This is a genomic window from Streptomyces sp. NPDC039480 (assembly GCF_055597165.1).
On the sequence record NZ_JBVITX010000017.1, the window covers coordinates 55279 to 111962 of the forward strand.

Annotated in this window: 51 protein-coding genes and 1 pseudogene (2 of these 52 only partly in view); 33 read left to right on the top strand and 19 right to left on the bottom strand. The window is 71.4% G+C overall.

Annotated features, from left to right (window positions below; translation table 11 throughout):
* Positions 1-1201: the 5' portion of a phosphatase PAP2 family protein gene (locus ACZ56E_RS37415; RefSeq protein WP_471221341.1), read on the bottom strand. Its footprint begins 350 nt before the window's first position; the window shows 1201 of its 1551 coding nt (coding positions 1-1201); the start codon lies at positions 1199-1201; the stop codon falls past the left edge of the window.
* A gap of 96 nt (positions 1202-1297) precedes the next feature.
* Here ACZ56E_RS37415 and ACZ56E_RS37420 point away from each other — a divergent pair, with 96 nt between their 5' ends.
* Entirely contained in the window at positions 1298-1669 is a 372-nt protein-coding gene (locus ACZ56E_RS37420) for a DUF488 domain-containing protein (RefSeq protein WP_471221343.1), read from the top strand.
* Positions 1670-1684: 15 nt separating this feature from the next.
* Here the strand turns inward: ACZ56E_RS37420 and ACZ56E_RS37425 are convergent, their stop codons facing one another.
* From ACZ56E_RS37425 to ACZ56E_RS37455, 7 genes are all read right to left on the bottom strand, one after another.
* Positions 1685-3106, bottom strand: a complete 1422-nt coding sequence (locus ACZ56E_RS37425) for a UbiD family decarboxylase (RefSeq protein WP_471221345.1) — start codon at positions 3104-3106, stop codon at positions 1685-1687.
* On the bottom strand, positions 3093-3836 hold the full coding sequence (locus ACZ56E_RS37430) for an aspartate racemase/maleate isomerase family protein (protein WP_471221347.1): 744 nt from the start codon (positions 3834-3836) through the stop codon (positions 3093-3095). Before ACZ56E_RS37430 ends, ACZ56E_RS37425 begins: the two co-directional genes overlap by 14 nt.
* A gap of 87 nt (positions 3837-3923) precedes the next feature.
* Complete coding sequence (locus tag ACZ56E_RS37435) at positions 3924-4853, bottom strand: amidohydrolase family protein (RefSeq protein ID WP_471221349.1); 930 nt, start codon at positions 4851-4853, stop codon at positions 3924-3926.
* A 76-nt stretch (positions 4854-4929) separates the two neighbouring features.
* Entirely contained in the window at positions 4930-7221 is a 2292-nt protein-coding gene (locus tag ACZ56E_RS37440) for a molybdopterin cofactor-binding domain-containing protein (protein ID WP_471221351.1), read from the bottom strand.
* 44 nt (positions 7222-7265) lie between these two features.
* Positions 7266-7985, bottom strand: a complete 720-nt coding sequence (locus ACZ56E_RS37445) for a GntR family transcriptional regulator (protein WP_471221353.1) — start codon at positions 7983-7985, stop codon at positions 7266-7268.
* A 14-nt stretch (positions 7986-7999) separates the two neighbouring features.
* The gene (locus ACZ56E_RS37450) at positions 8000-9415 is read right to left on the bottom strand and encodes a nucleobase:cation symporter-2 family protein (protein ID WP_471221355.1); all 1416 of its coding nucleotides are present in this window, start codon (positions 9413-9415) and stop codon (positions 8000-8002) included.
* Positions 9416-9609: 194 nt separating this feature from the next.
* Positions 9610-10962: an amidohydrolase family protein gene (locus tag ACZ56E_RS37455; RefSeq protein WP_471221357.1), complete on the bottom strand. Its 1353-nt coding sequence runs from the start codon at positions 10960-10962 to the stop codon at positions 9610-9612.
* A gap of 255 nt (positions 10963-11217) precedes the next feature.
* Here ACZ56E_RS37455 and ACZ56E_RS37460 point away from each other — a divergent pair, with 255 nt between their 5' ends.
* The 4 genes from ACZ56E_RS37460 to ACZ56E_RS37475 all read left to right on the top strand — a co-directional run bounded on the left by ACZ56E_RS37460 (position 11218) and on the right by ACZ56E_RS37475 (position 14147).
* Positions 11218-12012, top strand: coding sequence for an SDR family NAD(P)-dependent oxidoreductase (locus tag ACZ56E_RS37460; RefSeq protein ID WP_471221534.1), 795 nt, complete (start codon positions 11218-11220; stop codon positions 12010-12012).
* A gap of 160 nt (positions 12013-12172) precedes the next feature.
* Positions 12173-13168, top strand: coding sequence for an alpha/beta fold hydrolase (locus ACZ56E_RS37465; protein ID WP_471221359.1), 996 nt, complete (start codon positions 12173-12175; stop codon positions 13166-13168).
* Positions 13169-13274: 106 nt separating this feature from the next.
* Entirely contained in the window at positions 13275-13688 is a 414-nt protein-coding gene (locus ACZ56E_RS37470) for a hypothetical protein (RefSeq protein WP_471221361.1), read from the top strand.
* A gap of 42 nt (positions 13689-13730) precedes the next feature.
* Complete coding sequence (locus tag ACZ56E_RS37475; RefSeq protein WP_471221536.1) at positions 13731-14147, top strand: Tn3 family transposase; 417 nt, start codon at positions 13731-13733, stop codon at positions 14145-14147.
* A 2-nt stretch (positions 14148-14149) separates the two neighbouring features.
* Here ACZ56E_RS37475 and ACZ56E_RS37480 read toward each other — a convergent pair whose 3' ends face one another.
* On the bottom strand, positions 14150-14845 hold the full coding sequence (locus ACZ56E_RS37480; protein WP_086806519.1) for a flavin reductase family protein: 696 nt from the start codon (positions 14843-14845) through the stop codon (positions 14150-14152).
* A 56-nt stretch (positions 14846-14901) separates the two neighbouring features.
* On the opposite strand from ACZ56E_RS37480, the gene ACZ56E_RS37485 reads away from it, so the two are divergent.
* Positions 14902-15630: an ArsR/SmtB family transcription factor gene (locus ACZ56E_RS37485; RefSeq protein ID WP_471221363.1), complete on the top strand. Its 729-nt coding sequence runs from the start codon at positions 14902-14904 to the stop codon at positions 15628-15630.
* A 340-nt stretch (positions 15631-15970) separates the two neighbouring features.
* On the opposite strand, the gene ACZ56E_RS37490 is transcribed toward ACZ56E_RS37485, so the two are convergent.
* Positions 15971-16735: a helix-turn-helix domain-containing protein gene (locus ACZ56E_RS37490; protein ID WP_471221365.1), complete on the bottom strand. Its 765-nt coding sequence runs from the start codon at positions 16733-16735 to the stop codon at positions 15971-15973.
* 348 nt (positions 16736-17083) lie between these two features.
* Between ACZ56E_RS37490 and ACZ56E_RS37495 the strand changes: the two genes are divergently transcribed.
* From ACZ56E_RS37495 to ACZ56E_RS37535, 9 genes are all read left to right on the top strand, one after another.
* Positions 17084-18799: a dihydroxyacetone kinase family protein gene (locus tag ACZ56E_RS37495; RefSeq protein ID WP_471221367.1), complete on the top strand. Its 1716-nt coding sequence runs from the start codon at positions 17084-17086 to the stop codon at positions 18797-18799.
* Positions 18800-19000: 201 nt separating this feature from the next.
* The gene (locus ACZ56E_RS37500; RefSeq protein ID WP_471221368.1) at positions 19001-19576 is read left to right on the top strand and encodes a TetR/AcrR family transcriptional regulator; all 576 of its coding nucleotides are present in this window, start codon (positions 19001-19003) and stop codon (positions 19574-19576) included.
* Between the two features lie 37 nt (positions 19577-19613).
* Entirely contained in the window at positions 19614-20801 is a 1188-nt protein-coding gene (locus ACZ56E_RS37505; RefSeq protein WP_471221370.1) for a GDSL-type esterase/lipase family protein, read from the top strand.
* A gap of 90 nt (positions 20802-20891) precedes the next feature.
* Positions 20892-22049 (top strand): LLM class flavin-dependent oxidoreductase, encoded by a 1158-nt coding sequence (locus ACZ56E_RS37510; RefSeq protein WP_471221372.1) that lies wholly within the window; start codon positions 20892-20894, stop codon positions 22047-22049.
* Positions 22049-23071, top strand: a complete 1023-nt coding sequence (locus tag ACZ56E_RS37515) for an alpha/beta hydrolase (RefSeq protein WP_471221374.1) — start codon at positions 22049-22051, stop codon at positions 23069-23071. The genes ACZ56E_RS37510 and ACZ56E_RS37515 overlap by 1 nt, the downstream gene beginning before the upstream one ends.
* Positions 23072-23152: 81 nt before the next feature.
* Entirely contained in the window at positions 23153-24565 is a 1413-nt protein-coding gene (locus tag ACZ56E_RS37520; protein WP_471221376.1) for a DUF6421 family protein, read from the top strand.
* 26 nt (positions 24566-24591) lie between these two features.
* Positions 24592-25332: an SDR family NAD(P)-dependent oxidoreductase gene (locus ACZ56E_RS37525; RefSeq protein WP_468605686.1), complete on the top strand. Its 741-nt coding sequence runs from the start codon at positions 24592-24594 to the stop codon at positions 25330-25332.
* Positions 25333-25352: 20 nt separating this feature from the next.
* Entirely contained in the window at positions 25353-26423 is a 1071-nt protein-coding gene (locus tag ACZ56E_RS37530; RefSeq protein ID WP_468606068.1) for a threonine aldolase family protein, read from the top strand.
* 96 nt (positions 26424-26519) lie between these two features.
* Positions 26520-27116 carry a transglutaminase-like domain-containing protein gene (locus tag ACZ56E_RS37535; RefSeq protein WP_471221378.1) on the top strand — a complete coding sequence of 199 codons (597 nt, stop codon included), beginning with the start codon at positions 26520-26522 and terminating at the stop codon, positions 27114-27116.
* 16 nt (positions 27117-27132) lie between these two features.
* On the opposite strand, the gene ACZ56E_RS37540 is transcribed toward ACZ56E_RS37535, so the two are convergent.
* On the bottom strand, positions 27133-27861 hold the full coding sequence (locus ACZ56E_RS37540) for a lysophospholipid acyltransferase family protein (RefSeq protein ID WP_398308313.1): 729 nt from the start codon (positions 27859-27861) through the stop codon (positions 27133-27135).
* A 155-nt stretch (positions 27862-28016) separates the two neighbouring features.
* Here ACZ56E_RS37540 and ACZ56E_RS37545 point away from each other — a divergent pair, with 155 nt between their 5' ends.
* The 4 genes from ACZ56E_RS37545 (at position 28017) to ACZ56E_RS37560 (ending at position 31219) form a co-directional block, all read left to right on the top strand.
* A complete protein-coding gene (locus ACZ56E_RS37545) occupies positions 28017-28421 on the top strand; it encodes a thioredoxin family protein (RefSeq protein WP_471221538.1) in 405 nt (134 codons plus the stop codon).
* 250 nt (positions 28422-28671) lie between these two features.
* Positions 28672-29181 (top strand): flavin reductase family protein, encoded by a 510-nt coding sequence (locus ACZ56E_RS37550; protein WP_471221380.1) that lies wholly within the window; start codon positions 28672-28674, stop codon positions 29179-29181.
* A 232-nt stretch (positions 29182-29413) separates the two neighbouring features.
* Positions 29414-30199, top strand: a complete 786-nt coding sequence (locus ACZ56E_RS37555) for an electron transfer flavoprotein subunit beta/FixA family protein (RefSeq protein WP_468605678.1) — start codon at positions 29414-29416, stop codon at positions 30197-30199.
* Between the two features lie 57 nt (positions 30200-30256).
* Entirely contained in the window at positions 30257-31219 is a 963-nt protein-coding gene (locus tag ACZ56E_RS37560) for an electron transfer flavoprotein subunit alpha/FixB family protein (protein ID WP_471221383.1), read from the top strand.
* Positions 31220-31277: 58 nt separating this feature from the next.
* On the opposite strand, the gene ACZ56E_RS37565 is transcribed toward ACZ56E_RS37560, so the two are convergent.
* The gene (locus ACZ56E_RS37565; RefSeq protein WP_471221385.1) at positions 31278-32186 is read right to left on the bottom strand and encodes an endonuclease/exonuclease/phosphatase family protein; all 909 of its coding nucleotides are present in this window, start codon (positions 32184-32186) and stop codon (positions 31278-31280) included.
* 247 nt (positions 32187-32433) lie between these two features.
* On the opposite strand from ACZ56E_RS37565, the gene ACZ56E_RS37570 reads away from it, so the two are divergent.
* From ACZ56E_RS37570 to ACZ56E_RS37580, 3 genes are all read left to right on the top strand, one after another.
* Positions 32434-33726, top strand: coding sequence for a DUF6986 family protein (locus ACZ56E_RS37570; RefSeq protein WP_471221387.1), 1293 nt, complete (start codon positions 32434-32436; stop codon positions 33724-33726).
* Positions 33727-33799: 73 nt separating this feature from the next.
* On the top strand, positions 33800-35653 hold the full coding sequence (locus tag ACZ56E_RS37575) for a serine/threonine-protein kinase (RefSeq protein ID WP_471221540.1): 1854 nt from the start codon (positions 33800-33802) through the stop codon (positions 35651-35653).
* Between the two features lie 26 nt (positions 35654-35679).
* Positions 35680-36201 carry a hypothetical protein gene (locus tag ACZ56E_RS37580; RefSeq protein ID WP_471221389.1) on the top strand — a complete coding sequence of 174 codons (522 nt, stop codon included), beginning with the start codon at positions 35680-35682 and terminating at the stop codon, positions 36199-36201.
* Positions 36202-36212: 11 nt separating this feature from the next.
* On the opposite strand, the gene ACZ56E_RS37585 is transcribed toward ACZ56E_RS37580, so the two are convergent.
* On the bottom strand, positions 36213-36767 hold the full coding sequence (locus tag ACZ56E_RS37585) for a cysteine hydrolase family protein (protein ID WP_471221391.1): 555 nt from the start codon (positions 36765-36767) through the stop codon (positions 36213-36215).
* A gap of 29 nt (positions 36768-36796) precedes the next feature.
* Entirely contained in the window at positions 36797-37879 is a 1083-nt protein-coding gene (locus ACZ56E_RS37590) for a LacI family DNA-binding transcriptional regulator (protein ID WP_471221393.1), read from the bottom strand.
* A gap of 98 nt (positions 37880-37977) precedes the next feature.
* On the opposite strand from ACZ56E_RS37590, the gene ACZ56E_RS37595 reads away from it, so the two are divergent.
* Entirely contained in the window at positions 37978-38946 is a 969-nt protein-coding gene (locus tag ACZ56E_RS37595) for an ROK family protein (RefSeq protein WP_471221395.1), read from the top strand.
* Between the two features lie 64 nt (positions 38947-39010).
* Here the strand turns inward: ACZ56E_RS37595 and ACZ56E_RS37600 are convergent, their stop codons facing one another.
* Positions 39011-40129, bottom strand: a complete 1119-nt coding sequence (locus ACZ56E_RS37600; protein WP_471221398.1) for an FAD-dependent oxidoreductase — start codon at positions 40127-40129, stop codon at positions 39011-39013.
* Positions 40130-40182: 53 nt separating this feature from the next.
* Between ACZ56E_RS37600 and ACZ56E_RS37605 the strand changes: the two genes are divergently transcribed.
* Complete coding sequence (locus ACZ56E_RS37605; protein WP_471221400.1) at positions 40183-40875, top strand: TetR/AcrR family transcriptional regulator; 693 nt, start codon at positions 40183-40185, stop codon at positions 40873-40875.
* A gap of 59 nt (positions 40876-40934) precedes the next feature.
* On the opposite strand, the gene ACZ56E_RS37610 is transcribed toward ACZ56E_RS37605, so the two are convergent.
* Complete coding sequence (locus tag ACZ56E_RS37610; RefSeq protein WP_471221402.1) at positions 40935-42995, bottom strand: NPCBM/NEW2 domain-containing protein; 2061 nt, start codon at positions 42993-42995, stop codon at positions 40935-40937.
* A 265-nt stretch (positions 42996-43260) separates the two neighbouring features.
* On the opposite strand from ACZ56E_RS37610, the gene ACZ56E_RS37615 reads away from it, so the two are divergent.
* The 4 genes from ACZ56E_RS37615 to ACZ56E_RS37630 all read left to right on the top strand — a co-directional run bounded on the left by ACZ56E_RS37615 (position 43261) and on the right by ACZ56E_RS37630 (position 48785).
* Entirely contained in the window at positions 43261-44529 is a 1269-nt protein-coding gene (locus tag ACZ56E_RS37615; protein WP_471221542.1) for an ABC transporter substrate-binding protein, read from the top strand.
* Between the two features lie 2 nt (positions 44530-44531).
* Entirely contained in the window at positions 44532-45416 is an 885-nt protein-coding gene (locus ACZ56E_RS37620) for a carbohydrate ABC transporter permease (RefSeq protein ID WP_471221404.1), read from the top strand.
* Positions 45413-46294 carry a carbohydrate ABC transporter permease gene (locus tag ACZ56E_RS37625; RefSeq protein WP_471221405.1) on the top strand — a complete coding sequence of 294 codons (882 nt, stop codon included), beginning with the start codon at positions 45413-45415 and terminating at the stop codon, positions 46292-46294. The genes ACZ56E_RS37620 and ACZ56E_RS37625 overlap by 4 nt, the downstream gene beginning before the upstream one ends.
* A 613-nt stretch (positions 46295-46907) precedes the next feature.
* The gene (locus tag ACZ56E_RS37630) at positions 46908-48785 is read left to right on the top strand and encodes an SMI1/KNR4 family protein (protein ID WP_471221407.1); all 1878 of its coding nucleotides are present in this window, start codon (positions 46908-46910) and stop codon (positions 48783-48785) included.
* Here ACZ56E_RS37630 and ACZ56E_RS37635 read toward each other — a convergent pair.
* Positions 48770-49165 (bottom strand): STAS domain-containing protein, encoded by a 396-nt coding sequence (locus tag ACZ56E_RS37635; protein WP_471221409.1) that lies wholly within the window; start codon positions 49163-49165, stop codon positions 48770-48772. The genes ACZ56E_RS37630 and ACZ56E_RS37635 overlap by 16 nt on opposite strands.
* A gap of 345 nt (positions 49166-49510) precedes the next feature.
* Here ACZ56E_RS37635 and ACZ56E_RS37640 point away from each other — a divergent pair, with 345 nt between their 5' ends.
* Positions 49511-50551: an NUDIX hydrolase gene (locus ACZ56E_RS37640; RefSeq protein WP_471221411.1), complete on the top strand. Its 1041-nt coding sequence runs from the start codon at positions 49511-49513 to the stop codon at positions 50549-50551.
* A gap of 55 nt (positions 50552-50606) precedes the next feature.
* On the opposite strand, the gene ACZ56E_RS37645 is transcribed toward ACZ56E_RS37640, so the two are convergent.
* Entirely contained in the window at positions 50607-51962 is a 1356-nt protein-coding gene (locus tag ACZ56E_RS37645) for a M20/M25/M40 family metallo-hydrolase (protein ID WP_468605648.1), read from the bottom strand.
* 135 nt (positions 51963-52097) lie between these two features.
* Between ACZ56E_RS37645 and ACZ56E_RS37650 the strand changes: the two genes are divergently transcribed.
* The gene (locus ACZ56E_RS37650; protein ID WP_398308273.1) at positions 52098-53300 is read left to right on the top strand and encodes a geranylgeranyl reductase family protein; all 1203 of its coding nucleotides are present in this window, start codon (positions 52098-52100) and stop codon (positions 53298-53300) included.
* Positions 53301-53383: 83 nt separating this feature from the next.
* Here ACZ56E_RS37650 and ACZ56E_RS37655 read toward each other — a convergent pair.
* Positions 53384-53854, bottom strand: a pseudogene (locus tag ACZ56E_RS37655) (nitroreductase family deazaflavin-dependent oxidoreductase); the annotation flags it as partial.
* A 193-nt stretch (positions 53855-54047) separates the two neighbouring features.
* Between ACZ56E_RS37655 and ACZ56E_RS37660 the strand changes: the two are divergent.
* The 3 genes from ACZ56E_RS37660 to ACZ56E_RS37670 all read left to right on the top strand — a co-directional run.
* A complete protein-coding gene (locus ACZ56E_RS37660; protein WP_471221414.1) occupies positions 54048-54752 on the top strand; it encodes a TetR/AcrR family transcriptional regulator in 705 nt (234 codons plus the stop codon).
* A 76-nt stretch (positions 54753-54828) separates the two neighbouring features.
* On the top strand, positions 54829-55737 hold the full coding sequence (locus ACZ56E_RS37665) for an EamA family transporter (RefSeq protein ID WP_471221415.1): 909 nt from the start codon (positions 54829-54831) through the stop codon (positions 55735-55737).
* A gap of 143 nt (positions 55738-55880) precedes the next feature.
* On the top strand, positions 55881-56684 hold the 5' portion of the coding sequence (locus ACZ56E_RS37670; RefSeq protein ID WP_471221417.1) for a sensor histidine kinase. Its footprint extends 504 nt past the window's final position; only the first 804 of its 1308 coding nucleotides appear in the window; its start codon is at positions 55881-55883; the stop codon falls past the right edge of the window.

Consider the following 56684-nt stretch of genomic DNA (forward strand, 5'->3'; position numbering starts at 1 on the left):
GCGCGAGACCGTCCGGCACGTACTGACCGTTGCCCGCGAAGAGCAGCCACAGCACACGGTCGTGGCCGTCGAGCCGGATCCGCAGCGGCGTCGCCGTCCGCAGCACCTCCACGACCGACCACGCCGCGGCGGGCCACTTGCCGATGCGGCCCTCCAACTTCTCGCGCCTGCGCACCAGTTCCGGGTACAGCCCGATGCTGAAGGTGTTGACGAAACCGGTCACGTCCGTGCCCTCGCCGTCGCGCACCCGTGCCAGGTCGACGCGGACGGCCTCGCCCCGCAGCACGGCGTGCGCGGTGTCCTCGAAGGTGGGCACCCCCACGTCGAGGGCGAAGTGGTTGAGGGTGCCCCCGGGGAACACCGCGAGGGGGAGCCCGGCGTCCGCGGCCCGCCGGGCGACGGCGTTCACCGTGCCGTCGCCGCCGCAGACGCCGAGCACACCGGCCGACGCGGCCGCCCGCGCCACCGCCTTGTCCAGCACCTCACCGAGGTCGTCCGCCGGGTCGCACGCCACGATCTCGGCCTTCGGCAGCAGCAGCTCCAGGTGCTCGCGCGCGGGCAGCCGCCCCGGCACGCCCTTTCCGGAACCGGAGTTGAGGACCACGACAAGGCCCTCGCCCTCCGGCAGGGCGGGCACCCGCACCCGGGTCCGCCGCTGCCGCGCGGGCGAAGGGCGCGGCGGCCACCAGTAGCAGGTGAGCGCGGCGGCGGCCGCCCCCAGCGCACAGCCCGCGAGCACGTCGCCGGGATAGTGGACCCCCACGTACACCCTGGAGAAGGCCACGGCCGCCGCGACCGGAGCGATCACCGCGCCGTACCGGGGCGCCTCGAGCGCCACCCCCACGGCGAACGCCGCCGCCGACGCGGAGTGCCCGGACGGGAACGACGACGTCCACGGCGCCTTCGACAGCCGCCGCACCAGGGGCACCGCGTCGAGGCCGGGCCTGCGCCTGCGCACCGCGTACTTGGCCACCACGTTCGTCGTCAGCGAGGCCAGCGCGAGGGAACCCGCCCCGCGCCGCGCGGCACGCCGGGCCGCGGGCCCGCCGACGGCCGCGAGGGCCACCGCCGAACCGAGCCAGAGCCGCCCGTGATTGGCCGCCGCGCTCAGCGGCGGCAGCACCTGCTCCGCCCCGGGCAGCCGCGCCGACGCCACCCGTTCGAACCACCGCCGGTCGATGCTGCCGATCCGTCGCCTCATGGCCTCACTGGAACAGCGCGCGGGACCCACGGCCCGTGCTGCTCGCCCGAACGGGTCACGCGCGCGGTCCGCGCCCGGCGGACGGACAATGTCGACATGATGGCGAGCCGCTCTCTCGACGTGCAGGTCAAGCGGATCTACGACGCCGTGGAGCGGGACGACGGGACCCGTGTCCTCGTCGACCGGCTGTGGCCGCGGGGCGTCTCCAAGGAACGGGCCGCTCTCGACACGTGGGACAAGGAGCTGGCGCCCTCCACCGAACTGCGCCACTGGTACGACCACGACCCCGCGCGGTTCGACGCGTTCGCCGAGCGCTACCGCCAGGAGCTGGCGGACGACGGCCGGGCGGCTGAGCTCGACCGGCTGCGCGCCGTCGCACGCACGGGACGGCTGACCCTCCTCACGGCGACCAAGGACCTGCCGCACGGACATGTGCGGGTCCTGGCCGACGTACTCAAGTCATCGTGAGCCGGCGCGGAGCGGTCAGCCGCGTGGCGCGTCCCCGTCGAGCAGACGCCGCGCGGTCTCCATGCGTCGCGGCTCCACGCGGATGCGTACGCCGTGGAAGTCCGCGCCCCGCGTCGCGTCCAGTGCCATGCGGGAGGTCGTGCCGTCCGTGGTCGACGACGGATCGAGGGGGCTGCCGGGCAGGCCGTCGACGACGAACAGGTCGCGGTGCGGCTGCAGATGGGCCGCCATCGCCCACAGCACGTCCGCGTCACGGGTGACGTCCACGTCCTCGTCGACCGCGACGACGGTCTTCAGATACGGGTCCCAGCCGAGCAGCGCCAGCATGATCTGGCGCGCCTGGCCTGGGCGGGCCTGGCGCAGGGCGACGTACGCGTGGAAGTGCGTCCCGGAAGTGGGGTAGTGCAGGGCGGTGACCTCGGGGAAGCGGCGGCGGAGCTGGTCGGCCATCTCCGCCTCGCGGGGCAGTCTGGCGAGGTTGAGGTGCTCGGCGGTGTTGCCGCCGACGACATCGAGGAGGAGGGCGTCACGGCGGCGCAGGACCGTCTCCACGGTGAGGACGTTGTTGGTGGAACGGTCGGAGGAGTAGCCGGAGAACTCCCCGAACGGCCCTTCCGCGGCCCGCCGCCCCGGATCGATGAACCCCTCCAGGACGATCTCGGCCCCGGCCGGCACCCGGATGCCGCGGCGCGGGGTCCGCACGACATCGAGGGGGGCTCTGAACAGGCCGCCCGCGATGGTGCGTTCATCGACGTCGGGGCCGACCCGGGCCGACGCGGCGAGCAGGAACAGCGGGTGCGCGCCGATCACCATCGCCACCGGCAGCACCTCGCCCCGCTTCTCGGCGAGCCTCAGGAGCTGCCACAGATGGCCGCGCGAGTGCAGGCTCGTGGCGAGTTCGGTGCGGGAGTGGACCATGGAGCGGTGGTAGCTGAGGTTGCCCGCTCGGCCGGGCGTGGCGGGCGGTGCCTCCGCCGTGATGATGCCGTTGGTGATGTACGGGGCGCGGTCGGAGGCGAAGTGGCGGATGAGCGGCAGCGTGCCGAGGTCCACCGCGTTACCCTCCTCCACCACCTCCAGGACGGGCCCGTCGGCGACCACACGGGGCTCCCGGCGGCGCGCGGCGGCCGCCTGGTAGACGCGGTGCAGGCCCGCGCGGTCGGTGCCGAGCAGCCGGGCGATACGGTCCCGCGAGGCGAAGACATTGGTGATCAGCGTCGTGCCGAGCCCCACGACCCGCGGACACACAAGGAGATCGGCGCGGCCACGCCCGGCGAGCTCCATGACCAGCGCGGCCACGTCCTCGCCCTCGATCTCTTGCTCCACGGTCAGTACGTCGTCGGCCTGCCCGGGGCCGTGGGCGCGCAGGAACGCGCGCAGATCCTGCGCACTCGCGTACGTGGCCGCCTCGGCGGATGCCTCATCAGTGCGTGTCACAGCACACTCCCGCGTGGGTGCCGGAGGCGAACAGCCGACCCCAGGCAGGGGAGTTGACGTGCAGTCCCAGGAGCCCCAGGCCCGTGTGCACCGCGACCCGCGCCCCGTCGAACACCGGCTTGCCGAGCTCCCGCTCCACGAGCGCCGCCACCGGCGCCACCGGCAGCTCCGTGCCCGCCACCACCAGACACCGCGCGTCGCCGGTGCCGGCGTCGAGCAGCAGCCGCCGCAGCCGCGCCACCGGCAGCTCCGCCGCCTCCCGGGGTGTCCCCAGGCCGAGCGCGGTGACCGAGGTGACGCGCAGCCCCGCGGCGACGTACGTGTCGGCGACGCGCCCGGCGCTCTCCCGCGAGCCCGCGGTGACCAGGGCCAGGGAGTGCAGGGCGTGGCGGGACAGGAGGTCGAGCTGGCCGAGCGTGACCGTGGAGGCCGGCACGCCCGCCGTGGCCTCGATCGTGCGGGCGATGGCGCGGGCGTGCGCCAGGCCGTGCAGCCCGCCCGAGCCGCCGTTCCACACGACCGCGTCCACGCCCGCCTGCGCCAACTGGTCGGCGCCATGCTCCAGTTCGGCCGCCTGTGCGCCCGCGATCGCGGGGCCGCACAACTGCTCCGGCAGCGCGGCCCGCGCGGTGGGGTGCACGGCTTCCACCGAGAGGGGCGCGCAGATCTGCGCCGCCCAGCGCTCGGCGCCGAGTGAGGTGGAGGGGAGGAGGTGGCCGATGCGCCGCATGGGGGAGTCCGTTTCTCGTCGCCGTGCAGACGGGCGGAGGGCAGGGCGGCCGCCCCCGGAACGCCGGGGGCGGCCCCGAGGGCGCGGTTACGGACCCGACACGGTGGCCGGCGAGGCGTACGTGTCCTTCAGCCGCAGCTGTGCCTCCGCCTGGTCGCGCGGCGGGGGAGTGGGCTTGAGGCCGAGCAGCTTGGCCATGTTGTTCCCGAGGTAGCCCTCCAGGTCATCCTCGGACAGGTGCATGCCCTGCGGCGGCGGGCCGCACAGCACCTCCAACTCCCGCGCCCACATGCCCGGTTCGTTGGGCGGCGAGTCCGTGCCGAACACCAGCTGATGACGCTCCATCTGCTGGGCGAACTCCACGATCCGTGACTGGAGCAGCCAGCCCGACTCCCCGTACACATTGGGCGAGTCGAGGATCATGTACAGCGCCTCGAAGCAGTACACCCCGCCCGTCTGCACCCCGAAGTGCGCCAGGATGAAGTTGACGTCCTTGAACTCCCGGATGATCGGGTAGAACTGGGTCGGAATGGAGTAGGGGCCGTCCCCGGTGTGGATCAGGACGACGAGCCCCAGCTCGTCGCAGACCCGAAGGACGGGGCGGAGCCAGTCCAGGGCCCGGTCCGGACGGTAGGCATGCATGTTGGCATGCAGCTTCACCATCTTGTAGCCGTACTCCTTGACGTGGAACTCCAGCTCCTTCGCGCCGTTCTCGGGACCGAAGCGCGGGTTGTACATGAAGTTCCCGATGAACCGGTCCGGGTACCGCTGGACCAGCTCCGTGATGTACGACATGTAGTCGCGGATGCCTTCGCGGCCGGTGCGCATCCCGTCCTGCCAGACGCTGTTGCCGGGCGGCGGCATGATGCAGCCGTAGTCGATCCGGCGCGGCTTGCCGTTGATCATGTACGGGCCGTCCATCATCTCGATGGTGCGCTCGCCCGTGAACGGGGAGCCGTCGTGCCGCCACGCCTGGTCCACGATGTTCGTGGGGTGCATATGGGTGTCGATGATCAAGGTGCTCGTTCCTTCCCGGCTGGTGCCGACCGTGTGTCTGTGGTGGACCGTTCGGGGACCCAGGGGAGGGCCCGCCTCACCTCCCTTCCGTGTCGTGGGGACGCTCGGGGTCGTGGGGACGCTCGGGGTCGTGGGAACGCCCTGGCGGCGGCCCGGTGATGTCCTCTGGGCGCACCGGCACCCTGGGCAGGGCCAGGCCTGTCGCGTCGCGCAGCGCGTTCACGATCGCCGGAGTCGACGACAGGGTCGGCGGCTCGCCCACGCCGTTCAGGCCGTAGGGCGCGTCCGGGTGCGGGAGTTCGAGCAGGTCGATGGGGACGGGCGGCATGTCCGCGATGGTGGGGATCAGATAGTCGGTGAAGGACGGATTGCGCACCCGCCCGTCGGAGACCCGCAGCTCCTCCATGAGGGCGAGCCCCAGGCCCTGCGCGCTGCCGCCCTCGATCTGCCCCTCCACCGCCAGGGGATTCATCGCCTTGCCGACATCCTGCGCGGTGGCCAGCTCCACGACCTTCACCAGTCCGAGGTCGGTGTCCACATCGACGACCGCCCGGTGCGCCGCGAACGCGAAGGCGATGTGCGCGTCGCCCTGCCCGCGCTCGGGGTCCACGGGGTACGTGCGGCGGTGCGCGAACTCGTACTCCGCCTCCAGCGGCCCGTGCTCGGCGAGGAGGTCCGGGAGCGGACGGTCGCCGAGCCCGGCGAGCCGTTCCCGCAGCTCCTTGCACGCGCCCTGGACCGCACCGCCACTCATCCAGGTGATCCGCGACGCGGACGCCGAGCCCGCGTCGCCGACCCGGGTGTCCGCGGGGAGGACCACGACCCGGTCCACGCCCAGCTCGGTGCGGACGATCTGCGCCTGGACCGTGACGATGCCCTGCCCGCACTCGGCCGCCGCCGTGTGGATCTCGGCGACGGGTTCGCCGTTCACGAGGAAGAGCCGCACACGGGCCACCGAGCGGTCGTCGACACCACCGGAGAAGCCGATCGCCTTGACCCCGATCGCGTATCCGACACCACGCCTGATGCCCTCGCCGTGCGAGGTGTTGTTGAGGCCGCCGGGGAGCCCGAAGGGGCCATCGGGGGCGGCCGGGAGCGGGCGGGCGCGGAGCCTTTCGAGGAGTTCCGCGGCGGGCGCGGGTCCGTCCACCGCCTGCCCGGTCGGCAGTACGGTCCCGGTCTTCATGGCGTTGCGTACGCGTAACTCGACTGGATCGAGGGACAGTTCACGCGCCAGCTTGTCGAGGTTGGACTCCACGCCGTAACACGACTGGACGGCCCCGAAGCCCCGCATCGCCCCGCAGGGAGGGTTGTTGGTGAAGACGGAGTAGCCGTCGATCTCGACGTTCGGCACGTCGTAGGCGCCCGCCGCGAAGTACGAGCCGTTCGCGATGACGACCTGCGACGTCGAGGTGTACGCCCCACCGTCGAAGAGCAGCCGCGCCCTGACGAACACGAGCCTGCCCTCGCGCGTGGCACCGTGCTCGAACCACATCCGCGCCGGATGCCGGTGCACATGGCCGAAGAAGGACTCCTCGCGGTGGTAGCTCATTTTCACCGGGCGGCCCGTGTTCAGCGCGAGCAGCGCCGCGTGGATCTGCACCGACACGTCCTCGCGCCCACCGAAGGCGCCACCCACGCCGGACAGCGTGAGCCGCACCTTCTCGGGCGGCAGACCGAGCGCCGCGCACATCTGATGCTGGTCGTCATGGAGCCACTGCGTGGACACGTACACGTCCACGCCGCCGTCCTCGCCCGGTATCGCGAGCCCCGCCTCCGGGCCGAGGAACGCCTGGTCCTGCATCCCGACCTCGTACGTCCCCGAGACCACCACGTCCGCCGACCCCCGCGCGGCGGACAGGTCGCCGTGCCGGATGCGGACGTGGCGTACGACATTGCCCTGCCCGCCGTCCACCCGCCGCTCATGCACCGGCGGACCCGTGCCGTCGAGCGCCTGCCGGGGGTCGGTGAGCGCGGGCAGCTCCGCGTACTCCACCTCGATGAGGCGCAGCGCCCGGCGGGCCGTCTCGGGGTGGTCGGCGGCCACCAGGGCGACCGGCTCGCCCTGATAGCGCACGCGGTCCACGGCGAGCACCGGCTGGTCGGCGACCTTCATCCCGTACAGCCGTCGCCCCGGCACGTCCTCGTGGGTGAGCACCGCCACCACGCCCGGCAGCCGCCTCGCCCGGGCGGTGTCCAGGCGCAGGATGCGGGCGTGGGGGTGCGGGCTGCGCAGGGTCGCGCCCCACACCATGCCGTCCCAGCGCAGATCGGACGCGTAGGCGAAGTCGCCACGGACCTTCAGCCTGCCGTCGGGGCGCCGGACGCTCTCGCCGACGCCGCGACGCACACCGGTGGCGGTGTTCACGGGCAGTCACATCCCTTTGCTGGTAGGGGTGATGGGTCCTGCGGCTATGCGATGGGGCGTACCGCCCGGTGGTCCGTGTCCTGCGCCGGGTCCGCCGTCACGGCCTGGGAGAGGCGGGTCCGCAGGCGCCTGATGTGGTCCCGGGCGGCCTGCTCGGCGGCGTCCGGGTCGCCCGCCGTCATCGCCTCGAAGATGCGCCGGTGCTCGTCGACCGCGAGCCGCGGCGCCTGCGGGCTGCGCCACAGCGAGTGGAGGGCCAGATGCGCCTTGCCCTGAATGGTGTCGAGGGCGGCGGTCAGATGGTCGTTGCCCGCCGCCTCGCGGATCAGCCGGTGGTACGCCATGTCCATCTCGATGTGCGCCTGCTCGTCGAACTCCGAGGCGACGACGGCCTCGTGGCGCTCCAGGAGGCGGCTCAGCTCGTCGACCGTGGCGGCGTCAAGACGCTCCGTCGCCAGCCGCGCCGCCAGGCCCTCCATCACCTCCCGCACGACATAGAGCTGGCGCACGTCCTCGATGTCGACCGTGGAGACGACGGCGCCCCGGTGGGCGGCGTGCGTGGCGAGGCCGTCGTGGATGAGCCGCTGCACGGCCTCGCGGACGGGGCTGCGGCTGATGCCCATCTGCACGGCAAGGGCGGGCACCGACAGGGCGTCGCCGGGGCGCAGCCGGCCCGCGAGCACGGCGCTCTTCAGCTCCTCGTACGCCCGCTCCGCCAGCAGGCTCCCCGCCGCCACCGGATTCACCGCCCTCTGCGTGGACATCCCCAACTCCCTTGTCACGGCGCCTCCTTGGCCGGTGTACCGGACCCGGCCGCCTGTTCTTCATGTTGCATGTAATGTTCTGACCGGTCAATGGAGCGTGCGTCCCTCTCCTGCCGCCCCGGCGGCTTCTTCTGGCCCGGCAGCCTCAGATGGTGGAAGAAGAGGTTGAGCAGCACGGCCGTGAGGGTGCCGAGGATGATGCCGCTCTCGAAGAGCGCATGCAGGTGCCGCCCCGGCATCTGCTCGGCGAACTGCGGGAACGCGGTCGGCAGGAAGCCGACGCCGACACTGGCCGCGACGAGGATGGTGTTGCGCTGGTCCGTCAGGTCCGCCTGGCCCAGTATCTGCACGCCGACCACCGCGATCGTCGAGAACAGCACGATCGTCGCCCCGCCGAGCACGGACGTCGGCATCGACGCCACCACGGCCCCCACTTTCGGCACCAGGCCGAGCAGCATCATGATCACGCCGCTCGCCGCGACGATCCAGCGCGACTTCACCCGGGTCAGCTGGATCAGCCCGATGTTCTGCGAATAGACCGTGCTGGGAAAGGAGTTGAGGGCGCCTGCCGCAGCCGTGGCCAGGCCGTCGGCGCGCAGGGCGCGCGTGACGTGCCGGCCCGACACCTCCCGGCCCACGATCCGCCCGACGGCGAAGAACTGCCCGATGGACTCCACCGCGATGATGACCATGACGAGGAAGATGGAGAGCACGGCGACCGCGTCGAGCCGTGGCGTGCCGTAGTGCAGGGGCGCCGCCACCCCCAGCCAGGCGGAGTCCCCGATCCCGGAGAAGTCCGTACGCCCCGCCAGCGCGGCGACCACCGTACCGATGACGAGTCCGGCGAGGACGGCGACGGTGGCGAGGAAGCCCCGCGAGAGCTTGTTGAAGAGCAGGATGGCGGCCAACGTGACCGCGGCGAGGCCCAGGTGGGAGGGTGAACCGAAGGAACGGGCCGATGGATCGCCGCCGCCGACCTGCCGTGCGGCCACCGCGAGCAGGGTGATGCCCACGATCGTGACGATGGTGCCGGTGACCAGCGGCGGGAAGAACCGCACCAGTCTGCTGAAGACCGGCGCGATCACGAACAGCGCGAGCCCGGCGGCGATCACCGCGCCGAACACCGTCGGCAGCCCCGCCTGCGCGCCGCCCGCCGCGAGGCCGACGGAGACGAGCGAGGGGACGGCGGTCGTCGACGTGCCCTGGACGACCGGCAGCCGGATGCCGATCCCCGGCAGTCCCACGGACTGCAGCAGGGTGGCGATGCCGCAGGTCAGGAGCGAGGCGTTGACGAGCAGGCCGATGTCGTCGCCCGACAGGCCGATGCCCTCGGCGACGAGCAGCGGCATGACCACGGCCCCGGCGTAGAAGGCGAGGACGTGCTGGAGGCCGTAGACGCCGAGCCGCCAGACGGACGGCACGGCCTCCACGGGATCCGGGGCCTCTTTCCGGTGCGCTTCGCGGTTACGGTCCCGGTTCCGGGCTCGATTCCGGTGCGGCATGTGCGTTCTCCCTCCGCCCATGGGGCGTGAGCCGACGACCCGACGGGGCGTGACTTGTGGCGCACGTACGAGGCCGCGGACGGGCAGCCGGAGACGCGTTGACTGACGTATGGGGTGGCTTTTCAGTGCAGCCAAGGGGTTCGCAGGCCGCCGAACGACGCCCGCTCCACCAGGTGGTCGGCCCGCTCCTGGACCTCGGAGAGCAGCGCTTCCTCATCGACCAACGGGCAGCGGCCGTCCTCGAAGACGACCCGTCCGTCGACGACGGTCATGTCGACGTCCGCGCCGCGCGCCGCGTAGACGAGCGTCGCCACGACGCGGTGCAGCGGACGCAGATGCGGCCGGTCGAGGCCGACCACGACGAGATCCGCGGGTGCGCCGACACACAGCGAGCCCGCACCGACGTGCAGGGGCTCCGCGCCCACCGCCGCGTACCTGCCCCCCTCGCGAGTAGCCAGCTCCAGGGCTTCCTCGGCCCGCAGCGCGGCCGGGTCCGAGGTGTGCTGACGCTGGCCGAACAGGGCCTGCTTCATCACCTCGAACATGTCCTGCCGGTGCCCCGCGGCGGGCCCGTCCGTGCCGAGCGACACCACGGCCCCGGCCGCCCGCAGCGCCCGCAGCCGCATGACTCCCGAGGCGAGGTAGGCGTTGGACGCCGGGTTGTGGGCGACCCCCGCCCCGCGCGCACCCAGCCAGGAGATCTCGTCGTCGTCCAGCCACACGGCGTGGGCGAGCGTCGCCCGCGCGTCGAGCAGCCCCGCCCGTTCGAGCCACTCCACAGGACGCAGGCCGTACGCCTCCAGGTAGCTCGCCGGATCCTTCGCGCCCTCACAACAGTGCGTGTGCCAGCGGGTGTTGAACTCCTCGGCCAGCGCCACCGAGCCGGTGACCAGCTTCTGGTCCACATAGCTGAGGTTCAGCGGGGCGGGCCACACGCTCACCCGCGACCCCGGCGGACGCCTCGTCAGGCACTCGCGGGTGAGCTCCAGTTCCTCGGCGGTGGAGTGGCGGAACAGCTCCTCGGGCAGGCGCCGCGCCGCCGCCACGGCCGTCCGGTCGCCCAGCATGCCGCGGGCGACCGCGCCCCGCAGGCCCGCCGACTCGATCGCGTCGGCCACGGCGAGGACCGTCTCGGCGTCCGTGGGCGCGTAATGGTTGTCGACGACCGTCGTGATGCCCGAGCGCAGCGCCTCCACCGCGCCGAGCGTCGCCGCGACCCGGGCGTCGTCCGGGCCCATGGCGATGGAGTACGGCCACATGAACTCGCACAGCCACGGCCAGATGGGCAGTCCCTCGCCCAGGCCGCGGGCGAGGGACTGGAACAGATGGGTGTGCCCGTCGGTGAAGCCAGGCAGCACCGCCCGGCCCCGGCAGTCCACGGTCCTGGCCGCCCGCCAGGCCGCGTCGACCTCGACGGCGGGCCCCACGGCCGCGATACGGCCGCCCACGACGGCGACCGACCCCGGCTCGTACACCGCCCGACGGTCGTCGACGGTGACCACATGGGCGCGCGACAGCAGAAGATCGCACGGACGCGGACGTTGATCGCTGGTGTGTGGCACAGAGCCCCCGGTTGTTCGACGGCATGTTCCATATTGCATGTAACGTATTCCGGCCACCAGGCGTGTCAACCCCCGGCGTAGGGACCGGACTTGGCGTATGACTGGGGCGGGGGAGTGGATACCGGGGTGAAGCGCCCCGTCCGGAAACCGTTCCAGGAGGTACGCACCGTGCTCGTCGATCTCTCCGGCAAGACCGCGCTCGTCACCGGCTCCACCCAGGGAATCGGTGCCGCGATCGCCGTGGGCCTGGCCCGCGCCGGCGCCCGCGTCGCGGTCAACGGCCGCTCCCGCGGCTCCGTCGACGCCGCCGTCGACCGGCTGAAGGGGGAGTGCGGCGGCGCCGAGTTCATCCCCGCGCCGGGCGACATCTCCACCGACGACGGCGCCCGGCAGGTCTTCGAAGCGGTGCCGCACACCGACGTCCTCGTCAACAATCTCGGCATCTTCGGCGCCGAGCCCGCCCTCGACATCACCGACGCCGAATGGCGCCGCTACTTCGAGGTCAACGTCCTGACGGCGGTGCGGATGATCCGCCACTACCTGCCGGGCATGAAGGACCGTTCCTGGGGACGGATCCAGAACATCGCCAGTGACTCGGCGCTCGTCACGCCCGCGGAGATGATCCACTACGGCATGTCGAAGACCGCGCTGCTCGCGGTCTCCCGGGGGTTCGCCAAGGAGGCGGCGGGTTCGGGCGTCACCGTCAACTCCGTGATCGCGGGGCCGACGCACACGGGCGGCGTCGAGGACTTCGTCTACGAACTGGTGGACCGGGCCCTGCCCTGGGACGAGGCGCAGCGGAAGTTCATGACCGAGCACCGCCCCCAGTCGCTGATCCAGCGGCTCATCGAGCCGGAGGAGATCGCGCACATGGTCGTCTACCTCAGCTCGCCGCTGGCGTCGGCGACGACCGGTGGCGCGGTGCGGGTCGACGGCGGGTACGTGGACTCGATCGTTCCGTAGCCGGTGGGGAGGCGGCTCGGGCCCGTACCGCAGCCCGTACCACCGTGCCGGGATTTTGCCGGAACGGCAAAGAACGTCGTCCCGCGGCCGGCCCGCCCCGCATGATCGTGCCCGGAGTCGCCGCCGGAGCCCCCAAGGGCCCATGCCGCCAGGAGGATTCATGTCCCCGACCCAGCCACCGACCGCCACCGACCGCACCCACCGCATGGTCCCCTCGCCGGCGGGCCGGATCCACCTGGTGGAACAGGGCACGGGCCCCCTCGTCCTGCTGGTGCACGGCTTCCCCGAGTCCTGGTACTCCTGGCGCCACCAGCTGCCTGCCCTCGCCGCGGCCGGGTACCGCGCGGCCGCCGTCGACGTGCGGGGCTACGGCCGCTCGTCGAGGCCCGCGGAGATCTCCGCGTACCGGATGCTCGACCTCGTCGAGGACAGCGTCGCGGCGGTACGCGCGCTCGGCGAGGAGACCGCGGTGATCGTCGGACACGACTGGGGCGCGACCGTGGCCGCGCACGCCGCGCTCGTCAGGCCGGACGTCTTCCGCGCGGTCGGCCTGCTGAGCGTCCCCTACACGCCGCCGGGCGGCCCACGCCCCAGCGAGGTGTTCGCGGGCATGGGCGGCGACGACGAGTTCTACGTCGCGTACTTCCAGGAGCCCGGCCGCGCCGAGGCCGAGATCGAGCCCGACGTCCGGGGCTGGCTCGCGGGCTTCTACGCCGCGTTCTCCGGCGACACCATGCCGGGCCCCGACGCGCCGGACCCGCACTTCGCGAGCCGCGGCGGACGGCTGCGGGACCGGTTCCCCGACGGGCGGCTGCCCGGCTGGCTCACCGGGCCCGACCTCGACGTCTACGCCGGGGAGTTCGAGCGGACCGGCCTGACCGGCGCGCTCAACCGCTACCGGAACATGGACCGCGACTGGGAGGACCTCACCCCCGGCTTCGCGGGCGCCCCGCTCACCCAGCCGTCCTTGTTCATCGGCGGCGCGCTGGACGCCTCGACGACCTGGCTCGCCGACGCGATCGCGGCCTTCCCCGAGACGCTGCCCGGCCTGCGCTCCTCGCACATCCTCGACGGCTGCGGCCACTGGCTCCAGCAGGAACGCCCCGCGGAGGTCAACCGTCTGCTGGTCGCCTGGCTCGCCGGCCTGCCTGCCTGACGGCCGTATGGTGACACCCGGGCGGGGCTGCAGGTGACCGTGGGGCGGGAGACAGGGTGTGAGTGCTGGTCGGCGTACGCGGGGGAGCAGGAGCGGGCTCCGCAAGATGCTGGCAGTAGCGGTGTGGGCGACTGTCCTGGTGGCCTTCGCCGTACCGCTGCGCCACGCGCTCGTCGCCACCGACACCTACCTCTCCGGGTACTGGGCGACAGTCACCGAAGGGGACGAACTGGACCACTTCGCGTGGCGTGACCCACAGGGCCGCACAGTGCGCGGCGCCGTCCGGGGCGTCCCGGAGGACGGCGTGTGGGACGAGGAGGGGGAGGGGACGAGCAGCATCACCGGCGACCGCGTCTGGGTGTCGGCGCAGGGCGTCGCCCACATCAGCGAGTCCCCCGCCGAGCCGGACATGGTCGTCGGGTACACCGGGGCGGGAGCGGTCCTCGGCATCGTGCTGCTGGTGTCGCGGGCCCGCCGCCGGGCAGGGCGGGACCCTCGCACGGGCCTCAGGCGGGTGTGACCCGGATACGGGCCAAAGGGGCAATGCGTTGATCTTGAATCCCTGAAGGGACCGGCCCACCACCCGTTCGGCACCGCGGCGACCAACAAGCTCGAGGCGTTCAACGGCTTCTCCCAGTGGCTCGGCTTCGGCAACCGCGGCGTCGTCGCCGACAACGACCCCGTCGAGCAGGAGAAGGCGATGAAATTCAACGCCCTGCTCACGAACGCGGTGATCCGCCACAACGCCCTGGACATCGCGGAAATCGTCCGGCAGCTGCTGGAGGAGGGCTGGGAGATCACCCCGGAGGACCTGGCCCACATCTCGCCCTGCCTGACCGAGCACATCAACCGGTTCGGCGAGTACTCCACGCACGAACTCGGCATCCGGCCCGACGCGTACGACTCCAAGCTGGACGTCGACTTCACTGCACTGCGGGACCAGGGCCCTGCTGCCGTCGGCTTCGGCCGGGCCGCCTGATCTCAGTGGGGCGCCGTGTCGGCGAGTGCGGGCTCTGCGGCAGGCCCCTCGGAGCTGCGGGGTGTCTGGGTGCGGTAGGAGTGGCCGAGTTCCGAGCCGAGTCCGAAGTAGTGGCGGAAGTTGTAAATGAGGGGGCTCCATGCGGCGGGGTCGATGTGGTCGGTGCCCGGAACGACGATCCGGGAGTCGGCGTGCACCTTGCACACGACTGCCTCGACGATGACGAAGTCCCCGGAGACGTCCGGCTGTACCCGTTCGGCACGGGCCTCCAGCTGAATCGGGCATCCGGCGACGCGAGGCGGCCGGACCCGATGGGAGGGCTCGCTGGTCATGCCTGCGGCGGCGAACTTGTCGGGCTCGAAGCGGCAGCCCTTGGGCTTGCTGGAGGGCACCGGATCCCGGCCGGTCAGTGGCGCCAGCCGCTCCACGGCCGGCCACTGGGCGGGGGCCGGCAGGTTGATGACCAGGTCGGGGCGGCTGCCGAGGTTGTACGCGGTCTGCCCCTCACGGCCCAGTCCGATCACAACCGTCTTCCCGAGGGCCCATGCGGACGATATCGGGGCAAGGTTGAACGAGCCGTCCTGATTCTCTGTCGACAGGAGCACCACTGGCGTCCCGAAGTACAGGATGCTCGGCTCGATCTCCAGGTGGGTGGCGACTGTCTGTGCGGGCAGGGTGCTGGGGGGTGCCGTGTTCATGGCCCGGAGCCTAGGGTCCGGTTGTTTCGGCCGGGGCCGAAGTGTCACAAGGGACAATGGACCGCATGGACACGCAGCGTGCACATGTAGCCGGTCCCGACCTGGCTACCGTGGCAAAGCTTCTGGCCGATGGCACGCGGGCAGGTTTCTGTCTGGCCCTGCTCGACGGCCGGGCTTGGACAGCGACGGAATTGGCGCGTCACGTGGGGGTGGCGCCCTCGACCGCGACTGAGCACCTGCACGCGCTCGTCCGCGGAAACCTGCTGGCTGAGGAACGGCAGGGCCGCCACCGCTACGTGCGTCTGGCCGGTCCGCACGTAGCCGAGCTGATCGAGAGCCTCGCCTCCATGGCACCCGAGCGCACCCCGGCACCCCGCTCCCTGTCGGCGTCCGGCCGCCGTCAGGCCCTCGCCCACGCCCGTACCTGCTACGACCACCTCGCCGGGACCGTCGGAGTCGCCATCACCGATGCGATGCTCGACCGAAGGCTGCTGGACCTGGCGAACGGACTCGGGCTCACCAGCGCCGGAGCGACCTGGCTCGAAGATCTCGGCATCACCGTCCCGACCGGCACGCCCCGACCATCGGTACGGTCGTGCCTGGACTGGACCGAACGCCGCCCCCACCTGGCCGGCGCCGTCGGCGCCGCCCTGTGCCGTCACGCGTTCGACACGGGCTGGATCACTCCCATAGGTACCACGCGTGCCGTCGCAGTCACCCTCCTCGGCCGACAGGCACTCCGCCGCCACCTCGGCCTGTCCGATGAACTCCTTTCGCAGAAATGAGGAGTTCTGAGAGATCGCGGACCCTCACCCCCCAGCTCCGCGCCGAGCTGGAGGTGAAGACTCCCGCCGACCGCGGCCCCGGCCGCGCGTGGGAGATGGGCCCGGCAATCGACGCCGCGGTACCCGAGACAAGAAGATCAGCACCCGCATCACCCGCGAACGCGGCCGACACGGCGGCAGGCCCAAGGTGGTCGACGGCGACATGGCCGCCTGCGCCCGGTCCTTGCGGACCAACGGCGTCCCCGTCCCGCAGATCCGACAGCACCAAGTGAGCCCGGATGTCCATCAGGGCCTCAAGATCAACTCATTGCCCCTTTGGCCCGTATCTGGGTCACACCTCTCAGGGAAACGTGACGGCCGGGTCCACCGGGGTGAGGACCAGCCAGCACAGCGACGTGTCGCCGAACCGGCCGAAGGCCGCGACGCGCACGTCGACCGGGTCGGGCGCCACCAGCGGGAAGTACATGGGAAGTGCCGCGTCGTCGGCAGGATCCGGGACGTCGGCCGTACGCTCCCACAGCTCGGCGACGCCCGGCTCGCGCCGCACGGTCCGCACCACCTCGTCCAGGCGTTCGTTGTCCGGCCGGCGCTGCCAGGCGAGGCGCAGCCGACCGAGCAGCGGGGCCGCCCACTTCGTGTCCCAGTCGCGCAACTGATACCGCGCCTCCGGGGAGAACGCCCAGGTCATGACGTTGGCATCGGCACGGGCCAGCCAGGGGCAGTGGCGCGCCGCCACGGCGTTGGCGGCGACCACGTCCCAGGCCTCGTCGCAGAGCCAGCTCACCCGGCGCTGCTGGTGCATCAGCTCAAGGAGCGCGGCGTCCGGCCGCGCGCCCTCGGCTCGCCGGCGCGGCGGCGGGTGACCGGTGCCGCGATACAGGGCGGTCGCCTGCGGGGGTGAGAGGTCCAGGATGCGCGCGACACCGGCGATCATCTCCCGCGCGTACTTGCGGTCCTCGCCGCGCTCCAAGGCGCGGTACCAGCGTTCGGAGACCCCGAGCAGCAGGGCCATATCGAGCTGAGTGAGGTACCTCCGGTGGCCGCGGAAGGGCACGGGGCCGGGCAGCAGCGCGGGGTCCCGCGCCATCCGCCAGGCACGCAGCATTCGTCCGAGATCCTCGCGTCGCGCGTCCAGCAACTGTAAAGACCTCGCAAAGATGGGGCTGTCGTACGAAGAGTGCCGCGCGCCCGTCGCGGATCGTCGCCCGCGCCGGTGCACGGTGTCAGCCTCGCACAACGTCCCGACGACCGGAACGCGAGAGTGCCGGTATCGGCGCGTGCCGACCTTGGGGTGGGGCGGAGGGCCATGGTGAGCGCCGCGCCACCCGGTGCGGCCGGAACTCCGCGGTGCCGGGTGGCGGGAGCAGTCGTACGTTGTACGTCTCATGCCCGTCGTACGCATGCCCGGTCGCCCGCGTACGCCACGCACCACCGCACACCTACGGAGAGCCCGATGAGCCACTTCCTGCCGGAGACCGACGCCGTGCTGACCGCCGCCCGCGGGCTGGCCCTGGCGCATTCCGGGTTGATCGAGGTGAACAGCAGCCCGCTCTATCTGCGGGCGCGCGACGCCGACCCGGCCCGCACGGTCGGCCTGGTCTCCGGCGGCGGCTCCGGGCACGAGCCGCTGCACACCGGGCTCCTGGGGCGGGGCGGCCTGGACGCCGTCTGTCCCGGCGAGATCTTCGCCTCCCCGCACAACCGGCAGATCTACGAAGCGAGCGCGGCGGCCGCCAAGAGCGGCGGCGTCCTCCACATCGTCAAGAACTACACCGGCGACGTGATCAACTTCCAGATCGCGGCGGAGCGCCTGCGGCACGACGGGATCCCCGTCGCCACGGTGCTGGTCGACGACGATCTGGCCACCGACAGCGCGGACAGCGCGACCGGCCGCCGGGGCACCGCGGCCACGGTCGTCGTCGAGAAGCTCCTGGGTGCGGCGGCCGACCGGGGCGCCACGCTGGACGAGCTCGCCGAGCTCGGCCGGCGGATCGTGGCCCGGTCCCGCAGCATCGCCGTCGCGGCCCGCGCCCAGACGTCGCCCACGACGGTGAGCCCCGCGTTCGCGCTGGAGCAGGGAACCCTCGACTACGGAGTGGGCATCCACGGCGAGCGCGGCACCCGCACCATCGCCAGGCCCGCGACCGGCGACCTCGTCCGGCGCATGACGGACGACCTCCTTGACGCGCTGCCCGACGGCCCCGACGAGGTGCTCGCCCTCGTCAACGGCCTCGGCGCCACCACCGAGCTGGAGCTCAACGCCATCGCCGTGCTGCTGAGCGACGAGCTCACCGCCCGCGGCCTCCGGCCGGTCCTCGTCGTCCCCGGCACCTTCACCGCCGCCCTGGACATGGCCGGCTTCTCGCTCACCCTCACGCGGCTCGAGGACGGGTGGGCCGACCTGTGGACCGCTCCCACCCGGACCCCGCTCGTCCTGCCGCGCCCCTCGCTCGCCCCGGGCGAGCCCGCGTCGCCGGTGCGGACGTCCGCGAGCTCCCCGGCACCCGCGCCGCGCACGGGCGGCGACCGCGCCCTGCTCGACCGCTACGCGCTCACCGTCACGCAGGTGCGCGACAACCTCACCAAGCTCGACCAGCTCGTCGGCGACGGCGACTTCGGCGACAACCTCGCGGGCGGTGTACGCCGTGCGGTGAAGCTGGCCGACGAGACCGGCGTGGACGGTACGACGGCGCTGGCCGAGGCCTTCCTCAACGACGTCGGCGGCACCAGCGGGCCCCTGTTCGGGCTCCTCTTCCAGCACCTGGCCGCCGCGTCGCCGGCCGACGGCGGGGCACCGTCGGTCGCCGCGCTCGCGGAGGCCGCCGCGGCCGGGCACGCCGCCATCCACCGGGTGGGCGGCGCGGTGCCCGGCGACTGCACGCTGGTCGACGCGCTCGCGCCCGCCGCCGAGTCCCTGGCGGCCGCACGCGACACCACCGAGGCCGAGGCTCCGCTCACCGAGGCCGCCCAGGCGGCCATCCGCGGCGCCCTGGCCACCGCGTCCCTGCGCCCCCGGCGCGGCCGCGCCAGCTACGTGGGCGACCACGCGCTCGGCGTCCCGGACCCCGGCGCCCTGGCCGTCGCCCTGCTCTTCATGGCCCTCGCGGACATCAACGAGCCCGCCACCGCCCCACGCCTGCCCGCCCCCGGCCACATCACGGTGCCCTGACCCTGAACAGCCACTCGCCGACCGCTGGGCGCGCTCCACGACAACCATGTGGGCCGTGCCCGGCTGGTCGCCGCCATGGCCAAGGCCGACCGGCTGCTCACCGCCGGGACGGTCACTCTGGACGCCCCCTAATCGGCGCGACCAGTTGCCTAAAAGCTTTAGGCAACTGCATAATCGCTTATGCCGAGAGAGGGGAACGTCATGGTGCGCGTAGGGCTGACCACGGAGCGTCTGGTCCGGGCAGGGGCCGAGCTGGCCGACGAGGTCGGCTTCGACCAGGTCACCGTCTCGGCGCTCGCCCGCCGCTTCGACGTCAAGGTCGCGAGCCTGTACTCGCACGTGAAGAGCTCCCAGGACCTCAAGACCGGGATCGCCCTGCTCGCCCTGGCCGAGCTCGCCGACCGGGGTGCGGACGCCCTGGCGGGCCGGGCGGGCAAGGACGCGCTGGTCGCCCTGGCGAACGTCTACCGCGACTACGCCCGCGAGCACCCCGGCCGCTACGCCGCCTCCCAGCTGCGGCTCACCCCCGAGGCGGCGGCCGCCAGCGCCGGTGGCCGGCACGCGGAGATGACGCGGGCGATCCTGCGCGGATACGACCTGACGGAACCCGACCAGACGCACGCGGTCCGCCTCCTCGGCAGCGTCTTCCACGGCTACGTGAGCCTGGAGCTCGCGGGCGGGTTCAGCCACAGCGCGCCCGACTCGCAGGAGTCATGGACGCGTGCCCTTGACGCCCTTGACGCCCTGTTGCGCAACTGGCCCGCCCCGTCCGTCTGACCGTCCAGTCCACACACTTGATCAACAGGTTGAGGCAATGCATAACGACCATCACCACTGGACCACCACGCCCGTCACCGCCGAGCTGTTGCGCGGCGCGCTCGACGTGGAGCACACCGACCACGGTGTGCTCCCGCACCGGCTCCCCGCCTGGGCCCGCGCCCAGAACACCGACGGCCAGCTCGCCATGGCCGAGTCCCAGCCCTCCGGCGTACGTCTGGCGTTCCGCACCCGGGCCACCGCGATCGAGCTCGACACGCTGCCCACGAAGCGGTTCTACGTGGGCGCGCCGCCCCGCCCCGACGGCGTCTACGAACTGCTCGTCGACGGCCGCCCGGCGGGCAGCGCGACCGCGACGGGCGGCAACGTCCTGACCATCGACATGACCGCGGGAACCGCCGAGCGCACCGCCGGGGAGCCCGGCACCGTGCGCTTCACCGCGCTGCCCGACGGCATGAAGGACGTCGAGATCTGGCTGCCGCACAACGAGACCACCGAGCTCATCGCCCTGCGCACCGACGCCCCCGTCGAGCCCGCACGCGACCCGGGCCGCAAGGTGTGGCTGCACCACGGCAGTTCGATCAGCCACGGTTCCGACGCCGCGGGCCCCACCAGCACATGGCCCGCGCTCGCCGCGTCGCTGGGCGGTGTGGAGCTGATCAACCTCGGTCTGGCCGGCAGCGCCCTGCTCGACCCGTTCACCGCACGCACCTTGCGGGACACCCCCGCCGACTTGATCAGCGTCAAGATCGGCATCAATGTGGTCAATGCCGACGTGATGCGGCTGCGCGCGTTCGCCCCCGCCGTGCACGGCTTCCTCGACACGATCCGCGAGGGTCACCCGCAGGTGCCCCTGCTGGTCGTCTCGCCGATCCTGTGCCCCATCCACGAGGACACCCCCGGGCCCAGCGCACCCGACTTCAGCGACTTCGGTGAGGGGCGGCTCCGCTTCAAGGCCATGGGCGACCCCGCGGAACGGGCGATGGGCAAGCTCACTCTCAACGTCATCCGCGACGAGCTCGCCCGCATCGTGAAGCAGCGCTCCGCCGAAGACCCGAACCTCCACTATCTCGACGGCCGCGACCTGTACGGCCCCGACGACGTCGAGGAACTCCCCCTCCCCGACGACCTGCACCCGGACGCCACAACCCACCGACGCATAGGCGAACGCTTCGCGACCCGAGCCTTCGCACCGGGCGCCCCCTTCGCGAACACCGCGCCCTAGCCCTTGCGACTTCACGACCTGACGGCTAGTCATATGACTAATCGAAACACCAAGGGCCATGCCGTACCGGCACAACTCCCTGGAGGGCACGTGAAGTTCTCCGTCATCTTCGAGGCACAGCTCGCCGATCCGACCGTCGAGCGTGAGCATCAGGTCATCCACGACAGCGTCGAACAGGCCGTATTCGCGGAGGAGATGGGGTTCGACCGCGTCTGGGCGGTCGAGCACCACTCCCTCAAGTGGTACGCGCACATGAGCGCGCCGGAAATCTTTCTGACCTGGGTCGCCGCCCGCACCAGCACCATCCGGATCGGCCACGGCGTCGTCTGTATGCCGTTCAACTTCAACCATCCGGCGAGGGTCGCCGAGCGCGCGGCCATGCTGGACCTGCTCTCCGGAGGGCGGCTCGACCTGGGTGCCGGGCGTGGCGGCACGGAGCAGGAGACGTCGCTCTGCGGAGTCGACAGGGACCGTACGGCCCGAGAGGTCGAGGAAGCGCTGCGGATCATCGGGAAGGCCTGGGAGAAGGAGGAGTTGGAGCATCACGGCGAGCTCCTCGACATCGGCCCGCACCCGATCCTGCCGCGCCCGAAGCAGACCCCGCACCCGCCGCTCTTCCTCGCGTGCAGCAGGACCGAGACACTGACCCAGGCGGCCGAACTCGGCATCGGCGCCCTGGTGATGGGCTTCGCGGGGCCCGAGTCGATCGCCGCGATGAGGCAGGCGTACGACGCGGCCGTCGCGGCCCGCACCGACGCCCGCCTCGTGTCGAGCGTCGTCAACGACCACTTCTCCGTGCTCTGTCCGACGATCGTGCTCGACGACGGGGAGGCGGCGCGCCGCGTCGGCATCCGCGGACAGCGGTTCTTCGCGCAGTCCATCGGGCACTGGTACGGCGGCGCGGGCATACCCGACGAGGCGGTCGTCGAGGGAAGCGACGAGGCCGCCGAGATGCGCAGGGCCGCCGAGCAGGTCGTGGCGCGCCTGCACGAGCAGAACATCCCGGTGCGGCCCACCTCGACCGCCACGTTCAACGCCGACCACGCGTACGGCACCGCGGACGACGCCATCGCCTATGTGGAGCGGCTCCGCGACGCCGGGGCCGACGAGATCATGTGCCTCGTCCAGATGGGCACCGTCCCGCAGGAGGCCTGCCTGGAAACCTTGCGGCAGTGGGGCGAGAAGGTCATCCCGCACTTCCGCGCCCAGGAACGGGAAGCGGCGGCGGCCGGTCCGGCCCTGACCTGATGCGGCCCGAGCCCACCGGGCCCCCGGACCGCCTCGACCCCCGCGCCCGCCCCCTCGTAGTTGCCCTGACCGCCGCCTTCCCCGACCTAGGCGGCACCGTCACCGACGCAGCCGAGGCCCGACGGATCCTGGCCGCCGCACCCACCTCCGGCAAGACACCGCCCGCCGTCGGAACGGTCACCGACAGAACGATCCCGGGCCCGCCGGGCGCCCCCGACATCCCCGTACGCGTCTACCTCCCGACCCCGGACGCACACCAGCACCCACACCACCCCCGCCCGACCGTCGTCTTCTTCCACGGCGGCGGCTACACCCTCTGCGGCCTCGACTCCCACGACGCCACGGTCCGCGGTCTGGTCGCCCGGTCCGGTGCCGTCGCCGTCTCCGTCGGCTACCGCCTCGCCCCTGAACACCGGTTCCCGGCAGCCGTCGACGACGCGTACGCGGCACTGTGCTGGGCCGCCGACGAGAGCGCCGCTCTCGGCGGTGACCCGGGCGCCCTCGTCACCGCGGGGGACAGCAGCGGGGGCGGGCTCGCCACCGCCGTGACCCTCAGGGCGCGGGACGCGGGCGGACCCGCCGTCGCGCTGCAGGTTTTGCTCTATCCCGCCCTGGACGCCGCCCAGGACACCGTCTCCTACCGGGAGAACGCGGACGGGTACTTCCTGACCGCCGCGCACATGCGCTGGTTCTGGGAGCAGTACCTCGGGCCCGACGGCGACGGCACGCACCCCCTCGCCTCGCCGCTGCGGGCCGCCGACCTCACCGGACTGCCGCCCGCGCACCTCGTCACGGCCGGCTGCGACCCGCTGCGCGACGAGGGACTGGCCTACGCCGAGCGCCTGAGGGCAGCCGGAGTGGACGTCACCCCGGCCCACTACCCCCACATGTTCCACGGCTTCCTCGGCTTCCCCCACGTACTCCCCGATGCGGCGAAGGCACTACAGGAAGCGGCAGAAGCAATCGAGTCTGCGGCGGGCGGCAGGAAAAACAGCGGTGCCAGTGGGGGTGGCGCAGGATAATTTACGGAGACCCCCCTTGTCCCGGAGAACCTCGCATGCATACGGTGTCCTGACGTGAGGTTCTCCCGGGGAGGATGGGGCATGACGGAAATTCTTGTGCAGTCGGGCACGGAGGGCGCGGTTCTTTCCGCCGCCGAGCCCGGTGAGCGGGTGGTGGACCACCCGGCGTGGCCGGTGCTCAAGGGTGCCGTGGAGGACATCCGGCCCTGGCAGTCGCCCGACGGATCCATCGACTTCGAGGCGGCCGACGCCCCGGCGAAGAGCATCGCCGAGCTCGCCGTGGACCGCGTGATTTCAGCGGTCGAGGAGCTCTCCCCGCTCCTGCCGCACGACGCCGCGTACCACCGCGCGCTCGTCGCGGACCTGCGCCGCTGGTCCGATGGTGGCTTCGCCGTGCCGGACTTCCTGGACTCGCTGCTCGCCTTCCAGCCCGCGGCGAACCGCAGGGACGGCCTCCAGCACCTGGTCGTCTTCCCGATGTACACGCAGAACGGCAACCCCGACCGCAACTTCGAAGCGGTCGTGCTGCGCATGGTCTGGCCCGACTGGCTGGCCGAGCTCGAGCGCACGCGCTACGACAACCCGCTGTTCTGCGGCATCACCTTCGAGGACTTCACCGCCGGGTACGACACCAACTCCGCCGTCCTCTTCCCCGAGACCATCGCCGTGCGCGAGGCCCCCGAGCGCTTCTCCTGGGGCGGCATCTTCTGCGACCGCGAGGCGGCCCGCTTCCGCCGCGTCACCGAGGCCGCCGTGGACCTCCTCGGGCTCGAACTGCCCGACGACATCCGCGAGATGGTCGGCGACCAGGACCGCTGCCAGCAGGCGTTCGTCCTGTGGGACATGGTCCACGACCGCACCCACAGCCACGGCGACCTGCCGTTCGACCCCTTCATGATCAAGCAGCGCCAGCCGTTCTGGATGTACGGCCTGGAGGAGCTGCGCTGCGACCTCACCGCCTTCAAGGAGGCCGTGAAGCTGGAGGCCGAGGGCGTCCCGCAGGCGCGCGACGTGCAGTACGCCGTCCTCTTCGACCGGATGTTCCGCTTCCCGGTCACCGGCGACCGCGTGAAGAACTACGACGGACTCGGCGGCCAGCTCCTCTTCGCCTACCTCCACAAGCACGACGTGGTCCGCTGGACCGACAACCAGCTCAGGATCGACTGGCAGCGCGCGCCGGAGGTCACCAACCAGCTCTGCGGCGAGATCGAGGACCTCTACCGCGCGGGCATCGACCGCCCCAAGCTGGTCCACTGGTTCGCCGCGTACGACCTGGTGTCCACCTACCTCGCCCCGCACCCCGGCTCGCGCTGGGCCAAGGGCCCGGACGCCCTTGACACGTCGCTGCCGCCGCGCAAACTCGTCGACGAGGTGCTTCCCGACGAGTTTCCGCTCAGCATGTTTTATGAGGCGCTCTCCAAGAAGCTGAAGCACGTGATCGCCTCCACCAAGGGGATCACCGCTTCCACGAGCGCCGAGAAGGCCGCCGCGTGAGCGGCCGCCAGGAGGAGGCGAGGACCATGTCCGCACTCGATGGAGCCGTCGTCGCGGTCGCAGGCGCGGCCGGACCCGCGGGACGCGCCACACTGCTCAGGCTCGCGGAGGCCGGCGCCACGGTCGTCGCATCGGACGCCGATCCCACCCGCCTCGCCGAGGCCGTGGACGCCGCGCGGTACGCGCACGGCGGTGCGACCGTCGTCGGCGACACGGTCGACCTCCTCGATCTGGGTGCCGCCCGTGAGTGGGCGACGCGCACGGAGAAGGAGTTCGGGCGGATCGACGGCCTGGTGCACCTCGTGGGCGGCTGGCGCGGCAGCAAGAGCTTCGCCGAGACCAGGCTCGAGGACTGGGACCACCTGGAGAACCTCCTGATCCGCACCGTGCAGCACACCTCCCTCGCCTTCGAGGAGGGCCTGCGGCGCAGCGACCGCGGTCGTTACCTGCTGATCAGCGCGGCCGGCGCGTCCAAGCCGACCGCGGGCAACGCGGCGTACTCCGCCTCCAAGGCGGCGGCCGAGGCCTGGACGCTCGCCCTCGCCGACGCCTTCCGCAAGGCGGGGGGCGATGACGGACCGCGCGCGGCGGCTGCCATCCTGGTGGTCAAGGCGTTGGTGCACGACGCGATGCGCGAGGCCAAGCCCGACGCGAAGTTCGCGGGCTTCACGGACGTCAAGGAGCTGGCCGAGGCCATCGCCGGCGTCTGGGAGAAGCCCGCCAAGGAAGTGAACGGAAACCGCCTGTGGCTGACCGAGAAGCCGTGACCGCTGCCGCCCGAGAAGCCGTGAACCCGCCGAAGACGGACGCCCGGCGCCACCATGACCCGGACGTCCGCGGCTTCGCCAGCGACAACTACGCGGGCGCGCACCCGGAGGTCATGGCCGCCCTCGCCCTCGCCAACGGCGGTCACCAGATCGCGTACGGCGAGGACGACTACACGGCCAACCTCCAGCAGGTGATCCGCGGCCACTTCGGACCGACCGCCGAGGCCTTCCCGGTCTTCAACGGCACGGGAGCCAATGTTGTCGCGCTCCAGGCGGTCGCCGACCGCTGGGGCGCGGTGATCTGCGCCGAGTCCGCGCACATCAACGTGGACGAGGGCGGCGCCCCCGAGCGCATGGCGGGCCTCAAGCTGCTCACCGTGCCCACGCCGGACGGCAAGCTCACCCCCGAGCTGATCGACAAGCAGGCGTTCGGCTGGGACGACGAGCACCGGGCGATGCCGCAGGTCGTCTCCATCGCGCAGAACACCGAACTGGGCACGCTCTACACGCCCGACGAGATCCGCGCGATCTGCGACCACGCGCACCGGCTCGGCATGAAGGTGCACCTCGACGGCTCCCGGATAGCCAACGCCGCCGCGGCCCTCGACGTCCCCATGCGGACGTTCACGAACGCGGTCGGCGTCGACATCCTGTCGCTCGGCGGCACCAAGAACGGCGCGCTGTTCGGCGAGGCCGTCGTGGTCATCAACCAGGACGCCGTGCGCCACATGAAGCACCTGCGCAAGATGTCCATGCAGCTCGCGTCGAAGATGCGTTTCGTGTCGGTGCAGCTGGAGGCCCTGCTCACCAAGGACCTGTGGCTGCGCAACGCCCGGCACGCCAACGAGATGGCGCAGCGCCTCGCCGAGGGGGTCCGCTCCGTGCACGGCGTGGAGATCCTCTACCCCGTGCAGGCCAACGCCGTCTTCGCCCGTCTGCCGCACGACGTGAGCGAGCGCCTCCAGAAGAAGTACCGCTTCTACTTCTGGGACGAGGCGGCGGGCGACGTCCGCTGGATGTGCGCGTTCGACACCCGCGAGGAGGACGTCGACGGGTTCCTGGCGGCACTCAAGGAGGAGATGGCGCGCTGACCGCGCCGCCCCCTCCGCTGCATAAAGCTGCATAGATATACGGTCGACCGTAAAGTCATTGACGTACGGGCGGCCGTATTCCTATGCTCCCGTGGCATGCAGCTGATCCAGGAAAACCCCGACCTGTCTGCGTACTTGGCCGCAGACGAGGTCGTCGACCACCATCACCCGCTGGTCCGCGAGACGGCGGCCGGTCTCGCAAAAACATCCGCCGATACGTACGCCTACGCACGCGCCGCCTTCGAGTTCGTGCGCGACACCATTCCGCACTCGCAGGACTCGGGCCGCATGGAGGTCACCTGGCGCGCCTCCGACGTGCTGCGCGAACGGACCGGCATCTGCACCGCCAAGTCCCACGCGCTGGCCGCCCTGCTGCGGGCCGAGGACATCCCCACGGGGTTCTGCTACCAGCGCCTGCGCGACGACAACACCAGCGGCTACTCCGTGCACGGCCTGGTCGCCGTGCGGCTCGACGGCGCCTGGCACCGGCAGGACCCGCGCGGCAACATCCCTGACGGCGTCGACGCGCAGTTCCGCCTCGGCAAGGAACAGTTGGCCTGGCCGGTCGACCCGGAGTCCAATGAAGTGGACTACCCGGCCCTCTACGCCGAACCGAGCCCCGTGGCGCTCCGCGCACTCAAAGAGGCCCGGGACCGGCTCCACCTCTGGCAGATCTACCCCTCAGAACTGTGAGAGGGGCGCGGCCTGTTCAGCCCGCCTCGGCGGCCTTCACCTCGGCCGGGGTCGGCGCGGTGCCGCCCAGGTGCGCCGGCATCCACCACGTGTCGTCCGGACCCTTGGGGCGAACCGGGTAGGCGCGCTGCGCGGCCTCCAGGAGCTCCTGGCAGCGCTCGCGCAGCCGCCGGGTGATCGCACCCGCGTACTGGTCCTTCGGTGCCTCCACCGGCTCGCCGACACGGATCGTGATCGGCAGGTGGCTGCGCTTGAAGTTGCGCGGATGCCCCTTGGTCCACAGCCGCTGCGTCCCCCACAGGGCCATCGGGATCAGCGGCACCCCGGCCTCCTGGGCCAGCCGCGCGGCACCGGACTTGAACGTCTTCAGCGTGAACGACTGCGAGATCGTCGCCTCGGGGAAGACGCCGATGATTTCCCCGGAGCGCAGCGAGTCCAGCGCGTGCGCGTACGCCGTCTCGCCCTTGTCGCGGTCGACGGGGATGTGCTTCATCCCGCGCATCAGTGGCCCGGAGATCTTGTGCCGGAACACCGACTCCTTCGCCATGAACCGCACCACACGCTTCTGCGGCAGCGCGGCGAGACCGTCGAAGATGAAGTCGAGGTAGCTGATGTGGTTGCTGACCAGGACCGCGCCGCCGGAGCGTGGGATGTTCTCCGACCCCTTGCAGTCGATCTTCAGGTCCCATGCCTTGAACAGGGTTTTCGCGGCACCGATGACCGGACGGTAGACAAGCTCTGCCATGGGTGGGGATGACCCTTCGTTTCTGCCTGGGGAGGGGGTTCCCGGCGGGAAGTTACGCAGCCGTAGGTTTTTCGGCGTTGCGCAGATCGTGCCCCAAGAACGGACGAGTGACCAGCCTTGGTGCCTTCAATCCGGGAGATTCTCGTCACGTGGGAATGATCCGCGGCCCGCGGATGCTGTACTCCAGAACGATCGGAACAGGCGTGCGGCGGAGCGCCGGGGCGGAGGCGGACGTGCGGACAGGCGGGACCGGGCGGCCGCTCGGCGCGGCGGACATCGGCGAGCGGCTCGGGGAGCGGGCCACGCTCGTGCAGTTCTCCAGCGCCTTCTGCCAGCCCTGCCGGGCGACCCGCAGAGTGCTCGCGGACGTGGCGGAGCTGGTCCCCGGCGTGGCCCACGTGGAGATCGACGCCGAGGCACGGCTCGATCTCGTACGGGAGCTGCGCGTCCTCAAGACCCCCACCGTGCTCGTCCTTGACGCGGCGGGACAGGTGGTGCGCCGGGCCGCCGGGCAGCCCCGCAAAGCCGATGTGATCGCCGCGCTGGGCGAGGCCGTGTGACAGGCCGTGGGAGCGACTGCCGCGCAGGTCGCGACGGGCGGCCCGGGAGCGTGACGCTTCTTTCACTCTGCGGAACGGACTTGACTGCACGCGGCATCTATCGCGAGCCTTCCTCCATGCCCCGGGACCTCCTTCTGTACGAGCGCGTCCACGTGGACCTCGGCCGCCACGCCAGCGCGCGCTGTCCGCAGTGCTGAGCAACGACGCCTCCGCTCGCACCTCCGGCAACCCCCGGCAGAAGGACAACTCCATGACGGCATCGTCAGCCCTCACCACCCCCCGGCTCGCCACGCCCGAGCTGCTGCGCTCGGTCTTCCGGCAGCACGCTGCGGGCGTCGCCGTGATCACCGCCACACACGGCTCCCGGCCCGTCGGCTTCACCGCCACCTCGCTCACCTCGGTCTCCGCGGCGCCCCCGATGCTCTCCTTCGGCATCGGCACCGGCTCCTCGTGCTGGCCCGCGCTCTCCGAAGCCACGCACGTCGGCGTCCATGTGCTCGCCGAGCAGCAGCAGGAGCTCGCCGCGACGTTCGCGCGGAGCGGCGCCGACCGCTTCGGCGCGCCCACGAGCTGGCGCGAGGGGCCGGAGGGCGTGCCCGTGCTTGACGGCGCGCTCGCCTGGCTGGTGTGCCGGATCGTCGCGCGCGTGCCCGCGGGCGACCACCGCATCGTGCTCGCGGAGGCCGTCGTCGGCGACCGCGAGGGCGAGGGGCGCCCGCTCCTGTACCACCAGGGGCGCTTCAACGCTCTGCGCGACTGAGAGTTCCCGCGGGACGGGCGCTCCGGGTGATTACGGAGCGTTGGGAAGGTCACAGTTCAAAGCGCTTGCTCAGTGGGAATGAACTGGGTGTACTCATGAGTAATATTTCGATCGGAGCGCGGGCCGCCCCGACCGGGATCCGCCGCTTCAGGCGCCTATGCTGCCTGCAAGAAGGCAGTAGCCATAAGCCAAGGCAGCAGCCCAATAAAGACGATGCAGTAGGAGAGCCGGCGTGAGCTTGAGGATCGTTGTCTGTGTGAAGTACGTGCCCGACGCCACCGGCGACCGGCACTTCGCCGATGACCTGACCGTCGATCGCGACGACGTCGACGGCCTGCTGTCGGAGCTCGACGAGTACGCGGTCGAGCAGGCGCTGCAGATCGCCGACGAGGCGGACGACGCGGAGATCACCGTGCTGACCGTCGGCCCCGAGGACGCCAAGGACGCGCTGCGCAAGGCGCTGTCCATGGGTGCCGACAAGGCCGTCCACGTCGAGGACGACGACCTGCACGGCACCGACGTGATGGGCACCTCGCTGGTGCTCGCCAAGGCCATCGAGAAGACCGGTTACGACCTGGTCATCGCCGGTATGGCCTCGACCGACGGCACCATGGGCGTGCTGCCGGCGATCCTCGCGGAGCGCCTCGGCGTCCCGCAGGTCACGCTGCTCTCCGAGGTCTCGGTCGAGGACGGTGTCGTCAAGGGCCGTCGTGACGGCGACTCCGCCAGCGAGCAGCTGGAGGCGTCCCTGCCGGCCGTCGTGTCCGTGACGGACCAGTCGGGCGAGGCCCGCTACCCGTCCTTCAAGGGCATCATGGCCGCCAAGAAGAAGCCGGTGGAGTCGCTCGACCTGGACGACCTGGACATCGACGCCGAAGAGGTCGGCCTCGAGGGTGCCTGGACCAAGGTCGACTCCGCCTCGGAGCGTCCGGCCCGCACGGCCGGCACGATCGTCAAGGACGAGGGCGAGGGCGGCAAGCAGCTGGCCGAGTTCCTCGCCGGCCAGAAGTTCATCTGAGCTTCAGTCATCCCCTCAACCGCCCCACTTCTTCGTACCGCAGGAGATTGAAGTCCCATGGCTGAAGTTCTGGTCTACGTCGACCACGCGGACGGCGCCGTCCGCAAGCCCACCCTGGAGCTGCTGACCCTGGCCCGCCGCGTCGGCGAGCCCGTCGCCGTCGCCCTGGGTGCCGGCGCCGAGGCCACCGCCGCCACGCTCGCCGAGCACGGCGCGGTGAAGGTCCTCACCGCCGACGCCCCCGAGTTCGCCGACTACCTCGTCGTACCGAAGGTGGACGCGCTCCAGGCCGCGTACGACGCCGTGTCCCCGGCCGCCGTGCTCTTCCCCTCGTCCGCCGAGGCCAAGGAGATCGCGGCCCGCCTCGCGGTCCGCATCAAGTCCGGCATCATCACGGACGCCGTCGACCTGGAGGCCGGCGACGAGGGCCCGGTGGCCACGCAGTCCGTGTTCGCCGCCTCGTACACCACCAAGTCCCGGGTCTCCCGGGGCACCCCGGTCATCACGGTCAAGCCGAACTCGGCCGCCGTGGAGGCCGCCCCGGCCGCGGGCACCGTCGAGGCCCTGTCCGTCTCCTTCTCCGAGAAGGCCACCGGCACCAAGGTCGTCGCGCGCACCCCGCGCGAGTCGACGGGCCGCCCCGACCTGACCGAGGCCGCGATCGTGGTCTCCGGCGGCCGCGGCGTCAACGGCGCCGAGAACTTCTCGATCATCGAGGCCCTGGCCGACTCGCTCGGTGCCGCCGTCGGCGCCTCGCGCGCCGCGGTCGACGCCGGTTGGTACCCGCACTCCAACCAGGTCGGCCAGACCGGCAAGTCGGTCTCCCCGCAGCTGTACATCGCGTCCGGCATCTCCGGCGCGATCCAGCACCGCGCCGGCATGCAGACCTCGAAGACCATCGTCGCCATCAACAAGGACGCCGAGGCCCCGATCTTCGACCTCGTCGACTACGGCGTGGTCGGCGACCTCTTCGAGGTCGTCCCGCAGCTCACCGAAGAGGTCAAGTCCCGCAAGGGCTGACCCCACTGTCGGTACGAGGCCCTCGCCCCGCGCACAGCGGAGCGGGGGCCTCGCCGCGTCACAGCGTCATCGTGACCTGGACGGCCCAGTGGTCGCTCGGGTACTGCCCGCCGAGCGAGAAGGTGTTCACCGACGCCGCGTGCACCGTCGCCGTCGGCCTCGTCAGGACCCAGTCGATGCGCCCGCCGCCCAGGACGGGCGGCCGGTAACCGCCGAACGTGCCGTACGCCGGACCGCGTTCCTTGGCGGCGTCCCAGGTGTCCACGAGACCGGCGCCCAGCATCGTCGTGTAGACGGAGTTGGCGTGCGCCGTCGCGTTGAAGTCACCCGTCACGATGAGTGGCGTGGTCGTCGTCATCAGGGCGATGCGCTCGACCATCAGGCTCGCCGAACGCTCGCGCGCGTTCTGGCTGACGTGGTCGAAGTGCGTGTTCAGGACGTACAGCTGGGTGTTGGTGACCAGGTCGAGGAAGCGCACCCAGGAGGCCATGCGGGGCGAGTTGGCGCCCCAGGTGTTCGAGGCGATGGTGTACGGGGTGTCCGACAGCCAGAAGTGTTCGTACTCGAGCGGAAACAGCCGGCGGTTGTCGTAGAAGACGGCCATGAACTCGTCCCGGCTGCCGCCCCCGACACCCGTACCGACCCAGTCGTAGTTCGCGCCGAGATCCGTCTCGATGTCCTGCAACTGGTAGTAGAGGCCCTCCTGGGTGCCGATGATGTGCGGCTGGGCGCGCAGGAGCATCTCTTTCATCACCGGGCGGCGTTCGGCCCAGGTGTGCGGTGGCCTGTTGCTCGCGAAGCGGACGTTGTACGACATGACCTCCAGGCGCGCTTCCGGCGCTTCCGGCACTTCGGCGGCGTGGGCCGGGCCGCCGGACAGCACCCTGCCCGACAGGGGGACCGCCACGGCGGCGGCGAGCGCGGTCCGCAGGACGGAACGGCGCGTGAAGGGGGAGTCGATGGGCACGCAAGCTCCTTGAGGTCGGTCCGCGCGGTCGGCACCGTGGGGGCGCGGGAGGATGTGGGCCACAGACTGGCCGCGTTGGTCCCCGCCGGGGTCCGGGACACGCGTCAACGCGCGCGGTCCGCTACGGATGCAGGACACGGGAAGGTGTTGACCAGCACGAAGGTCACGGATAACTTCGCTATACGGATTGTTGATTCCGTGAAGCGGAAATGCCGGGCGCGGCACCGAGCGTGTGGAGGATGCAGGAATGGGTCAGCAAGAGAAGGTGGCGACGAGCCTCGCCGGCGCGGTCAGCGAAGGCATCAGCGCTTCCCTCGCCCCGGTGGACGCGGAGCTCGACCGCCGCTATCCCGGCGACCCCGGCACCCGCCAGCCCGTCCACACCGTGTACGTCCCCGGTCAGCAGTTCGCCGCCGACACCGTCCGCACCTGGGGCGACAAGGCCCTGGAGATGCTCGACGAGCACGCCCCGGACGCCGCCTCCTTCGCCGCCGTCCTCGGCCTGGACGACGACCTGGCCGACGCCGTCTACACGCGGGTGCGCACCAAACTGGAGCGCGAGCCGATCGAAGACCTGCGCGTCGACTTCGAGGACGGCTACAAGGGCGCCGACGAGGACCAGGACGCCGCCCGCGCCGCCCGCCTGATCGCCGAGGCGTACAGGAACGGCACCGCCGCCCCGTACATGGGCATCCGCATGAAGTGCATGGAGGAGTCGGTACGCGACCGCGGCATCCGCACCCTCGACGTCTTCCTGTCCGGCCTCATGGAGGCGGGCGGCCTGCCCGACGGACTCGTCCTCACCCTGCCCAAGGTGACGTACCCCGAGCAGGTCACCGCGATGGTGCGCCTCCTGGAGGAGTTCGAGAAGGCGCGCGGCCTGGAGCGCGGCCGCATCGGCTTCGAGATCCAGATCGAGACCAGCCAGTCCATCCTCGCCACCGACGGCACCGCCGCCGTGGCCCGTATGATCCAGGCCGCCGAGGGCCGCGCGACCGGGCTGCACTACGGCACCTTCGACTACAGCGCCTGCCTGCACGTCAGCGCCGCCTACCAGGCCAGCGACCACCCGGCCGCCGACCACGCCAAGGCCGTCATGCAGGTCGCCGCCGCCGGCACGGGAGTACGCGTCTCGGACGGCTCCACCAACGTCCTGCCCGTCGGCTCCACCGAGAAGGTCCACGACGCCTGGCGGCTGCACTACGGCCTCACCCGGCGCGCCCTGGCCCGCGCCTACTACCAGGGCTGGGACATGCACCCCGGCCACATCCCCACGCGGTACGCCGCGGTGTTCGCGTTCTACCGCGAGGGTTTCGAGGCGGCCGCCGCCCGCCTGGCCGCCTACGCCGGTCACCACGAGGGCGGCGGCGTGGCCGACGAGCCCGCCACCGCCAAGGCCCTCGCCGGCTACCTGCTGCGCGGCCTCGACTGCGGCGCCCTCGACGCCGGTGAGGTCACCCGCCTCACCGGCCTCACCCTGGCCCGCCTGCAGGGCTTCGCGGGCCCGCGCCGCGGCGACCTCACGGGGTCGGGCAAGTAACATCTGCCTCTGCCGTCTCGGCTGCCCCGTAGTCTGTACGCCACGGAAAGTGGCGTCACAGAACGGGGCAGCGGTGTTTTCGGGGGATCAGGTACAGCCGGGGAACCAGGAACAGCCAGGCAACCAGGAACAGGCCGACGGGGTGGGCAGACTCCTCGCCGGGCGCTATCGCGTCGTCGCACAGCTCGGCCGCGGCGGCATGGGTGTCGTCTGGCGCGCCGTCGACGAGGTGCTGCACCGTGAGGTCGCCGTCAAGGAACTGCGCACCTTCACGGACGCGGCGGGACCCGAACTGGCCGACCTGCGCCTGCGCATGCAGCGCGAGGCCCGGGCGGCCGCCCGCGTGCGCCACCCCGGAGTCGTCGCCGTGCACGACGTGGCGGAGGTCGAAGGCCGTCCCCTCATCGTCATGGAGCTCGTCGACGGGCCCTCCATGGACGACGTGCTGCGCGACCGCGGCGCACTCGACCCCCACGAGGCCGCGGCCATCGGCGCCAAGGTGATGGAGGCCCTGGCCGCGGCCCACCGCGTGGGCGTCCTGCACCGCGACGTGAAGCCCGGCAACATCCTCCTGGAGTCCGGCGGCCGCGTCGTCCTCACCGACTTCGGCATCGCCACGATGGACGACCCCGGCGACGGCTCCGCCACCCACCTCACCCGCAGCGGCGAACTGGTCGGCTCCCTGGACTACTTGGCGCCCGAGCGCGCCCAGGGCCAGGACCCCGGCCCCGCCTCCGACGTCTGGGCCCTCGGCGCCACGCTGTACGCCGCGGTCGAGGGCGCCTCGCCCTTCCGCCGTACGTCGACGTGGTCCACGCTCACCGCGATCGTCACCGACCCGCTGCCCGAGCCGCGGCGTTCGGGGCCCCTGACCCCCGTACTGCGACAGCTCATGGACAAGGACCCGCAGGCGCGCCCCGACGCGGACACGGCCCGCATGCTGCTCGACCGCGTCGCTGCGGCGCGGGGCGTGCACGGCGCGCCCGTACAGGAGCAGCCGTACGGCACGACACAACGCAGCATCCCCAGCACGCCGCCACCCGGCTTCGGCCCCGCACCGTCCCCGGCGCCCTCGCCCGCTCCCGCCCCCACTCCCGCCCCGTCCCCGGCGCCGTCCCCCGGTCCTGCACTGTCCCCGGCGCCGTCCCCCGCTTCCACCCCGTACGCGACGCCGAGCGGGCCGGCCCCCTCCGCGAGCCGCGCCGAGACCCGCTCCACGCGGCGGCGCCCGCGCCGTGGCCGCGCATGGCTCGCCGCGGCCGCCACCGCCGTCGTCCTCGCGGCGACGGGGGCCACCGTGGCCGTGCTCAGCAGCAAGGACGACGGCGGAAGCCAGGCGCGCGAGGGCGTGGCTCCCGCAGGCGCGGACTCGGCCGATGACGACGGCAGCCGGGGCCCGCTCGGCGGTGGCGAGTCCAAGCGTCCCAAGCCGTCGGGGCACGGCGACAAGAAGCCCCGCAAGCCGGACACGAAGCACTCCGGCGACGCCGAAGGCGCCGACAAGGGCGACAAGGGCGACGAGGGCGACCCGGACGGCAAGGACCGGTCCGACCGGGACAAGGGCAAGGGGACGGACAAGGGCGGCGACGAGGCCGCGGCACGCCCCGACGCCACCCGGCCGACCGAGGACGGCTCGGCGGCGACCCCCGTCTGCCATCCGGCCGGCGGCGGCAAGTACAACTGCGACGTATGGCAGACCGCCAAGTCGTACACGGCGGGCGGCGCCCACGTGGGCACGCTGAACGCGGGCACCAACTATTTCTACTGCCAACAGAATCTCGGCCGCCGCGAGACGCACGGCCAGTGGACGAACGTCTGGTGGGCGAAGACGGACGACGACAGCGGCAACACCGACGTCTTCGTCAGCGACGTCTACATCAAGGGCGGCGACAACGACAAGCCGCTGCCGGGCCTGCCCACCTGCTGAGGCCGGACGAGACGGAAATCGAGCCGATGAACGAAAACCTCGACAGAGGCGAAACCGGCGGCACAGGCGAAACCGGCGGTGCAGGCGACGCCGAGGCGGTGTACGCGCGCGTCGCGGACGCCGTGACGGGCACGGCGTACCGTCTGCGGCGGACAGAGCGCGGCTTCGACCTGGTCGTGGACGTCCCGCAGCTGAGCCGGCGCGTCACACAGGTGCACACCTACCGCGTCGAACTGCGCCCGCGGGAGAAGACCTTCACCATCACGGACATCGTCCGCACCAGCGAGCGCGGCCCGTTCGGAGTGCCGCAGAGAAAAGTCGAGATCGGCCGGAGCCGCTACCGGACGTGGAGCCGCTCACTGGACGGCAGTGAGCGGACGTCCTTCTCGTCCGCCGACGGCCACCGTCTGATCCGCGGCGTGGCCGAGGAGCTGGGCTGGACGGAGCTCCGGCCCGCCGGTCAGCGGACCGGCCTCGTCTTCGGAGCCGTCGGCGGACTGCTGGCCCTCGGCACGCTCATCGCTCTCGCCGTCGGCTTCTGGCCGTAGCCGGCCCACCGTCAGAGCCGTTCTCCCGGCCACGCGGTGCAGGGCACGACCTCGAAACCCCGGCTGGGGAAGACGGAGTCCATGAAGAAGTCGTGTATCGCCACGTCGCCGTCGGCGCACCCGTCCCGCAGCACGGTCACACGGTAGTCGCGGTCCGCCGCGTCGTAGCACGTCGCGGCCACCATCGCGCTGGTCGCGACGCCGGCGACCGCGACCGTGCTGATGCCCCGCGCGCGGAGCACGAGTTCGAGATCCGTGCCGGCGAACGCGCTGGCGCGGCGTTTCAGCACGACGACGTCCTCGTCCTCGACCGGCAGAGCGATCCCCGTCCCGGCCGACCCCTCGTGGAAGGTGTCACCGGCTTCGTAGAACGTCCTGAACAGTTCGTTGTCCGGCGGCAGGTCGGATCCGTTGGCCCGGACGGCGAAGTGCACGAACACGACGAGGACGCCGGCCGCGCGGGCCCGTGGGATCAGTTCGGTGAGCGGCGGCACGACACGCCTGGCGAAGGGGTAGCCGTTCACGATGCCCTGCTGGATGTCGCCGACAATCAATGCGGTGGTCATGACAGGCTCCCTTCCCCGAGTCGGTCGAGTCAGTCGGCGGGCGGCAGCTCGCCCGATCCGCGCGTGATGAGGCGCGTCGGCAGCTCGATCCGCTCCGGAGCCTCCGACACACCGTCGAGCTGGCGGAACAGCCGCTCCGCCGCCGTCCTGCCCAGCTGCGCCGCGTCCTGCGCCACGACCGTCACGCCCGGGTCCAGGAGGTCCGCGAGCTCGATGTCGTCGAAGCCGACCAGGGCCACGGGACGGTCGAGGGCGGCAAGGACGCGGACGACGGTCACCGTCACCCGGTTGTTGCCCGCGAAGACCGCGGTGACCGGCTCCGGGCCGCCCAGCATCGTCTCGGCCGCCGTCCGGACCCGCTCCGGATCGGTGACTCCGAGCGACACCCATGCCTCGTCGACGGGGATGTCCGCGTCCTCCATCGCCGCGCGGTAGCCGCGCAGGCGTTCTATGGCGGTGTGGATGCGCGGCTGGTCACCGATGAAGCCGATACGGCGGTGACCATGGGCGATGAGATGCGCGACGCCGTCCCGCGCGCCGCCGAAGCTGTCGGAGAGCACCACGTCGGCGTCGATCTTCCCGGCCGGCCGGTCGACGAAGACGGTGGCGACCCCCGCCGCGATCTCCGGCTCCAGATAGCGGTGGTCGTCACCGGCCGGGATCACCACGAGCCCGTCGACCCGCCGCGCGCACAGGGCGAGCACCAGCTCCTGCTCGCGGTCCGGGTCCTCGGCGCTCGATCCGTTGATGAGCAGCGCGCCGTGCGCCCGGGCGACCTCCTCCACGGCGCGGCTCAGCGGGCCGTAGAAGGGGTCGGCGAGATCCTCGAGGACGAGGCCGATGCTGGCGGTGCGGCCCTTGCGCAGCACGCGCGCGCTGTCGTTGCGGCGGAAGCCCAGGGCCTCGATGGCCTCCTGGACGCGGCGCTCGGTGTCGGGCGTGACGCCCGGCTCGCCGTTCACGACGCGCGAGACCGTCTTCAGGCCGACTCCCGCGCGCGCGGCCACGTCCTTCATGGTCGGCCGGTTGCCGTAACGGTTCGCGGGTCGTCGAGCGGCGATCTCGGCCACGGTGCGCAGTCCTGTCCTGTCGTCCACGGAGTCGTCGAGCATACGGCGTCGAGCATAGGGCCTGGACAACGTTGTCAGATGCAGGGGAGACTGACCTTCGCACTCTCCGGCCTGCCGATACACCAGGAGACCCGACACAGATGCACATGGACCTCGTCGCCGCACTCGACATCGGTGGCACCAAGATCGCCGGCGCCCTGGTGGACGGGCGCGGCCGGATCCTCCTGCGCGCACAGCGGCCGACGCCCGCGCGTGAGGACGGCGACACGGTGATGCGGGCGGTCGAGGAGGTCCTCACCGAGCTGACCGGCAGTGAGCTGTGGGGCAGGGCGGCGGCCGTGGGCATCGGCAGCGCAGGCCCCGTCGACGCGTCGGCCGGCACGGTCAGCCCCGTCAACGTACCGGGCTGGCGCGGCTATCCGCTGGTCGACCGCGTCCGCGCGCTCACCGGCGGCCTCCCCGTCGTCCTGGTCGGCGACGGCGTTGCGATGACCGCCGCCGAGCACTGGCAGGGCGCCGCCCGCGGCCATGACAACGCGCTGTGCATGGTGGTGTCGACGGGCGTCGGCGGCGGCCTCGTCCTCGGCGGCAAGCTGCACCCGGGCCCCACGGGGAACGCGGGCCACGTCGGTCACATCAGCGTGGACCTCGACGGCGACCCCTGCCCGTGCGGGGCGCGCGGCTGCGTCGAGCGGATAGCGAGCGGCCCGAACATCGCGCGCCGCGCCGTGGCCAACGGCTGGCGCCCGGGCGCCGACGGCGACACATCGGCGGCCGCGGTGGCGGCGGCCGCCCGCGCCGGGGACCCGGTCGCACTCGCCTCCTTCGAACGGGCCGCCCAGGCGCTGGCCGCCGGGATCGCCGCCACGGCCACGCTCGTCGAGATCGACATCGCGGTGATCGGCGGGGGAGTGGCGAAGGCGGGCGACGTCCTCTTCACACCGCTCCGCCGCGCCCTGCGGGACTACGCCACGCTCTCCTTCGTACGCCGCCTGACGGTGACCCCCGCACTGACGGGCACGGACGCGGGCCTGGTAGGAGCGGCGGCGGCCGCACTCGACGGGGCGCCGAGCGCGGCTGTGGATCTTCGGTCGGCGGTGGGGGGCTGAGGCGGGGGCGACGGGTCAGGGAGTAAGCCCACGGGAACGGTCGAATGACGACAGGCGCCGCCCGTCAGGATGGCTGGACTTGGTCGAAGAGGGCGAGGGCTTCGGCAGGGTCCGGGCTCACGAGGCGTTCCAGACCGGCCGTCGTGATCTTCGCCCATCTGCCGGCCCGTGCCCACATCTGTTCCTCGAAGGCGTGGACGGCCTCGTCCAGATCTGCAGGGCCGGTGGCGATGGACTCGGCGAGTTCGGCGCCTTCCAGCATCGCGAGGTTCGCGCCCGCCCCCAGTGGGGGCATCAGGTGGGCGGCGTCGCCCAGTAGCGTCACCCCGGGGACGTGGGTCCAGGTGTGGGACACGGGCAGGACGTAGAGGGGGCGGTGGACGAAAGCGGTGCCGTGGCGGAGGAGGTCGAGGATGGGAGCGGCCCAGCCGTCGAACAGAGCCAGCAGGCTCGATCGCACCGCCTCGACGTCGGCCAGGTCCAGGTTCGTGTGCCGGTCCAGCGGCGCGCGGAACTGGGCGTACACCTTGACGTGGCCGCCGCTGTTGCGCTGGGCCACGAGAGCCCGGTTCACGCCGTACACAGCCACGGAACCGTCGCCGATCAGCCGGGCGAGGTCAGGGTGGCGGGTGTCGACGTCGTCGAGGAAGGTCTCGACATAGGTGACGCCGGTGTAGTGCGGTGTCGCCGACGAGACCGCCGGGCGGGTCCGGGACCAGGCACCGTCCGCGCCGACCACGAGGTCGAACGCCTCCTGCCGCCCGTCCGCGAAATGCACCAGTACGCCATCCCGGGCGCCCGGCACCACCTGTGTCACGCCCCGACCCCACTGGACGTCCAGAGGGCCGAGCAGCAGGTCGCGGAGTTGTCCGCGGTCGATCTCGGGATTGGCCAGGTCGTCCGGACGGGGTTGCCAGTCGCGCAGGACGGTCCCGGCCGTGTCCAGGATGCGCATGGCCTGCCCCTCGGGACGGGACAGCGCCTGGAACTCCGCCAGCAGCCCCGCCTTGTCCAGCGCGAGCTGGCCCAGCCCTTCGTGCAGGTCCAGGGTGCCGCCCGGGGGGCGGGCGTCGGGGGCGGGATCGCGTTCGAGGACGGTGACGGGATGGCCATGGCGGTGCAGGACGCGGGCGAAGGTGAGGCCGGCGGGGCCGCTCCCGACCACAGCGATACGGTGTCTCATACCGATACACTGTATTTACTCGTTACGATGCATCGCAACAGTTCGGAGTGACCATGACCGTGTGGGACCGGCCGGAGCCGCCGACTCGCCCCGTGCCGCTCGACCGGGAGCGGATCGTCGCCGCCGCCATCGCGCTGGCCGACGAGGGCGGGCTGGAGGCGGTGTCGGTACGCAAGGTCGCGGCTCGCCTGGACGCCGGTCCGATGCGACTCTACAGATACATCTCCACCAAGGAGGAGCTGTTCGACCTCATGGTGGACGAGGTCCAGGCCGAGATTCTCCCCGAGGAGCAACCCGGAGACTGGCGGGAGGCGCTGCGCGTCCTCGCCCACCGCACCAGGCAGGCCGCCCTCCGTCACGAATGGCTGGCCGACCTGCTCGGCGGCCGCCCGGCCTTCGGCCCGAACGGCCTCGCCGTGGCCGAGTCCACCCTGTCCGCCCTCGACGGCCTCGCCGACATCGACACCGTCATGCGCGCCGTCGAGACCGTCAGCGCCTACTTCAACGGCGCGATCCGCCGCGAGATCACGAATCTGCGGGCCGAGCGCACCACGGGCCTGTCCAAGCACGACTGGCAGCGCGCCCGCGGCCCGCACCTGACGAGAATGCTGGCCACGGGCCGCTTCCCGGCGCTGACCAAGGCCGTGTACGAGGGCACGGACGTGGACGCCGAAACATCCTTCGCGACCGGCCTGGACTGGGTCCTCGACGCCGTGGCCGCCAAACTCGCCCGGCCGCCGGCGTGACGCTCACCTGACGGCGAGGTCACGGAGGCGCACGCGTGCGGCGCCTCCGCCCCCACCCCTCAGCAACTCAGCGTCGCGTCCGCCCAGTCGCCGTGGTCCGAGTCGATGCCGTCTCCGCCGTCCGTGACGACGAGGCGGACGACCTGGGCGCCGCTCACGTCCGCGGAGAGTTCCTGTGCGGGCATGGCGTTGGTGAGTACTCCGGTGGACGCGGTCTTCTCGCCGTCCGCCCAGATCTCGAAGGCGATCGTGCCCTTCGTGATCGTCTCGTCGTCGACGCCGACCTGCGCGGTGACCTTCTCGCAGGCCGCTCCGGTGTAGTACTCGACGGCGCTCTCCGCGTGCACTCCTAGGCCCTTCGCGTACACCTTTCCGCCGATGGTGATCGGCCTGCCGTCCCCGAGGCCCCTGTCGCCGTTGCTGGTGTTGCGCTCCACGGGCCCCCAGCCGTTGGTCGCCGACAGCCACGGCCGATCGCCCAGCAGGGAGGTGCCCGTCGGCGGCGCGACGACGACCTGGGCCGTGAGCGGCAGCACCTTCGTGGCCCGCGCGCCGTGCGGCGAGCGGTAGGTGGCCTTGAGGGTCACGTCGTACGAGCCCGGCTGCGTGCCCGTGGGCGCGGTGACCGTCCAGGACGTGGCGAGCGTCCGCCCGGTCCGCAACGAGCGTGCTGTGCTCGGTGAGGTCGCCCGCACGGTCCAGCCGGCGGGCGCGTCGAGCGTCACGGCGACCCGCCGGGCGGGTGTGCGGCCCAGGTTGGTGACCTTGGAGGTGACCTTCGCGGGCTCACCGGCCTCCACGAACAGGCCGCCGTCGACGCCGAGTTCGACGGCCGGCGGGTGGTGCGCCCACTTTCCGTCGGCGGACACGCGCAGCAGCACGGTGCCGTGCGCCGGGACCGTCGCGGCGATCCGGCCCGCCGTGTTGTAGCTCTTGTGCTCCCACAGATCGCGCAGGGTGTAGGCATGCGCGCCGGGGAGGCCGACCGCCTTCGCCGTCGTGGAGACGGACTGCGCGGTGCCGGTCTCGTTGAAGAGGGCGACGGCACGGCTGCCGTCCTTCATCTCCTTGGCGACGACCCAGCGCCCGCCCTGGGACGAGACGACCTCACCCTGCTTGCCGAGCGGGTCCTGGTCGACGGCGATGACTTCTTCGTTGCCGAGGATCTCGAAGGTCTCGGGGGACGCCTTGCGCAGGTCGGAGCCGATGAGCAGCGGCGCGGCCATGATCGACCACATCGAGAAGTGCGTGCGGTACTCGGTGTCCGTCATGCCGCCGTTGCCGACCTCGAGCATGTCGGGGTCGTTCCAGTGACCCGGTCCCGCGTACTTCGCGAGCGGCAGGTTCCGCTTCATGATCGAGAGCATGGAACCCCAGTTGTCACTGATGTCACCCGTGGTGCGCCACAGATGGCCGACGTCCGCCGCCCATTCCCACGGTTTGTTCTCGCCCCATTCGCAGATGCTGTAGACGATGGGCCTGCCGGTGGTCTCGGATGCGGCCTTCAGCGCGTCACGCATCGCGATGTACCGCTTCTTGGCATCCACGCCCTGGTTGTTGCAGTTGTCGTACTTGAGATAGTCGACGCCCCAGTCGGCGAACTGCTGGGCGTCACTGCGCTCATGGCCGAGCGCGCCGGGAAAGCCCGCGGAGTTGCAGGTCTTGGTGCCCGCGCTGGTGTAGATGCCGAGCTTGAGTCCCTTGGCGTGGACGTAGTCGGCGACCGCCTTGATCCCGTTCGGGAATCGCACCGGGTCCGGCACCAGCTTGCCGTTAGCGTCACGCTGCGGCAACGCCCAGCAGTCGTCGAGATTGACGTATTCGTATCCGGCGTCCTTGAGACCCTTCTCGACGAAAATGTCCGCGATCCCTTTGATCATCGCCTCGTCGAACTCGGCTCTGCAGTGAGTGGAGTTCCAGTTGTTGAATCCCATGGGCGGGGTCAGCGCGAGCCCGTCGGGGAGCTTCACGCGGGGCGCGTCGGCGGCCTGCCCGGCGGCGGGCGGGGCGGCGGTGTCACGTGCCGCGGCGGGCATGGCGAGCCCGGCGGCGCACAGCAAGGCGGCGGTCAGCGATCCGACCACTCTTCTGCGGGTGGTGCGGGCGGGGAGATGACGCATCGTTACGTTCCTCCGTACTCGCGGAAGATGGGGGGTTTGCATGCACGTGTCACGCGGGCGCTCACGGTAGGGCTTGTTGGACTCTGTTGGAAGAGGAGCGTTACCGGTTCGGCCACCCGGCGCCGGACCCCTTGACGGCGGTGCCTCTTGGGAGTGAGATCCAACCCTCGCGTGCGGTTGTGTTCGGTTGAACCCCGAGGAGGGGGACATGGCACAGTCAACGTTCAGCGGTCCCGGCGCTCTGAAGGGCATGACAGGACATCGGATGTCCCGGCGCAATCTCCTGCGGGGCACCGCCGCCGGAGCTGGGGCGGTCACGCTCCCCGCGCTGCTCGGCGCCTGTGGCGAGAAGCCGGGCAGCGACAAGAACGAAGTCACCATGGGCTCCAACTCCTCGGACGCCGTGCCGAAGAAGGCGTTCCAGGACGCCTTCGACGCGTACGAGAAGAAGACCGGGAAGACGGTCGAGGTCCACACCACAGAGCACAACGAATTCCAGCAGAACATCACACGCTATCTCCGCGCCACACCCGACGACGTCTTCATGTGGTTCGCCGGATACCGCATGCAGTACTTCGCCGAGAAGGATCTGCTGGTCGACATCAGCGATGTGTGGAAGGACTTCAGCGGCTTTTCCGAGGCGCTCAAGGATCAGTCCACGCACGAGGGCAAGCAGTACTTCGTGCCGTACTACTACTATCCGTGGGCCGTCTTCCACCGCAAGAGCCTCTTCGAGAAACAGGGGTACGAACAGGCCAAGAACTGGGACGACTTCATCGCCCTGGCCAAGAAGATGCACAAGGACGGGATTCCGGTCGCCTTCTGCGACAAGGACGGCTGGCCCGCGATGGGCACCTTCGACTACATCAACCTCCGCCTTAACGGTTACGACTTCCACAAAGCCCTGATGGCGGGGGAGGAGGCCTGGACGGACACCAAGGTCAAGAAGGTCTTCGACCTGTGGCGCGAACTCATGCCGTACTACCAGAAAGGCGCACTCGGCCGCACCTGGGAGGAGGCCGGACAGGGACTCCAGCGGCGCAGGACCGGCATGGCCGTCTTCGGAATGCCGCACCCCGGCCAGCAGTTCCCCGCCGACGAGCGCGACGACATCGACTTCTTCGCCTTCCCCGAGATCGACCCCGCGCACGGCCGGAAGGCGGTGGAGGCACCCATCGACGGATTCCTGATGGCCGACAAGGCGAAGAACAAGGAAGCGGGCAAGGACCTCCTCAGGTGGCTGGGAACCCCCGAGGCCGAGGACGTCTATCTGGCCGGTGACCCGAACAACGTCGCCGTCAACGACGGCGCCGACACCTCCAAGTACAGCGCGCTCCAGAAGAAATCCGCCGAACTGGTCTCCGGCGCCGAGCACATCTCCCAGTTCCTTGACCGCGACACACGCCCCGACTTCGCGCAGACCGTCATGATCAAGGCGCTCCAGGACTTCATCGACGACCCGAACGACGTCGACGGCCTGGTCAACAGCATCGAACGGCAGAAGAAGGACATCTTCTCGCAGGACGTCGGCTGACGATGGCCCGGCCGACCCGGTTCACCCGCCGTGACACGGTCGTCCTCGGCGTGCTCCTGGGCATTCCCGTCCTGATCGAAGCCGTCATCATCTGGGGCCCCACCCTCGCCTCCATAGGCCTGTCCTTCACTTCCTGGGACGGAATCGGCGACATCGAGTGGGTGGGCGGAAAGAACTACGAAAGCCTCGTCGACAACTACCCCGCCTTCTGGCCCGCCGTACGCCACAACCTTCTCTGGATCGCCTTCCTCGGCCTCGTGGCCACGCCGTTCGGACTTCTCCTCGCGGTCCTCATCGACCGCGGTGTCCGGTTCAGCCGCTTCTACCAATCCGTGCTCTACATGCCGGTGGTGCTCTCGCTCGCGGTCGTCGGTTTCATGGCGCAACTGCTCCTCGGCACCGACCAGGGCGTGGTCAACACGGCCCTCGGCGACGAAAAGGATCCGATCGACTGGCTCGGCGACTCCGACCTCAACCTCTGGATGATGATGCTCGCCGCGAGCTGGCGGCACACGGGATACGTCATGATCCTCTATCTGGCCGGGCTCAAATCGGTCGATCCGGCACTCAAGGAAGCGGCCCAGATAGACGGGGCGAACACGCGCCAGACCTTCTTCCGCGTCGTCCTCCCGACGCTGCGCCCGGTCAATGTCGTCGTCGGCGTCATCACGGTCATCGAAGCGCTGCGCGCCTTCGACATCGTGTACGCGGTGAACAAGGGCCGCAACGGCCTCGAACTGCTCTCCGTACTCATCACCGAGAACATCATCGGCGAGGCGAGCCGCATCGGATTCGGCTCGGCCATCGCGGTCGTCCTGCTCACCGTCTCCCTGGGATTCATCGTGACGTTCCTGGTCCAAGAGCTGCGAGGTGCGCGCGACCGATGACCGCAGAACCACGCACCGCGCCTCCTCGCCGCCGTGGCGCTTTCGGTGTCCCCCTCTTTATGGCCGCCGTGTCCCTCGCCTTCCTGGCCCCGCTCCTGCTGGCCGTCTACGCGTCGCTGCGGCCATACGAAGAGACGGCAGAACACGGCTACTTCTCCTGGCCCGACCGGCTGTCCCTCGACTACTACCGCGAGGCCTACACCGAATCCGGTATGGGCAAGTACTTCACCAATACGCTTCTGATCGCCGTCCCCGCGGTGCTCGTCACGCTCTTCCTCGCGTCCTTCGTCGCGTTCGCGGTGGCGCGCCTGCGGATCCGCGGCGGCATGTTCCTCCTGATGCTGTTCACGGCGGGAAACCTGCTGCCGCCACAGGTCATCGTCACCCCGCTCTACGCGCTCTTCCTGAAGATCCCGCTGCCCTGGTGGATGTCCGACTCGCTCACCCTCTACGACTCCTTCTGGGCACTCATCGTCGTCAACATCGGCTTCCAGATCGGTTTCTGCGTGTTCGTCCTCTCCAACTTCATGCGGACACTGCCGAAAGAGATCCTGGAAGCGGCGGTCGTCGACGGCGCGGGAGTCTGGACCCAGTTCTGGCGCATCACACTGCCCCTGTGCCGCCCGGCGCTCGCGGCCCTCGCCACGCTGGAATTCACCTGGATCTACAACGACTTCCTCTGGGCCCTGATCTTCATCTCCAACCCCGACAAACTCCCGATCACCTCGTCGCTGAACAACCTGCGCGGCCAGTTCTTCACGGACTACAACCTGCTGGCCGCGGGATCGGTCCTGGTGGCGCTCCCAACGGTCCTGGTCTTCCTCCTCCTGCAACGCCACTTCATCGCGGGGCTGACGCTGGGGGCGGGGAAGGGCTGAGCCCACGGTTGTTGCCGCCTACTGCATCCGGAACCGCCCCCGAGGGCGAAGTATCCGGCGCGGGGAACGGCTCGGCACCCCCGACCGGGCACGCCCTCGCGCCGCCGCTGGCGTCGGGTGTTCACGCACCCCGACGCCAGCGGCATGAAGGACACGAGACACGCACATCGAGTGCTGCACTTTGTCCTACGGCGGTTCTACGGTCACGTCAGAACTGATCAAGCAACGCGGAGTCACCATGAATGTGCGGCGCCCTCGGACGGGCCGGCCAGACAGCGGGGAACACGTCGAAGGGGGAGCGGCATGACGCGGCCGTCGGCCGTCGAACGGCAGGGCCGGCTCCTCGATCACCTCGACCGATGCGCAGTCTGCCAAAGCTTCAAGTACTGCCCCGTCGGCAGGCTGCTGCAGCGGCAGGTCCGGGAGGCGCGCCGTGCTCTGCGCCCGATGTGACCGGCCGATCCTGCCGGGCCAGCCGTACACCACACACGACATCCACAGCGCGTCCGCGGGAGGGGCGACAGTGCGGGTGCATGTCGCCTGCCCGGCGAATCCGCGCAGGTGACAGCCCGAGGCGCCGTCACTGTCAGTGGTCGGTGCCACGATGGCGTGCATGGAGATCTTCGAGTGGGGGCCGCTGCTCAAGCGGTGGAGCGAGGAATGGCTGGACGCGCTGGCCGCGAGCGAGCCGGAGGAGTTCGAGGAGCTGGACGAGGACCTGGTGCGGGGGCGCTGGCTCGGGTTCGGGCCGGCCGATCCGGCACGGCTCGCGGACCTGGAGGAGCGGGTCCGGGGCCTCGGCATAGAGGTGCCGCTGCCGCCGTCCCTCCGCTCCTTCCTGGAGACGACGGACGGCTGGCGCTTCGCGGGCGGCTTCGTCCATCTGCTGGCGGGTGCGGAGGACATCACCCCGTACGGAGATCCGTACGACTTGCAGGAGATGTACGAGAAGCGCCAGGACGAGCACGCCACCGAGCAGGAGGTGCTGGAGGCCGGCATGTGGGGGCGCGCCCTGCAGCTGGCGGTCGACTCGGACATGACGGATGTGCTGCTCGACCCCGGAGACGTGGACGCCGACGGGGAGTGGGCGGTCTATGTACGCCATGGATGGAGCGGCGAAGGCCCCGATAGGTACGGATCGTTCCGTGCGTTCATGGAGGAGATGTACAAGGAGTTCTACCGCCTGGGCGGCGGCGAAGCCGACTTCGGGAACGGGGTGACGCAGGAGCTCGACGACAAGGTGGAGCAGGCCCGACTCGCCTGCCTGCGAGGGGAGTTGGACGCGGCGCTCGCCGTCTTCGACGAGGCGGGGGAGTTCGGGAGACCGCGGGCGGCCCTGCTGGCGGCACAGCTCCGGGTGCTGCTCCACGGGCAGGGCTGGGTGCCGGTCGACCCACGCATGGACGATCCGCTGTACGCGGGCGAGTTCCTGCCCCTGAAGGCCCGCGACCACCTGCGCCACCACGGCTGGGACGACGCGTTCGTACTCGGCCCGATGACCGACGACTACGCCACGGACAGAGAGCGGGCCAAGGTCGTCCTGGAACAGGTCAGACGGCGCACGTACGAGTACAGCTCACCCGGCCCCTTCGGGCGCGCGGTCCAGGAGGCCAGGGAGCTGGCGCGCCGGGGCGACACGGACGGCGCCTGGCGGACCATCGCGGCGGCAGTCCCGCAGTGGGAGCCGTACGGCGAGGACCATGTGGCGCCCTTCGGCCTTCTCGGCGATCCCCTGCTCGGGCCGGTCGTCACGCCGGAGCGGGGCCGACAGCTGCTGACGACGCCGCGAGCGACCGGGGGAGGAGAAGCGGCGCCCGTGCCTGCGGCTGACACGGAGGCGGTGCATGACGGACTCGGGTGGCTGGCCCGGGACGCGAGCGGCGGACCGCGCCGGGCCACGTACCGGTTCCTCCTGGTGGAGGGCATGCCTCCCGAAGAGCTCGTGGAGCGGTTCGGCACCGGGCCGCTGGATCCCGTGGCGGGCGAGGCCGAGATGTGGAAGCTCCAGTTCCCGCCGCAGCAGGGGCAGTTCGTGGGGCAGTTCCTCACGGAGCAGGGGCGCCGAGGTCCCGTGGCCCGGGTCGGTGCCCGGGACGGCTGGAGCTTCGCCTTCGAGTCGGCCCTGCGGACCGGCTTCACCCCCGACCGTCCGGCCCACGCGGGCACCGAGCTGTCACGCGGCACCCGCGCCCTCACGGTCTGGTGCCGGCAGGGCCTGTTCCACTTCGCCTGCGCCGAGGACGGCGCCGAGCGGTACGGCTTTACGGTCCACGGGGCCGAGCGGCACCAGTGGGGCGACCTCCCGGCCGCGCTCTCCCCGGACCACCTGTTCCCGGACCCCGCCGGGCCCGCCACCGACCGCTCGGACGAGGGCCGTGCCCTGGACGCGATAGCGGCGACGTTCGACGCCTCGCTGCCCCGGTTCGCCCTCGACCACGGCAGGCTGCCGACACTCCGGACCAAGCCGTGGGCCGGTCAGACCTCGCCGTGACCCTGCGGTTCGCGGAGCGCCGCCTCCAGCGTCGGTGCCGGTGACAAGGCCGACATGAGCTTCGTGACGCGCAGCATGCGCAGCGTCATCGGCTGCGTGCACACCAGCCGGAAGCGGCCGCCTCTGCGGGTCACCCGTCGGTGGGCCCGCATCAGCAGGGAGAGCCCGGAGCAGTCGAGAAAGGTGACCGGGGTCAGGTCGACGACCACGAGGGGTTCGGGCCCCGCGGTCACGGTGTCCACCAGCGGAGCCATCCGCTGGTAGGTGACGAGGTCCAGCTCTCCGTGCATCTCGATCACGATCGCGTGGTCGAGTCCGTACACCCGTGGAGCGTGATCGCAGTCGTCGCGTGCGGATTCGAGCAGTTCGTGTTGGAGCATCCATCCCCCCAGCGCCGGCGCCGAGGTGCTCCCGCGGGAGCGTGGCGCAACAGGTGTGCCAGTCGTGAGGACACCGGGGGCCGGGGTGCCTGTCGCAGAACGCTAGCGGGGACCGGGGCGCTCTGGAGTGAGGGAACGATTCATGAAGGGCGCCGCCACACATTGGGGTGAACCTGAGGCGGTTTGCTTGACGTGTCGGCTTGCGTCTCCTGGGGGCGGGTGGCGGAGACTCCAGGGGCGTCGCGAAACCGCTGCGCCGTGGGTTGCTCCGCTCCCGACAGCGCCGGGTTTCCATGGCAGGGTGTTGCGGGCAAGCCACAGGGGGCCAACAGAAGAGGGGGAACCGTGATCGTCTGGATCAACGGCGCGTTCGGTGCGGGAAAGACCAGCGCCGCACGGGAACTGATCGAGCTGATCCCGAACAGCACACTCTTCGACCCCGAGGTCATCGGCGGCGCGCTGCCCTACCTGCTGCCGCCCAAGCGCCTCGACGAGGTGAGCGACTATCAGGACCTGCCGATCTGGCGCCGTATGGTCATCGACACGGCTGCCGCCCTGTTCGCCGAGGTCGGCGGCGTCCTCGTGGTGCCGATGACGCTGCTGCGCCAGGCGTACCGCGACGAGATCTTCGGCGGTCTCGCCGCGCGCAGGATTCCCGTACGGCACGTCCTGCTCGCCCCGGACGAAACGATCCTGCGGGAGCGAATAGCCGGCCGGCCCGTACCGCCGGACCTGCCCGACGGTGATCTGCGTGTACGGCAGTGGTCGTTCGACCACATCGAGCCGTACCGCGCCGCCCGCGCCGACTGGCTCGACATGGACGCGCACCTCGTCGACACCAGCGCCCTCACCCCGTACGAGACCGCCGAACACGTCGCCGACGCCGTCCGCAGCGGGGCCGCGCCCATCTGCGACATCGTGCAGACACCGGAGCCCACCGCGGAGACCCTCGCCGCCGGGGTGCTGCTCTTCGACGAACAGGACCGGGTGCTGCTCGTCGACCCCACGTACAAAGCGGGCTGGGAGTTCCCCGGGGGCGTCGTCGAGCCCGGCGAGGCCCCCGCGTGCGCGGGCGTGCGCGAGGTCGCCGAGGAGACCGGTATCCAACTGGCCGACACGCCGCGCCTGTTGGTCGCCGACTGGGAACCGCCGAACCCGCCCGGCTATGGAGGGATGCGGTTCCTCTTCGACGGCGGGCGGCTCGACAGCGGCGCGGTCCGCATGCTGCTGCCAGGACCCGAACTCCGCGGCTGGCGCTTCGTCACCGAACAGGAAGCCGCCGACCTGCTGCCCGCCGTGCGCTACGAACGGCTGCGCTGGGCACTGCGCGCCCGGGAGCGCGGGGCCGTGCTCTACCTCGAGGCGGGTGTTCCGATCGGCGGATAGCCGGGCGCGGCACCTCGGGGGCCCGGCCTCTCGCCGGGCCCCCGTGCCGCATCGGTCAGTTCGCCGCGTACTTCCGCAGGAACAGCGCCTCGGCCACCGAAAGCCGCTCCAGCTCCTCGGGCGACACGCTTTCGTTGACCGCGTGGATCTGGGCCTCCGGCTCGCTCAGGCCGATCAGCAGGATCTCCGCGCTCGGGTAGAGCGACGAGAGGGTGTTGCACAGCGGGATGGAGCCGCCCTGCCCCGCGTACTGCATCTCCTCGCCCGGATAGGCCTCGCTCATCGCCTCGGCCATCGCCGCGTACGCCGGGCTCTTCGTGTCCGCGCGGAACGGCTGGCCCTGCCCGATCTGCTCGGTCCGCACCCGCGCGCCCCACGGCGTGTGCGCCTCCAGGTGTGCCCGGAGCAGCTTCGTCGCCTCGGCCGCGTCCACGCCCGGCGGCACCCGCAGGCTGATCAGCGCCCGCGCGCTGGCCTGCACCGACGGCGTCGCGCCGACCACCGGCGGGCAGTCGATGCCGAGGACGGTGACGGCGGGCCGCGCCCAGATGCGGTCGGCGACCGTGCCCCGACCGATCAGCTCGACACCGTCGAGGACCTTGGCGTCCTTGCGGAAGACGGCCTCGTCGTACTGGAGTCCGTCCCACGCCTCGTCGCTCGTGAGGCCGTCGACCGTCGTCGTCCCGTCCTCGGCGCGCAACGAGTCGAGGGTGCGCACCAGCGCGCCGAGGGCGTCCGGGGCCGCGCCGCCGAACTGCCCGGAGTGCAGGTTCCCTTCGAGGGTGTCGACACTGACGCGGACGAGCGTCATGCCGCGGAGCGTCGACGTCACCGTCGGCAGACCGACCCGGAAGTTGCCCGCGTCACCGATGACGATCGTGTCGGCCGCCAGCAGTTCCGGGTGCGCTTCCGCGTACCGCTCCAGGCCGCCCGTGCCCTGCTCCTCCGAGCCCTCCGCGATCACCTTCACGTGCACGGGAACGCCGCCGTTCGCCTTCAGGGCGCGCAGCGCGAGCAGGTGCATGATCACGCCGCCCTTGCAGTCGGCGCTGCCCCGGCCGTACCAACGGCCGTCGCGCTCGGTCAGCTCGAACGGCGGAGTGGCCCACGCGGCCTCGTCGAGCGGCGGCTGCACGTCGTAGTGCGCGTAGAGGAGGACCGTCGGCGCGCCCGCCGGGCCCGGCAGGAAGCCGTACACCGACTGAGTGCCGTCCGGGGTGTCGAGCAGCGCCACGTCCTGGAAGCCCTCGGCGCGCAGCGCGTCGGCCACCCAGTTGGCGGCGGCCTCGCTCTCGCTCCTCGGGAACTGCTCGAAGTCCGCCACCGACTTGAACGCCACCAGTTCGGTGAGCTCCGCCTTCGCCTGCGGCATCAGTGAGGCGACGGTCTCGGCGATCGGATCGGGCGACATGGGCACGCTCCTCGTAGGTGCGACGTTGTATGTATGGGTACATGTGATCCTCCCACAGGCGGCGCCGCCGGACCTCCGCCGTAGGATGCCTGGGGAAAGCGCGGCCAACAGCGGGATCAGGAGCGGTAGACCAACGTGAGCAGCGAGAACTCAGCGGACGACACCCGGCACGTGTGGGACGTCGTCGTGGTCGGAGCCGGTCCCGCCGGTGCCTCGGCGGCATACGCGGCGGCGGTCGCGGGACGCACCGTCCTCCTCCTGGAGAAAGCCGAGCTCCCCCGCTACAAGACGTGCGGCGGCGGCATCATCGGCCCCTCGCGCGACTCCCTGCCGCCGGGCTTCGAGCTGCCCTTCCGGGACCGGGTGCACGCGGTGACGTTCACCCTCGACGGCAAGTTCACCCGCACCCGCCGCTCCCGGCAGATGCTCTTCGGGCTGATCAACCGCCCCGAGTTCGACCAGCAGCTCGTCGAGCACGCCCAGAAGGCGGGCGCCGAGCTCCGCACCGGCGTCACCGTCGCGCGCGTGGAGCAGCACGGACCCGAGGTCCCCGACCGGCGCACCGTCGCCGTCGTGCTGCAGGGCGGCGAGACCGTCCTGGCCCGCGCCGTGGTCGGCGCCGACGGCAGCGCGAGCCGCATAGGCGCGCATGTCGGCGTGAAGCTCGACCAGGTCGACCTCGGCCTGGAGGCCGAGATCCCGGTTCCGGAGACCGTCGCCGAGGACTGGGCGGGCCGGGTCCTCATCGACTGGGGCCCCATGCCGGGCAGTTACGGCTGGGTGTTCCCGAAGGGCGACACCCTCACCGTCGGCGTGATCTCCGCACGCGGCGAAGGTGCGGCAACCAAGCGGTACTTGGAAGACTTCATCGCCCGGCTCGGCCTCGCCGGCTTCGAGCCCAGCATCTCCTCCGGGCACCTGACCCGGTGCCGCAGCGACGACTCGCCGCTCTCCCGCGGCCGGGTGCTCGTCTGCGGCGACGCCGCGGGACTCCTGGAGCCGTGGACCCGCGAGGGCATCTCCTTCGCGCTGCGCTCCGGACGGCTCGCGGGGGAGTGGGCGGTGCGGATCGCCGAGGCGCACGACGCGGTGGACGCCCGCCGCCAGGCCCTGAACTACGCCTTCGCCATCAAGGCGGGCCTCGGCGTGGAGATGAGCGTGGGGCGCCGCATGCTCCAGACCTTCGAGCGCCGCCCCGGCATGCTGCACACGGCGATCACGGGCTTCCGCCCCGCGTGGAACGCCTTCGCGAAGATCACCCGCGGCTCGACGACGCTGGGCGAACTGGTCCGCACGCATCCGATGGTGGGCCGCGCCTTGCAGGCCCGGGAGCGCTAGGCGGCCACGGGCCCTTCTTTGCTTTCCGCCTTTCCGCTCCCCTTACTGTTTTTCTCGGCTTTCCGCGGCTGCGCGGCGTCGGCGGTGATCCGGAAGACGGGGTGGTCGGGCGCGGCCGCCAGGATCTCCTCGTCGGGAGAGGCGGCGGTCACGCCCTGGAAGTACTGATTGACCTCCCAGCCCCACTTCTCCAGATAGCCGCGCAGCAGCGGCACCTTCTCGGCGTCGGGCACCTCCACGGCGGTGAACTCCCGCACCTTGCGCCCCACTCGCAGCTCCCCGCCGCCGGCCGCGCGCATGTTCCGCACCCACTGCGAGTGCCCGCGCGCCGATACGAGGTACTGGCCGCCGTCGCCCTCATGCGTATACGGGTTCACGGGGACGCGTTGCATCTTGCCGCTCTTACGGCCTCGTACGGAGAGCTCGGCGCTGCCCATGAGGCTGACGCCGTGCCGCGCCAGCCAGCCGATCACGCTGTTCAGACGGACGTTGAGGCGGCCGCCCTTGAGGTAGTAGGGGGACGAGGTGGCGGACGTCGTAGACGTGGCAGACATGGGGCCCTCCTTGGGGCTGCGCCTGAGGCGGCCCTGGCCGGATTTCGAGAGCGGTGCTCTCGCTTGAGAGCAGTGTGCACGAGGCTGGTGCTCCGAAGCAAGAGCAGTGCTCTCGAATGAGTGCGTCGATCCGGAAAGTGGCCCCTGCTCTCGACCGTGTGCACTGCTCCGGTGCCATGGCACACTGACCCGCATGAGCAGCACCAGCGCCACCAAGGGAGCGCGGGCCCGCGCCCGCGAAGAAGTCACCGCGGCGATCAAGGACGAAGCGCGCAGACAGCTGGCCGCCGACGGCGCCGCGAAGCTCTCCCTGCGTGCCGTCGCCCGCGAGCTCGGCATGGTGTCGTCCGCGCTCTACCGCTACTTCCCCAGCCGTGACGACCTGCTGACGGCACTCATCATCGACGCGTACGACTCTCTCGGTGCCGCCGCCGAGGCCGCGCACGCCGGTGTGGCGGCGGAGGAGCCCGTTCGGCGGTGGACGGTGGTGTGTGAAGCGGTGCGTTCCTGGGCGCTGGAGCATCCGCACGAGTACGCGCTGATCTACGGTTCGCCCGTCCCGGGATACCGCGCGCCGGACTCGACCGTCCCGGCGGCCGCGCGCGTGGGCCGGCTGCTCATCGACATCGTGCGCGACGCCCACCGAGGGCGGGGCATCGCCCTCCAGCCCCTGCCGGAGACGTTGCGTGCCGAGAGCGAGCGGCTCGCGGCGGAGTTCGCGCCCGATCTGCCGCCCGCGGTGGTCACGGCGCTGGTCGCGGCATGGGCGCAGCTTTTCGGGCTCGTGGGGTTCGAGGTGTTCGGGCAGTTCAACCGCCTTGTCGAGGAACGGTCGGCGTTCTTCACGCATGCGGTGAGGCAGCTGGCTCACGGTGTGGGTCTGCTGCGGCAGAGCTGACACGCGTTAGTAGCGGGGCGGTGGGATAGGGGCGGGTGGGGCGAGTCGGAAGTGGCTTGAGGGGCACCCGCCAGGAATGGGCGCTTTACTCGCACTGGCCTCAGCGGCCTGTTACGGCATCGTCGACTTCGCCGGGGGACTGCTGTCACGCCGGATCCACTTCACCGTGGTGACGTTCCTCGGGCAGGTCGGAGGGTTGCTCCTCGCCCTCGTGATCGCGCTCGCGGTGCCCGCGGAGGCGGTCCGGTTCGCGGACGTGGCGTGGGGAGCGGCCTCCGGAGTGGGCAGTGCCGTGGCGATGCAGTTCCTCAACCGCGGTCTCAGCCGGGGCGCCATGAGCGTCGTGATCCCCGTGAGCGCCGTCACGGGGGTGGCGCTGTCGGTGCTGTGCGGCGTGCTGTTCCTGGGTGACCGGCCCACTCCGCTGGCCTGGCTCGGCATTTGTGTCACCGTTCCCGCGCTCTGGCTCGTCTCGGCGGGCGGGGCGTCGGGCGGTGCCACGGGCGGCGGTGGCGTGGGGGAGTCCTCCGCGCGAGTGCCCGTGGACGGCTTGATCGCCAGTGCGGGCGTGGCGGTGCAGTACATCGGACTCGCGCAGGCGGATCCGGCGAGCGGCGTGTGGCCCGTGGCCGCCGGACGCGTCGCGGCGGTTCTCCTGCTGCTGCCGAATGCGTGCCGACACGCCGACACGTTCCGTCGGCCGGGGCTGGCGCCGGGGGCCGGGATGGGGCCAGGGCGACCCCGGACCGGGGGCAAGCTGTCCGCTCTCGCCGTACTGATCGGTGCGGGCGCGGCCCTCGGGCTGATCCTCTACTTCTGGGCCACCCAGCAGCAGATGCTCGCCGTCGCCGTCGTCCTGGCCTCCCTGTATCCGGCGGTGCCGACGGCGCTCGGGCTCGCGGTGCTGGGCGAACGAGTCACCCGGGCCCAGACGACAGGCCTGGTGGGAGCGGTCGCGGCGGTCGTCCTGCTCACCCTGGGCTGAGCGCCGCCCGCCACCGCGTGCGGTCAGCGGTCCCCAAGCGTCTCCGCAGGTCGTCTCACGCCCCGTCTACTCCCTGGGGAGTACGCGTGATCGCCACGCCCGTCGGACGCCCACGGGACCCGTGCCGGTCTAGCGTGACCGTCATGGATGAGCAGCGCGAACGCAGGCCCGGCGGCAGGCCACCCTGGTGGAACGCCGGGGCCGGGGCCTGGGCCTGGGCTGGAGGCGGGTCCCGCGCCGATGCCGCACCCGGGCCCGGCCCTGGTGCCGCGGACCCGGCACACCACCGGCTCCCCTGGCTGACGACAGCCGCGCTCACCCTTTTCGTGCAGGTCGGTTCCGGGTTCGCCGGGCACGGTCAGCTCGACCGCGTGGACCTCGGCCCCTTCGGGCGGGTGCTGCTGTTCCTGGCCACGGCGGTCCTCCTGCTGCGCCACCGCCACCCCGTGCCGGTCGTCTGCGCCACCGCCGGGCTCACCCTCGTCTACATCGGTGCCGGATTCCCGTACGGGCCGATCTTCCTCGCCGTCGCCGTGAGCTGCTTCGCCGCGATCGTCGCGGGGCACCGGCGCGCGGCCTGGGGCGCCGTCGGCGGGCTCTGGGCGGGGCATCTGCTGATCGCGCACTGGCTCTACGAGTGGCTGCCGCCCGGCGACGACGGCCCCCGGCCCTGGGGCGAGGAGCTCGTGGTCGCCGTCTGGGTCGTCGCGATCGTCGCCGTGTCCGAACTCGGCCGCGTACGACGTGAGCAGTGGGCCAAGGAGCGGGCCGAACGCGCGCGGGCCGCCGAGCGGCGCGCGGACGAGGAACGGCTGCGGATGGCAAGGGAGTTGCACGACGTCCTCGCGCACAGCATCTCCGTCATCAACGTCCAGGCGGGCGTCGGTCTCGCGCTGCTCGACTCCGACCCGGAACAGGCCCGCACCGCGCTGACCACCATCAAGGCC

Excerpts from the sequence above, each read along its gene's own strand:
- ACZ56E_RS37420 (WP_471221343.1), top strand. The coding sequence starts at position 1,298 with ATGATGGCGAGCCGCTCTCTCGACGTGCAGGTCAAGCGGATCTACGAC.
- ACZ56E_RS37430 (WP_471221347.1), bottom strand. The coding sequence starts at position 3,836 with ATGCGGCGCATCGGCCACCTCCTCCCCTCCACCTCACTCGGCGCCGAG.
- ACZ56E_RS37445 (WP_471221353.1), bottom strand. The coding sequence starts at position 7,985 with ATGTCCACGCAGAGGGCGGTGAATCCGGTGGCGGCGGGGAGCCTGCTG.
- ACZ56E_RS37465 (WP_471221359.1), top strand. The coding sequence starts at position 12,173 with ATGTCCCCGACCCAGCCACCGACCGCCACCGACCGCACCCACCGCATG.
- ACZ56E_RS37470 (WP_471221361.1), top strand. The coding sequence starts at position 13,275 with ATGCTGGCAGTAGCGGTGTGGGCGACTGTCCTGGTGGCCTTCGCCGTA.
- ACZ56E_RS37480 (WP_086806519.1), bottom strand. The coding sequence starts at position 14,845 with ATGAACACGGCACCCCCCAGCACCCTGCCCGCACAGACAGTCGCCACC.
- ACZ56E_RS37485 (WP_471221363.1), top strand. The coding sequence starts at position 14,902 with ATGGACCGCATGGACACGCAGCGTGCACATGTAGCCGGTCCCGACCTG.
- ACZ56E_RS37490 (WP_471221365.1), bottom strand. The coding sequence starts at position 16,735 with ATGCTGCGTGCCTGGCGGATGGCGCGGGACCCCGCGCTGCTGCCCGGC.
- ACZ56E_RS37495 (WP_471221367.1), top strand. The coding sequence starts at position 17,084 with ATGAGCCACTTCCTGCCGGAGACCGACGCCGTGCTGACCGCCGCCCGC.
- ACZ56E_RS37500 (WP_471221368.1), top strand. The coding sequence starts at position 19,001 with ATGGTGCGCGTAGGGCTGACCACGGAGCGTCTGGTCCGGGCAGGGGCC.
- ACZ56E_RS37505 (WP_471221370.1), top strand. The coding sequence starts at position 19,614 with ATGCATAACGACCATCACCACTGGACCACCACGCCCGTCACCGCCGAG.
- ACZ56E_RS37515 (WP_471221374.1), top strand. The coding sequence starts at position 22,049 with ATGCGGCCCGAGCCCACCGGGCCCCCGGACCGCCTCGACCCCCGCGCC.
- ACZ56E_RS37520 (WP_471221376.1), top strand. The coding sequence starts at position 23,153 with ATGACGGAAATTCTTGTGCAGTCGGGCACGGAGGGCGCGGTTCTTTCC.
- ACZ56E_RS37525 (WP_468605686.1), top strand. The coding sequence starts at position 24,592 with ATGTCCGCACTCGATGGAGCCGTCGTCGCGGTCGCAGGCGCGGCCGGA.
- ACZ56E_RS37535 (WP_471221378.1), top strand. The coding sequence starts at position 26,520 with ATGCAGCTGATCCAGGAAAACCCCGACCTGTCTGCGTACTTGGCCGCA.
- ACZ56E_RS37540 (WP_398308313.1), bottom strand. The coding sequence starts at position 27,861 with ATGGCAGAGCTTGTCTACCGTCCGGTCATCGGTGCCGCGAAAACCCTG.
- ACZ56E_RS37545 (WP_471221538.1), top strand. The coding sequence starts at position 28,017 with ATGATCCGCGGCCCGCGGATGCTGTACTCCAGAACGATCGGAACAGGC.
- ACZ56E_RS37550 (WP_471221380.1), top strand. The coding sequence starts at position 28,672 with ATGACGGCATCGTCAGCCCTCACCACCCCCCGGCTCGCCACGCCCGAG.
- ACZ56E_RS37560 (WP_471221383.1), top strand. The coding sequence starts at position 30,257 with ATGGCTGAAGTTCTGGTCTACGTCGACCACGCGGACGGCGCCGTCCGC.
- ACZ56E_RS37570 (WP_471221387.1), top strand. The coding sequence starts at position 32,434 with ATGGGTCAGCAAGAGAAGGTGGCGACGAGCCTCGCCGGCGCGGTCAGC.
- ACZ56E_RS37580 (WP_471221389.1), top strand. The coding sequence starts at position 35,680 with ATGAACGAAAACCTCGACAGAGGCGAAACCGGCGGCACAGGCGAAACC.
- ACZ56E_RS37585 (WP_471221391.1), bottom strand. The coding sequence starts at position 36,767 with ATGACCACCGCATTGATTGTCGGCGACATCCAGCAGGGCATCGTGAAC.
- ACZ56E_RS37590 (WP_471221393.1), bottom strand. The coding sequence starts at position 37,879 with ATGCTCGACGACTCCGTGGACGACAGGACAGGACTGCGCACCGTGGCC.
- ACZ56E_RS37595 (WP_471221395.1), top strand. The coding sequence starts at position 37,978 with ATGCACATGGACCTCGTCGCCGCACTCGACATCGGTGGCACCAAGATC.
- ACZ56E_RS37600 (WP_471221398.1), bottom strand. The coding sequence starts at position 40,129 with ATGAGACACCGTATCGCTGTGGTCGGGAGCGGCCCCGCCGGCCTCACC.
- ACZ56E_RS37605 (WP_471221400.1), top strand. The coding sequence starts at position 40,183 with ATGACCGTGTGGGACCGGCCGGAGCCGCCGACTCGCCCCGTGCCGCTC.
- ACZ56E_RS37610 (WP_471221402.1), bottom strand. The coding sequence starts at position 42,995 with ATGCGTCATCTCCCCGCCCGCACCACCCGCAGAAGAGTGGTCGGATCG.
- ACZ56E_RS37615 (WP_471221542.1), top strand. The coding sequence starts at position 43,261 with ATGTCCCGGCGCAATCTCCTGCGGGGCACCGCCGCCGGAGCTGGGGCG.
- ACZ56E_RS37620 (WP_471221404.1), top strand. The coding sequence starts at position 44,532 with ATGGCCCGGCCGACCCGGTTCACCCGCCGTGACACGGTCGTCCTCGGC.
- ACZ56E_RS37625 (WP_471221405.1), top strand. The coding sequence starts at position 45,413 with ATGACCGCAGAACCACGCACCGCGCCTCCTCGCCGCCGTGGCGCTTTC.
- ACZ56E_RS37630 (WP_471221407.1), top strand. The coding sequence starts at position 46,908 with ATGGAGATCTTCGAGTGGGGGCCGCTGCTCAAGCGGTGGAGCGAGGAA.
- ACZ56E_RS37635 (WP_471221409.1), bottom strand. The coding sequence starts at position 49,165 with ATGCTCCAACACGAACTGCTCGAATCCGCACGCGACGACTGCGATCAC.
- ACZ56E_RS37645 (WP_468605648.1), bottom strand. The coding sequence starts at position 51,962 with ATGTCGCCCGATCCGATCGCCGAGACCGTCGCCTCACTGATGCCGCAG.
- ACZ56E_RS37660 (WP_471221414.1), top strand. The coding sequence starts at position 54,048 with ATGAGCAGCACCAGCGCCACCAAGGGAGCGCGGGCCCGCGCCCGCGAA.
- ACZ56E_RS37665 (WP_471221415.1), top strand. The coding sequence starts at position 54,829 with ATGGGCGCTTTACTCGCACTGGCCTCAGCGGCCTGTTACGGCATCGTC.